This is a genomic window from Legionella lytica, assembly GCF_044626755.1.
Taxonomy (GTDB): domain Bacteria; phylum Pseudomonadota; class Gammaproteobacteria; order Legionellales; family Legionellaceae; genus Legionella; species Legionella lytica_A.
This window is the reverse complement of the sequence record NZ_JBGORX010000002.1, coordinates 346,029-403,699: the sequence shown is the minus strand read 5'-3', so window position 1 is coordinate 403,699 and position 57,671 is coordinate 346,029. Positions and strand designations below refer to the sequence as shown.

Sequence of the window (57,671 nt, the reverse complement as noted above, 5' to 3'; positions counted from 1 at the left end):
ATAGATGATGCGAGTCAATTGGCTCCAATGAAAGCACTTTTTGGGGCGAGCGACGTTGATGATCCGCTGGATTTTCTTTACCTAATTGCGGATATCGGTGCCGGCGCGGTGCAATATGGGGAAAAGGATGAATTCTGTGCTAGCCTTTCATCCAGTGCCAATCCATTAATTGGCTATGCAAAAATGGCACATAAACTGTATCAAAGTTCCGGACTTAACGCCGTCGACTTTACCGCACAAGGAGCCATGGATGAAACAGTTAATTCAAATACCCAGGGATTATCGATGCGCCAATGGTATTACCAATCCTGTACGGAATATGGCTACTGGCAAAATGCTCATCCCAATCCGCAATTATCCACCCGTTCGGCCCTAATCAACTTAGATTATCATCACCAGGTATGTAAGCGATTATTTCAGCTGACTCAACCCGCACAAACGTCCAGGCTAAATGCGACCCTATATTATCCATTGATGGATAGTTTAGTGTCTAAAATTTTCTTTACTAATGGCGAGCAAGATCCCTGGTCGACCCTGTCCTTGGCAGAAAAAAATGGCAATGCCGTGAACCCCCATTTAAATTATCAATTAATTCTCGGTGCCGCCCATTGCGATGATTTGCATAGGCCAGCGGAGAATGATTCGCCCTCCTTACAACAAGCACGCCAAACTATGGAGTCCTTGTTAGGTCAATGGCTAGCCAATACTTAGCCCACCGGGTAATACGAGGAGTTGGGCTACATACAACATCTCGTATTACGACTGCGTCTCATATAGGCAACATCCTAAAAGCGGCCTTGGCGAAAATCATCCAATGCTTGCATGACCTCGCCTGGGGTGTTCATGACAAAAGGACCATGACGTGCGATGGGTTCATGTAACTTCGCTGCCGCGATCAGCAAACACCGACTATCTTTTTCAGCAGTTAAAGTGAGCACTTCACCGACGCCCAGCTTCGCTAATCCACCTTGGGGTATCGATTGCTCCCCAATCACAACTGCCCCAGAAATAACTAATAATACCCCCTGATAATCCGCGGAAATATGCTGACGAATGCTACTATCCAGGGGCAGACTAATATCAAAAAATAAAGGAGCCGTTGCAATATCAGTAATTGGTGAGGTGGTTCCTTTATCAGTAGTCCCCGCAAGCACTTTAATTACTGCCCCAGAATCATGATGCTCTAAAGGTAAGTCCGCGCTTTGCAGCTCTTGATAACGAGGCTCACGCATTTTTTCAGCAGCAGGTAAATTTAACCACAGTTGCAGGCCAGTTAAACGCCCATGCTCTGCGGAAGGCATTTCCGAATGTACAATTCCCTTGCCCGCAGTCATCCATTGTACATCTCCAGGACCAATCGTTCCCTTATGCCCCTTATTATCTTCATGAGTAATGCTACCCTCGAGTAAATAGGTTATGGTTTCAAAACCACGATGAGGATGGGGAGGAAACCCTGCCATAAAATCCATAGGATTATTACTGTCAAAATAATCGAGTAAAAGCAAAGGCTCAAATTCATCCGTCCGCTCAATACCGATGTAGCGATGTAACTTAACGCCTGCGCCTTCACGAACCATCATGCCATAAGTTAATCGCTCTACTTTAATATCACGCATGGCGCCACCTCCTAATGAAATCAAAAATCCCGGTTCAAGAGAAAATTGATTTTTATTTGGCTGCCTAATTTAAGCATAGTTCAAAAAAAACGTTTTCCCACCGTGGTATTTTCTAGATGGAGGCAGGGCATACCAAATTCAAGGCCTGCCTTAAACGCTTATCATTAACGAAAAAGGCATCCAAAAAAGTTTGGATGCCTCGTATAGACAGGATAGAAAGAAAGATTATTCTTCGTCATGACAGCTTTTAAATTTCTCTGCCATTTTCTCTTCCATTTTTTTCATCATACCTTGTAATTGCGCTTTTTGCTGATCATTAAGCACTGCATAAATTTGATTTTTAGCAGTAACCTTAGCTTTGATCATATCACCAAGCAGCTTAGTTTTTTTATCAACTAAAGCATTCACCGTAGATTGGTCCATATTTGGTGAAATAACTTGCTCATTGATTTGTTTACTTAAATCGCGCATTTGCTCCCCACTTTGTTGCATGGTGGATTTCATGCCTTCCAAAATAGGTTTAATTTTTTCCTTTTGTGCATCATCTAGCTTTAAAGACCCCAACATTTGCTTCATGCCTTCACCACATGCATTATTTGCAAATGCAGTTGGACAAAGAATTAAAGAAAATGCTAATGCGAGAGTTCCTAAAATTTTCTTGTACATGATTACTTTCCTTAGTTATGTTGAAATCATAGAGAAGTATAGACGCTTATTTGTAAAAAAAAGTACCTGCTTTTAAAAATAGTATTATTTTTTTATAGCGAATTCACTATACTACCTCCATGTTGAAATCCCTGCTACTAAGGTAAATCATGAATTCACTAATAAAAACATTAATCTCTGCTGTCCTATTAATGACGATATCTACAGTAAGTCAAGCCGATGTGCTATTGCGTGATATTCAAGGGCAGGATATTTCTTTTTCCTCCTTAAAAGGAAAATGGGTCCTCATTAATTACTGGGCTGGTTGGTGTAAAACCTGCGTTGAAGAAATCCCCGAACTTAACCGTTTTTACCGCAAGCATGAGCGAGACTCAGTCTTATTTGCCGTAAATTATGATGCGCTGCCACTGGATAAACAACACCGCCTAGTCAGAAAGTTGAACATTCAATACCCCTCTCTACGTTCCGATCCGGCCTTTGCGCTGGGCTTAGGTGATATTACCGGGGTACCAGTTACTTTTGTATTTAATCCCAAAGGAGAGCTAGTGAATACGCTCTATGGTGGTCAAGATGTTAGAGCCTTAGAAGACGCGATGGCGGGTTAAGCTAATCAAATAAAGAGATTTGATAATACGGCTCCTCTTCTAGGGGTTGTTGTTGAAAATGCACCCCTAAACCCAACAAGCGAATGGGTTTAGGATGCTGTAAGCTAATTCGCTGAAATAATTCCAGGTAATATTCCAACGTAGGCTGAGTGCTTTTAATCTCTGCCGATAGAACTTTAAAATCATTGGTTTTAATTTTTATGAATTGATTTTTTATAAATAAATCAGCGGCATATTTTTGAATACGTAAAATTAAATCTTCATATAATTCACGAATAATAGCTATTGCTCGCTCAGATTCAACGACATCATGCAGCAAGGTTTTTTCCACGCTCAAGGATTTACGAACCCGATTCGGCTGCACCGGACGATTATCAATTCCGCGCACTTGATAATACAATTGCTGGCCAAACTTACCAAAATGATCCATTAAAAAGGGCAAGGAATATTGATAGAGATCCTCGCAGGTAAAAATATTTAAGTTGTGTAGTTTTTGTGCCGTTACTTTACCGACCCCAAATAATTTATCAATCGCTAAAGTTTTAACAAAATCATTTACTTGTTCCGGGGTAATCACAAACAAACCATTGGGTTTATGCCAGGCGCTGGCAATTTTGGCTAAAAATTTATTGGGAGCAACGCCTGCAGATGCAGTTAATCCATGTTCTTGAAAAATAGCCTGGCGAATCGCTTGAGCCATCCGGGTAGCACTGTTTTGATAATCCGGAGAATGGGTGACATCAAGAAAGGCTTCATCTAAGGACAAGGGTTCCACTAAATCGGTGAAACGATGAAAAATGGCATTAATCGACTGCGATACCTCCCGATATTTAGGCATATTTACCGGCAACACGATTAAATTAGGGCATAAACGCTGTGCTCTTGCCGTAGGCATGGCCGAACGCACCCCATAGTCCCGGGCAAGGTAATTACAGGTACATAAAACCCCACGTTGATTCGCCAAGCCCCCAACCGCTATGGGTTTATCGCGTAACAAGGGATTATCTCTCATTTCAATAGCCGCATAAAAGCAATCCATATCCACATGAATTATTTTGCGTAGTGTTGACGTTACTGCATCAATTGTTGTGTTCATAATGATTAGATAAATCCACTTGTTTAACACTATGGCCAAAAAGAAGCTATATTTAATACAAATTGCTCGTCTTATATAATTATAAGTTAAGGATAATTTGCATGTGTGAAGAAAGTAAAAACTGTTTATGTCATAAAATTAAAGAGTGTATTATAAAGGATAAAAAGGGAATTTTTTTAAGCTTTTTTACAGTACGAAAAATGAATGAGCTCTATTTATTTTTAAAAGACAGCTATCCACTGACAGACCCTAAATTTAATGATAAAAAATTTGATGAGCATCTGCACACTCTGGTGCGCACCTACATTAAACCGAATAAGGGTGACGATCCTGGTTTAGTAATTAATGTCAATCGCGAAGAAATTAAAAAGAAATTCCGCAGTACCTATCGAAAATATCAAAACCAAGAGCGTGATAAAACCCAAGTGCTAGAACGCCTCATGCACTTAATACATGATATTGAAAAACTAACATATAACAATTTAGAAGATAATCCCGAGTTTATGGCGCAACTACAAAAGGGAGCGAAATTACGTAGGTCAAGTTCTTTGAGATTACCCAGATTTTTAGTACACAAAAAATCGCCGGCCAATGAGGCACAAACTCACGAAGGCCAAGCAGAAAGCTCTAGCTCCAGCGCCCCCACTCCTTAATTTGCTCCCAATGCTCGCGGCTTGTCCGCGAGGCCCCGCAGCTGCTCGCAAAAACCCCATTAGATCTCGGACTCAGATTAAAACTAAAACTGGAAAAGAGGAAACCTATGGTCTATAGTCGATTACGTGCTGTTCAAAATTAGGACAGAAAATAGAATGAAATCTTCTCTCCGATTATTCTTTAAAAAATTCTCTCCGGCCCATGTGCCTTTTATCATGTTGCTATTCATCAGCATTAGTTCCAGTATGCTACCGACGCTATTAGGCGCTATTTTTTTACATCAGAGTGGTTTTTTATCCGATGTAAGTCAAAATACTAAACTTAATATCTACGGTCTGACCCTGGGTGCTTATTTTATCGGTGCCACCGTGGGTGGATTAATCTGTGGGTATTTGGCGGACCGCTATGGCGAGAAAAAAACTCTGTTCTTCTTCTTTCTAGGGGCTATTATCGCAACCAGCCTGGGCATATATAGTCTTATCGCCATTAATTTAAGTCTCTTTATTCTCAGTAAAACCTTAGAAGGCTTTACGCTTGGACGCGTCGCCATCATGTCTTTACTGTCACACATTAAAGAGTCAAAAACAGAAATCTTTAGGAAAACAGAAATCATGAATGCTGGGGGTTTGTTTATTGGGCCAGTCATTTGTGGATTTTTAATTAATTTTACCGACAAGGTCCCTCTTTATTATTTTGCCGCGCCCTTGTTTTTGATCCTGGCCATGAAAATTATGAATTTTCTCTTGGTCGGCCCTTTAGAACCCGTTGCCGATAAATCTCCACCAACAGCTCCCTCCTTCGGAGGGAAAAAAACTTATAGTCATATTGTTTTTAAAGAATTTTTCCTTTATCAGCTCGCATGGTATTTTTATTTTCTTGCCATCGTTCCTTTTGCCATGGTAAGGCTGGGCTTTACTAGTTATCAAATTGGGCTTTTGTTTTCTTCGATGGTCGTTTTTTATATGCTTGCCTTGAACCTTACCAATAAAATACCGAGTACGAAATTTGAGGGTTTAGCACTGAAAAAACTCTCCGTATGCACCATTATTGCTTCATTATTTTATGTCGCTTTTTTTGGCAATAACGTCAGCTTTATTCTAGGAAATGCATGCATTATTTTTGCAGCTTCCGTATTAATGCCTTGGTACTTATCAACCATGTCGAAACTGGCTTCAGAAATGAATCACGGGGTCATTATGGGACTACAATCCAGTATTATTTGCGTCTCTGCCGCGGTGGCGAGTTTCTTTTCGGGTCCCTTATTGAGCTTATCAATAAACCTCCCTTTCTATATTGGGATGTTACTCATGCTGATACTTTACTACTTTTTTTGCTATCAACATACGTCCGAGTTAACAAGACTCCCACAAGATCAATAAAGAATTCTCGAGAATAGAAATATTTTACTTCTTTTTATTAGCTACGGTTTATTATGGTGGATCACTTAAAAATAAGCGTTGTTTTTGTGCCTGCGTGATGCGAATTTTAACCAGCCAATAACCCTCATCACTAATAGACTCTTTTAAAATCGCCCCAAGCTCATAGAGCTGAGCGCGCAATTTAGCTTGTGTGGGTTTTAAAAGAATATCTTCAATCAAGATGGTTCCATGCAACTGGGTACTAATGGCCTCTTTTAATAAATCCAAACCTTGATTCGCTGCGGCAGAGATCCATACCTTACACCATTCCTGGTTGCAATCAATTTTAGGAACCCAATCCTCTTTCAAATCAATTTTATTAAACACATGAATGACAGGGACCTCTAATACCCCCAACTCATCCAAAACTTGCTCCACCGAAGATACGGTGTCGCGCCAGTGCGGATCGGAAATATCAATAACGTGCAGTAATAAATCCGCCTGTTGGGTTTCTTCCAAAGTAGCGCGAAAAGCTTCTACTAAATGGTGGGGTAAATCACGGATAAAACCGACTGTATCCGTCAAAATAACCGAAGAGGAGCCTGGTAAACTTAATTGCCGCATAGTCGGATCGAGGGTCGCAAATAATTGATCGGCGACATAAATACGTTCCCCGGTTAAGGCATTAAATAAGGTGGATTTACCCGCATTAGTATAGCCCACCAAAGAAACCGTGGGCATGGAAGCCTTGCGGCGAGCTTGTCGGTTTTGATCTCGACTGCAACGTACTTTCTCTAGACGTTTATTAATGTATTTTATCCGCTCACGTAATAAGCGTCGGTCCGTTTCCAACTGGGTTTCACCGGGGCCACGCAAGCCAATACCGCCCTTTTGGCGTTCCAAATGGGTCCAACCACGGATTAAGCGGGTAGATAAGTGTTGTAATTGCGCCAACTCAACCTGTAATTTACCTTCAAAGGTACGGGCACGTTGGGCAAAAATATCGAGAATAAGACCACTACGGTCTACCACCCGGCATTCCAGCAAACGCTCTAAATTGCGCTCTTGTGAGGGAGATAATTCATGATTGACCAAGACTAATTCGGCATCCAAGGCTTTTACCAACTGTGCAAGCTCTTCTGCTTTACCTTTACCAATATAATATTTGGCGTCAGGTGTCGCACGCGTGCCTAAAACACAATCCAGTATTTCAGCCTGCGCTGAACATGCCAATTCTTCAAATTCTTGTAATGCCTTTTCAGCATCAACCCCAGGTAGCCCCAATTGCACGAGGATCGCTCGCTCACCACCTTGCGGACGTTCAAACAAAACTTATTCTCCGACAAAAAAGGCCAACTAACCTAAAAAAAGCGAGGAATATTTAGGGCAAACCCAGTGCTTTTTTTAGGATAAATTGAGAGGTCCCAATTTATGTTGTTAAAAATGCCTAGTCTGCCACAGTTCCCTCGCTTCCACCATCCTCGGTAGGAACTTTTACCGCTCGTGATGGTACTACTGTAGATATAGCATGTTTATAAACCATTTGGGTGATGGAGTTCTTTAACATCACGACATACTGATCAAAAGAATCCACAACGCCATGTAATTTAATTCCATTGACTAAGAAAATGGAAACAGGCACCTTTTCTTTACGCAACTCATTTAAAAAGGGGTCTTGTAATAAATGATTTTTAGACATTGCCCACTCCTTGTTGTTATTGTAATTTTAAAAGGCAAAACGTGCATCTAATAACTTATTCGACATTTTCTCAGAAAACTTTAGCTTAAATTCATGACAGCTGTAATTTATTCCGTTACTATAGCTGTACAAATTTAAATCTTGGTTTTTTGGGAGATTTAAATGCTTGATGCACCTGCGATCTAAACCACATAAACCTATGTTTTATAAGTTTAGACATAGTTTTAATTTATCGCCAAAGAACTTTAAAATACTTGGGGTTTTATTAGCCCTGGTTGCAACACCGTAGCGATGTAGGAATCTTTCCAACCATTAACATTAAGGAGATTTAAATGACCTATAGTCGTGTTGAGTTTTTAGAACATAAACAGCCTTATGAACTATTTAATGATGTCGATGCGGGAGACATCTTTGCCGAACATCAAGAGATATTAGATAGCGAACTGTCAGAAGATGAACAGTTAGAGTTTGCCGTTAAGATAGTAAGAGGTTGCCCACAAGATAAGTTACCCGAGTTGAAAAAAGCAGCTCAAACATTAGACTCACCAGTACAAGATAATACCTGTTTTTATTTGGTACTTAATGATGCCTTACAGGTTAAAATACGTCTTCTTAACATCCTGGATAGCAGAAATAGCAGGCCGCATACATTTCTATTAGAAAAACCTACTTATGTCCTACTGCAACGCTTTAATGATTTAGCTTGCGAAGTATTAGAAAAAAATGAAATAGCCATTGCCGAGCGTTTGGCATTATTAACACCAGATGAGCATCGAAGCCAATTAGCCAAAACCATCCATAACATTTTTCCAGAAAGCACCTTGGCTGCGGAAGTCAACGCCGCTTTTGCCTTTAAACGTAATATAAAGCACTTACTCGGTGAGACACCGGAAGTATTTTTTACCGATCGTGAGTTTAGTCGAGATAACTGTCTCAAATATTCCGCCATGCTCGCCCAGCATATAGCCGGACACGAGGAAGAAATTGGTGGTAAATTAGCGAAAACAGACAGTGTCGTACGCTATGAGGTTCGTCATAAATTAGCACTCTTAACTTCATCAGTGTTTAATAAAGCGGATCCAATTCATCTTATTGCTAAGGAAATGAATGCCAATCGTATTTCTATTGGTACGAACAGCAACAGCCTCTACGGCACCCCATTAGCATCGCCATCTGCATCAACCACACCCAGTGTAACCCCCTCCGAAGACAGCCTAAGTAATAGCAACAGCCTATGATTTATTTTTTTAGCCCTATTTTTAAACTTCTTTGCCCTTACATTGTAAGGGCTTCTTATGATCCATAACCCCAGTAGTAGGAGTATTTGCATGACCGATAAGTTAGCAGTAGGACTCGTCCAAGAAAAATGGCACGAGAATCCTAAAGAACACCAAGACAAGCTAGAAGCAGGAATTCAAGCTGCGGCCCAACAAGGCGCCCGCGTCGTTTGCCTCCAAGAACTAACTCTAAGCCCCTATTTTTGTACGCGCTCTGATGTCGATGGCAAGCCTTATATGGAGGACATTCATACTGGCCCTACGACTCAATTTGTCAGCAAAGTAGCTAAAGCCTATAATGTTGCCATTACCTCCTCCTTATTTGAAAAAGCCGGCTATAACACTGCTGTAGCTTATGATAATCAAGGCGAGCTTATTGCCATTACCCGTAAACAACACATTCCCAGCGGTGAAAAATACCACGAAGATTTTTACTTCAAACCCGGGGATTCTGACTATCCAGTGCATGAAATTGCAGAGCACCGCTGGGGCTTACCAACCTGTTATGATCAATGGTTCCCTGAGTTATCGCGTATTTATGGCTTAAAAGGTGCAGAAATATTAACATATCCTACCGCAATTGGTGGCGAGCCCACTGCTCCTGGTTTTGACAGCCAACCCATGTGGCAGAAAGTAATGATCGCTCAAGGAATCATGAGCAATACCTTTGTCATCGCCACCAACCGCATTGGCTGTGAAGATGGTCTCGAGTTTTACGGCAGCAGCTTTATAAGTACCCCGATGGGGGAAATTTTAGCGCAAGCACCACGTAATCAACCTGCGGTACTGGTTGCGGAATTAGATTTTAGCCAACGAGCATTATGGGGACGCCTCTTTCCTTTTGCGCAGCAACGTGAACCTGAAACCTATCAACAACTCATTAAAATTCGTTAATTTTTTTTGGAATTTCAAACCATATGAACAACAATTCATTCACTGAAACAAATTTATATAATATTGAAAACTGGGGTGAGGGATACTTCAGTGTCAATTCCAAAGGGAATATTGAAATAAGCCAAGCTCCTGGGAAAAAAGGGGTGGAGCTCCAAGCCATTGTGGATGCCGCTCGTCGTACCGGACTACATTTGCCTTTATTAATTCGTTGTACCGATATATTGCATGATCGCGTACATCGCATCTATCAAGCCTTTGCAGATGCCATCACCGAAAATAATTATACCGGCTCCTATAAATTGGTTTATCCCATTAAAGTAAACCAAGAGCAAAGTGTAGTCAGAGAATTATTAAAATCCCCCAATAATACTATCGGCTTAGAGGCGGGTTCAAAACCTGAGCTGATGGCAGTAATTGGCATGCTCAGCAATCAATCCAACACCATTGTCTGTAATGGTTATAAAGACAGTAGCTATATTCGCACTGCATTAATCGCACAACAAATGGGACATCAGGTCTTTATTGTTATTGAAAAGAAGTCTGAGCTGGATATCATTTTAAAAGAATCCGCTCGCTTACAAATCAAACCCAGTCTTGGGGTACGTATTCGCCTGGTGAGTAAAAGTGCAGGTAAATGGGAAAATAGCGGAGGCTCAAAATCCAAATTTGGTCTTAATGCCAAACAAGTGCTGGAATTAATTGCCCAATTAAAAGCGAATAATATGTTGGATTGCTTGCAATTAATGCACTGCCATTTAGGCTCACAAATTGCCAATATTCACGATATTCGCCATTGCATGCAAGAAGTAGCACGTTACTACGTCGAACTACGTCAATTAAATGCACCCATTAATACCGTTGATGTGGGTGGTGGACTGAGTGTGGATTATGAAGGAACGCGCTCCAATAAAGGTTGTTCGATGAATTACAACCTCAATGAATATGCAACGCATATTTTACTGGCCATTAAACACCTGTGTCAGGAAGCCAAAATTCCCGAACCTAATATCATTTCCGAATCAGGTAGAGCCTTAACTGCGCATCATGCCGTGGTTATTGCGGACATTTCAGACATAGAAATGGTTAATAAATCGCCGCTATTACCTGGTGTTGAAGAAGAAGAATCCCATGTAATTCGCGATATTTATGATACCTATCAGGCAATAACCAACAGCTCACCAATCGAAATATACAACTATGCAGTACATTCCCTGCACGAAGCCCATTCCCTATTTAAACATGGGGTAATTAGCATGCAGGAGAAGGCAAAGGTTGAATCTTTTTATACCAATATTTGCATGGAACTCAAGGAACGCTTAACAGAGGATAATCCCAGTGAGCAAGCCTTGTTAGTAAAAATCAATGAAGATATGGCGGTAAAAATATTTTGTAATATTTCCTTTTTCCAATCCATTCCCGACGCTTGGGCGATTGGGCAAATATTCCCCATCACACCCATTTCGCAACTGAACGTAGCCCCTGAAATGCACTGTATCTTACAAGATTTAACGTGTGATTCGGATGGTACGATTAAAGAGTATTTAGGTAGCGCCCGGGTAAATTCAACCTTAAAGCTACCACCTTATGACAGCAATAATCCCTATGCACTAGGATTTTTCTTAGTGGGCGCCTACCAAGAAATATTAGGTAACTTGCATAATTTATTTGGGGATACTAATTCATTAGACGTCGAGCTCTTTGATGATGGCAGCTTTGAATTAAATGATTTAGTTAGTGGAGATACGGTTACTAACGTATTGAACTTGGCTCATTTTGATACGAAAAAGTTGAGTCAATCCTACGAAAAACAACTTATCCAAGCAGGCTTATCTCGAGAAAAAACCTTATTTTATTTGAACGAACTAAGAAGTGTTTTTTCTCAGCTAACCTATCTTGATGCAGAGCATACGGAGTAACAAATAATGACACCCAAACAAAGTGGTTTTTTTATGCCCGCTGAGTGGCACCCACACGAGCAATGTTGGATGGCTTGGCCCTGTCACCTAGAAACTTGGTCAAAAATAGGCTTAGATAAGGCACGTAAAGCCTATGCACTGGTAGCCAATTCCATTGCCCAATATGAACCAGTAACCATGCTGGTAAATCCCGGAGATGAGGACTTAGCAAAAGAGTTATGTGGCGATAACATAAGCATTCAAACTTTGCCAATTAATGATTCCTGGACTCGTGATACCGGACCAACTTTTTTATTGAATAAGGAACAAAAATTAGCAGGGGTCAACTGGATTCATAATGCTTGGGGTGGAAACTACGCAGATTGTGCTTTGGATAATGAAATCTCTGCTGCGATCATTAGTAAAACCAAGGCCTTATCTTTTTCTGCTCCTTTGGTGATGGAAGGAGGCTCCTTTCACGTGGATGGCGAAGGCACTGTTTTAACCAGCCGTGAATGCTTGCTTAACCAAAATCGCAATCCCCACCTTAGCCAACAAGAAATCGAACATTATCTGTTTGATTTCCTTGGCGCGAAGCACATCATTTGGTTGAACAAAGGGTTATTAGGTGATGAAACCGATGGTCATATCGATGAAATAGCTTGCTTTATTGCCCCAGGAAAAGCTCTGTGCCTAATCACTCACGATAAAGAAGATCCCAATTATGCGACGCTGCAGGAAAACCTGGCAATTCTTAATGCGGCAACGGATGCGCAGGGGCGCAAATTAGAGGTTTATACCGTCGAACAACCCCCGGCAACATACATGCATGGTGAACGCCTGACTTTATCCTATATCAACTTTTATTTGGCCGATAAGGGTATAGTTATGCCCGCGTTTGGCTATGAAGCTCAGGATAAAGCAGCTTATGAGTTATTCACGAAGCTCTATCCCAATCATCATATAAGCCAAATCGATGCCTTGGATGTGTTTGCTGGCGGTGGCGGTATTCACTGCATCACGCAACAACAGCCTAAATCAGCATAACTTCTGCTGGGCTTTTGCGCCCAGCGTAAACGACAATTAACTCTCCCCGAGGAGACAAGACAATATCCCATGTTCTTTGAGAAATATCTTACATTGCGCTGCTCCAACGGCCCAATGACAATAAACACAGACCGGTTATACTTAAAGCTCAAAGGGATGACATGGATATGTCTGACAGGATGTCAAAACTAAAGGGACAAGTACATGGATTGTACTTCGCTGCATGGAGGCAGCACTCCTCCCCCTTCCTACCGTGCATAAGAACCCAATTGAGCCAAACGCTTGGCAATTACTAACTGAATATTATCGCGAGCTTTAGGCGGAAAATATTGATAGGCGTCAAAAAAATCATGTGCATTAATTGACAGAAACTTACATGGCGTAAGGGTGCTGACACGTGCCGTTCTGGGGATACGTCGCAAGATGGCGATTTCCCCGAAGACATCTCCAGGTCCTAAGGTATTTACCCGTCTGCGCCCTACATTAATATCTTTCACTGAAACCAACATCTGGCCCTCAATAACAATATAAAGCTTATCCCCTATTTCCCCCTGCTCAATGATAATTTCTTCCGCAGCGCAACGGGTAACTATACTTTTATCAGCCAGCATTTTTTGTTCCACAATTCCTATGCCAGAAAAAATATGCGCGTTATAAATAGCCTTAATTACATCAGACTGTCCTGAACCGGCGAAATCCATAAACACCACCCTTAACTTATTAATATGTTTCTGTTTTTCTATTAGTTTAGCCTATTTTTTTAATAGTAGAGATTAATTTATTTAATCAGGAGAAGACCCTAGTTCAACTTTATTTTATTGCATCAAATTATTAAACCCGTGGAATTATTCTTAGTAGTAATGAATAGATTAGTGTTAAGGCTCAGAAATCAACCCTGGCGCAATCCAGAGTTTTTATCACAATGAAAATGATCGTTAGCCATCGCAGAGCTACCTACCTTGCAACCTCTTCGAAAATCCATTCCGATGTTTGCAACAAAGAAATAAGGACTCGTCAAGAAAATGAGGTAATTACAGTAAGGCTCTTGAGTTTAGCTTTGATATTAAAGGAAATTTGAGGCAAATAAATTGGGGTTTGGTAAACGTAGGGCTGCTGTGTTGGATTGTGTACTGAAGAGCCGCTGAAAAAATTAGGCTGTGATTTGAACTATAAGCCCCAAAGAGCCTAAAGCAAATCACAACCTCACATGATACCCGCCTAAATTTCTACACTCAGACAGGATCCCAAGAACTGACGTAGAACCTGGGCCATACAGTTGGCAAAAAAACCACTTTCGCCAACGCTAATCAAATGTATCAACCATCAACTACACATCAATATTTCCTGCCTCCAAGGCATTCATTTCGATAAAGTCTCTTCTTGGCTCCACATTATCACCCATTAAGGTAGTGAATATAGCATCAGTCGCTACCGCATCTTCAATAGTTACTTGCAGCATACGTCGTACATCTGGGTCCATCGTTGTTTCCCACAATTGCCCTGGATTCATCTCACCAAGCCCCTTATAACGCTGAATGGTTTGACCTTTTTTAGCCTCATCCATTAACCAATCTAAAGCTTGTTCGAAACTTTCAACTACGTGCTCTTTCTCACCACGTTTAACAAAGGAGCCCTCTTCCACCAAGCTCGCTAACTTAGCACCTAGGCCAACCATTTCTTTGTAATCTTTAGAATAGAAAAACTCAGCATTCATTGTGATATGATGATCCATACCATGCTGTGTCATCGTAATTCTTGGCACAAATAAATTGCTTTCCGGTAAGGCATAAGCCTCTACTTGATAATGTTCTGTTTTATTATCCAGTTGTTGCAAGCCCAGATGTAACTGTTTACACCAATTTGCTATTTTTTCTTCCTGATTAAAATCTTCATTATGCAAGACAGGGAGGTATGCAACACGTTTGAGAATATCAGTAGGGTATCTGCGTTTGTAGCGTTTAATAATTTTCTCAACACGTCTAAACTGCTGTACTAACTCTTCTAAAGCAACGGCCATAATCGGTGGAGATTCTTTTGAAGGATAAAATGCCGCTGAATCCAAAGCACTTTGTGTTAAGTAATCAAATAAAGCTTCATCATCTTTTACATACTGTTCCTGCTTTCCACGCTTCACTTTATAGAGCGGTGGCTGAGCAATATAAATATAACCACGCTCTAAAAGCTCCGGTGTTTGCCGATAGAAGAACGTTAGTAATAAAGTACGAATATGAGAACCGTCGACGTCCGCATCAGTCATGATGATAATACGGTGATAACGTACTTTATCCGGATCATATTCATCAGGTCCAATACCGCAGCCTAGAGCGGTAATTAAGGTAGCAACCTCTTGAGATGCGAGCATTTTATCAAAACGTGCTTTTTCAACGTTAAGAATCTTACCCTTAAGAGGCAAAATAGCCTGAAACTTTCGGTCACGTCCTTGTTTTGCTGAGCCACCCGCAGAATCTCCTTCCACAAGGTATAATTCAGATAAAGCAGGATCTTTTTCCTGACAGTCTGCCAATTTCCCAGGTAAACCAGCAATATCCAAGGCTCCTTTACGACGCGTCATTTCACGTGCACGACGGGCAGCTTCGCGCGCTCTTGCTGCATCAATAATTTTACCGACGATTGCTTTAGCTATGGCAGGGTTTTCTAAAAGGAAATCATTGAATTTTTCGGAAACGCTGGATTCAACTACTGATTTCACTTCAGAGGAAACCAACTTATCTTTAGTTTGCGAAGAAAACTTAGGATCAGGTACTTTAACCGATAAAACTGCAGTTAAGCCTTCGCGGGCATCATCACCAGTAGGTGAAACTTTAGCTTTTTTGGCATAGCCTTCTGCTTCAATGTAATTGTTTAAGGTACGCGTTAAGCCCGCTCTAAAGCCCGCCATGTGCGTTCCCCCGTCACGTTGCGGGATATTATTGGTAAAGCAATACAGCGTTTCTTGGTACGAATCATTCCACTGCATTGATAATTCAACGGTGATATTTTCTTTTTCAGCCGTCATAGAAAATACAACGGGAGTAATTACCGTTTTATTTTTATTTAAATGTTCTACGAAGGCTTGGATTCCCCCTTCATAATGGAACGTGTCTTGTCTTTGTGAGCGCTCATCAAATAAATGAATGCATACACCGGAATTTAGATAGGATAATTCACGTAAACGCTTCGCTAAAATATCATAGTGGAATTCAATATTAGAAAAAGTTGCCGCACTGGGCTTAAACCATATCTGGGTTCCGGTATTGCTGGCATCACCGGTTACTGTGATCGGCGCATCAGGCACACCATTTCGATAGTGTTGCTCGTGGATTTTGCCATGACGGCGCACGATTAAGTGCAATTCCTCGGATAATGCATTTACTACCGAAACACCCACGCCGTGTAACCCCCCAGAAACCTTATAGGAGTTATCATCAAACTTACCGCCTGCATGCAGAATTGTTAAAATTACTTCAGCTGCGGAACGTCCTTCTTCCTTATGAATATCAACCGGAATTCCACGTCCATCGTCTTTTACTGTAACTGATTCATCTGAATGAATGGTGACAAAAATCTCTTTACAATAACCTGCCAACGCCTCATCAATAGAGTTATCTACTACTTCAAAAACCATATGATGCAAACCGGTACCATCATCGGTGTCACCGATATACATTCCAGGTCTTTTTCTTACTGCATCTAACCCTTTTAGGACTTTAATATTACTTGAATCATAACTGGCATCAACGCTCATTAGGAGGTCCTCTTAAACCCTTATTACACCATTTAAAATTGCCCCTATCATAGCATATTTTGCATGTCTTTTGCATGTCTTTGGCTTATTCCGACGATAAAGTATAGCCTGTATTATTCTTGTTAAAATGTTCCACGTGGAACATTTTAACTTTTGTTGAGCTAGTTAATACAAGCTATATCTATACTTCTTCTTTATTGGGTGTTGGAAAGAAATAAGGTAATTTTAAGCTTGATTTTCATGAGAACACGTTTACACAAAGTATAATTATCTTTATTAAACAACAGGTTATTTATTTCAACCTAAGAAAAAATGAAACCCGGATGCAAAAACCCGGCTAAGAATCTTTAATATGTAAGGAAAGAGCTTACTTAGTGTGTATTTTGTACAGCGTAAACAGACTATCGTATCAGTTAACAACATAGAACTTAACTTATTGTTTCACGTGAAACATCTGCAGACTTCACTACGCCGTGGCTAAGTTGATAACAATATCCTGCTTCTTTAGTACATAAGGAATATAAATACTCGACACTGGCATTAGTGGTAATAACATACTGTCCTCTACGTGAAGCCAAATAGGCTAATAGTTTTTGCTGATGAACTTCATCCAGCTCAGCGGGTAAATCATCCAGTAAATACAAACAATCATGAGCAACTAAATTCGCTTGAGCAAGTTTCAAAGCAATTAAAATGATTTTCTGCTGTCCACGTGACAGAAACTGTTTTGCCTTATTTAGATTGCTTTCAATAATAATATCTGCTTGATGCGCACCGTATTGGGTATACTGTTTATGTTTATCACTCTCAAAATGCTCTTCCAACACCTGCTGTAATTCTTTGCCGCTATTTTTCTTATCCCAACCTTTAGAATAAAATAAGGTACATTGCAGATCGGTTAATTGTGCCAAGACCAAATTAAATTCTTGCTCCCAGAGTATAAAATATTCTTTGCGTAATAAATCCAACTGTGCGGCTAAATCGCTTAATTGTTTATCCCACGGTACAAAATGATCGAAAGGTGCATGCTTTTTTAATAAGGCATTACGATGTTTCAATACCTTCTTATAATCCTTCAACAAACTAAGGTAATTAGGTTTCACGTGAAACAATCCCCAATCCAATACACTACGACGGAGGGCAGGACCTGCGTCAATGATTTGAAAAATATCGGAGTAGAAGATTTGACACGGTAAAGCATAAGCCAGTTGACTGGTACTGGAGCAAAACTGGTTGTTCAATTTGATTTGCGTAGGTTCGGCCGATGACTTTTGAATGCTAATACTTTCCTGCTCGCTGCCACGGGCAAAAACAGTAAAGGATGATTGCTCTTGCTGAATAATCGGGGCAATTTCACGCGAACGAAAAGAGTGGCCACAACTTAAGAGATAGAGTGCTTCAAGAATGGAGGTTTTACCACTGCCATTAGCCCCAGAAATAAAATTGAACCTGGGGTGTAATTGCAGTTTGAGCGAAGAGAGATTACGTAAGTGGTGAATTTTTAACTCAGAAAGGATCATATTTTCATTGGCATAATAATGTATTGATAATGCTCATTTTCTAATGACTCAATTAAAATACTGCTGTCCGTATGTGATAGAGATAAGCGAATTTGGCCATCACCAAAATGAGACAGTACATCCAATAGATAAGTTGCATTTAAACCAATTTTGAGTTCATCTCCCTGGGTTTCAGCAACTAAAGATTCAACCGCCTCTTCTTGTTCATTATTATTCGCAATTAGGGTTAATAAACCCGGTTGCAAATGCAGCATCACTGCTTTAGATTTTTCATGCGCTAAAATAACTATGCGTGATAAAGCCCGCTTTAATATCGCGCAATCGATAGTAATTTGTTTGTCTTGATTACGTGGGATTGCTTTAGCATAAGGTGGAAAACGTGCTTCAATTAATTTTGATAAAAATACAAATCGTTTACTGACTAATTTGAAATGAGATTTACCTGCCGCCAGCAAAACCTGTTCATCATCAATACCATTTAGCAGGCGCAATAATTCCTGAATACCCTTTTTAGGAATCAGCAACTTCTTATCGCTGCTATTTTCACATTGATGTCGACAAATAGCCATGCGATGTCCGTCGGTTGCTACCGCAGAAATAAGATTAGGTTCGAAATCTAAAAACAAACCATTTAAAAACACCCGTACATCTTGCTGTGACATGGCAAAATGAGTTGACTGCAATAATTGCAATAAGACTAACCGAGGGATACTCAGTTCAACTTCGTTGCACTCATCCTCGCTTAAGGGGTAACCATCAGCAGGCAAAGTAGTCAATTTAAAAGAGCTGCGCCCTTGTTTAATAGTTAAAATGCCATTATCAACCCGCAGATTAGGGCTAGCCTGATCATCTAAAGAGCGAATAATATCAATAAATTTTTTAGCGGGAACCGTAATTGAACCTTCCCTTTGCTCCGATTCACAAGGAACTTGTGCAGAAATTTCAATTTCTAAGTCGGTTGCTGTAATGGATAACTGTCCATCCACGAGTTTGAATAAAAAATTAGACAATATAGCTAAAGATTGCTTTTTATCGACAGCGCCAGCAACGGCAAGCAAAGGGGTAAGCAAATCTTCTTTTTTTATCGCAAATTCAAACACCACAAGCTCCTATTTTTAAGAAGATAAGATGCGCATTAAGTTTTTATGATCTTCAGCAAAATCGCTATCATCCTGCACTAGCTCTTTAACCTTCCTACAGGCATGAATTACTGTAGTATGATCACGACCGCCAAAATGATCACCAATTTCCGGTAAACTATGATTGGTTAACTCTTTAGCTAAAGCCATGGCCATTTGTCTTGGTCGGGCAATAGAACGGCTACGGCGTTTTGACAAAATATCAGCCACCTTGACCTTATAATACTCAGCAACGGTTTTTTGAATGTTTTCAATCGTTACTAGCTTATCTTGTAGCGCTAAAAGATCGCGCAATGCCTCATGAACAAACTCGATAGTAATCGGTTTACCGGTGAAATGTGCATTGGCAATAACGCGACGCAAAGCCCCTTCGAGTTCACGAACATTCGAACGAATCCGTTTCGCAATAAAGAAAGCAACCTCATAAGGTAATTCAATATTAGATTGTTCCGCTTTGCTAATCAAAATTGCCACCCGCGTTTCTAGCTCTGGTGGTTCTACGGCAACCGTTAATCCCCAGCCAAAGCGCGATTTTAAGCGCTCCTCCATCCCTTCAATTTCTTTGGGGTAGCGATCGCTGGTTAAAATGATTTGCTGTTGCCCTTCGAGTAAAGCATTAAAAGTATGGAAAAACTCTTCTTGCGAACGATCTTTACCTGCGAAGAATTGAATATCGTCAATAAGCAAGGCATTTAATGAGCGATAAAAGCGTTTAAATTCATTAATTGAATTGGTTTGCAGAGCTTTCACCATGTCTGCCACAAATCGCTCAGAATGCAGATATAGGATTTTAGCATCAGGATTGTTTCTTAGAATTTCATTACCAATTGCATGCATTAAGTGAGTTTTCCCCAAACCCACACCACCATAAATAAACAAGGGGTTATAAGCATCACCAGGACGTTCGGCTACCTGCATGGATGCGGCACGCGCCAATTGGTTCGAGTTACCTTCCACAAAACTTTCAAATAAGAACTTCTTATTTAAATGACTACTTTTATAATCAACAGCCTTTTTGGGAGCACTTTTAGCAACTAAGGTTTCTGTGGAACTAGATACTACTTTATTATCGCCAGCACTAACGGTGGCCGTACCTGAATCTGTGCCCACCGAAGTTTTACTACCAATCTCGATGGAAATAGATTTAATTTCATCGCCACAAAATTGTTTGATCAATTCTTCGATACGCGAAAAAAAATGCTTTTTTACCCAATCAACAACAAAACGGTTAGGTGCTAATAATACCAAACGTTGTTCCTCAGTATGTGCCTGTAAGGGACGTAACCAAGTATTAAATTGCTGGGCAGAATATTCATCCTGCAGCAAACCTAAACATTTTTGCCAAACTGCTGCTGACACAAAACAACTCCTCATCTAATGAAGACGGTAAAAATAAATAAAACCAGAAAATCAAATTAAATAAGGTTCATGGTCTTTAATAAATAAAGAATATCCTACAGCATGCCCCAACCTATTTGTGGCCCTTATACTGCTCCATAAAGATTTTAAGGCATTTACCAACAGAACCTAATTATCCATGAATATAAATACTGCCCCTGAATGTTCCACGGCAACAAGACAATCTAAGCATGAAATTTAAAGTGAAACAACCACAACTTACTCTAAATCGCGAGGCGGTAATTATACTCAGGCTTTAGGATAAAGGCAAAGTTATCCACAAAGAAAAAGCATTTATTGAGCGATAAAAATACAATCTATCAATTCTATCTACTATTCTGTGAATAAAAAATGCATGAAGCAGAAATTCCAGCGAAAAAATAACTTACTTATCTACCATTCAAGAGTAGTACATAATTTGCCCAAACATAATAAATAAGCTATAACTGACTTGATCATGGATAAAAATCATTTGCACTACTTTTGCAGTGTTTAGAGAGATCAAAATGAACCTAAATAATAAAGCGGTATGGATTACCGGTGCCTCTTCAGGAATTGGTGAAGCATTAGCTTATGAACTAGCAAGTTCAGGAGCTAGGCTAATCCTCTCAGCTAGAAATCAAGCAGAGCTAGAACGAGTGAAAAACCTTTGCAACAATCCAGAAAGACATAGCGTCGTCCCGCTCGATCTAGAGCAGCACCATGAGTTAGAAACGCAGGCCCTTCACGTTTGGGATGAATATGGCCCTATTGATTTACTTATTCATAATGGAGGCATATCCCAACGTTATCTGGTAGCCGATTCCGTCTTTGCATTAGATAAAAAAATAATGGACGTGAACTTTTTTGGTGCCATAGCCTTAACCCGACCGATATTAAAAAACATGCTGCAGCGCGGAAGCGGCCACATCGCCATTGTATCCAGCATGCTCGGGCTTTATGGAATTCAGACACGCTCAGCCTATAGCGCGAGCAAACACGCTCTTAGAGGGTATTTTGAGAGCCTGCGTAATGAACTAGCCGATACCCAACTTAAAATAACCTTAATTTACCCAGGCTTTATTAATACCAATATCACCCAAAACTCATTATTAGCCAATGGAACAAGCTTTGGAAAAAAAGATAAAAGCCACGAACACGGAATAAAGCCCGCTGTATGTGCACGAAAAATAGCCCATGCTCTTTACCATGAAAAACCTACCGTAGTCATAGCAGGGCCTAAAGAGCGTTTTGGTGCGATTTTAGCGCGCTATTGTCCACTTCTATTTCGCTATATATCGCCAAAGTTTGAAGTTTAAGCCATTAACCCAGTTTATGGATGAATATTATGATGAGAATTAACGCAATTACTCGCATTCTTAGTTCATGTTTACTGATAGTCTCGCTAAGTACATTTGCCCAAGACGAGAAGCCTTTAGAGCAATTAATAACAAACACCGTCGAACCCTTGATAAACAAACAACAGATTCCAGGTATGGCTATAGCCATTTATTATAATGGCCACGACTATTATTTTAATTATGGGTATGCAGACCGCGAAAAGAAGCGCCCAGTTACCGCCAATACTATTTTTGAACTCGCTTCAATTACTAAAATTTTCGTTACTACATTATTAGCTTATGAGGTTAATGCAGGCAGCCTAAAACTAAGCGACCCAGTTGTTAAATACCTTCCAGCCCTAGCAAATACCACCAATTTACCTATTGATAAAGTGCGAGTAATCAATTTAGCAACCCATACAGCCAGTTTCCCCCGACAAATGGAGCAGTTTGGCGTTAATAAAGGCAACATAAATGCTTTCTTTAATCATTTAAAAACCTGGGAACCCCAAGTACCTATAGGCAGTCAATATAAATATTCTAATGTAAGTTTTGGTTTGTTAGGTAATGTGTTAGTTCATGCAACCAATAAACCATTAGCACGCCAATTGCGTGAACGGATCACCAAACCTTTAGGGATGAACAGTACCTATTTTAATTTACCTCCAGAAAAAATCCCCCTGCAAGCACAAGGTTATCATACTAAATCAAATCCCGCTCCCCATTATGTACCAGCAAACTTTCTCGGTGGTGGTGCATTACGCTCATCGGCAGCCGATTTATTAAAATTTATGAAAGCGAATCTAGGTATACGAGTAGAACAAGCTAGTCCGCAATTATTATCCGCGATGCAATTTGCCCAACAACCCCGCTTTTCGGTAAATCCAAAATTTGCTCTAGGACTGGGCTGGCAGCGAGTTCAATCAAAACGAGGATTATTAATCAGCAAAAACGGCGGCAATCAAGGATTTAGTACCTTTATCGGTTTTTACCCCAACAAAAAACTTGGCGTGGTGGTCTTAACCAATAAAGCTAAAGCAAATGCAGCACAAATTGGCAATCAAATTTTGCATAAATTAATCAATAACGATGATTAAAACGCCATTAATAAGCTATGGATAAATCAGTATACAGGTTAGGGATAAGCGACCTATAAACTTGGGGGCATAAAATAAAGCAGGATCTATATACACTTAGATCACAGGCTTAAACCGAATTTACAAACAAGTTCCAAAATCATTTAAGTGCTTGTATTTAATGAATTTAATAGAGTTATCAACAGACAAGGCGTCCCTATATAATAAACATAAGTATTTTAAATAAAAGAAATATTATTATATTTAGCGCATCAGAAAATACAGCTAAGAAAATATTACTTAATAAAAAAGCACCTGAAACAAACAAAAAAACTTAGCTTTAAAAAAAAATAATATTCACCTATTTTTATTTTCTATTAAGCAAAAAACTAAATTTAAGTTTAAAAAGCTAACTAGTCACATAGCTCACCATCAACTAATGCAATCATAATTACCAAAAAAGTAAATTGGCATAATCCGAACATCGCCTAAAAAAGCTAAAAAATGTGTGCAGCGAGCTACCGAAATCGTATTATTGCTATTTTTTAATGCAAGTTGGATCAATTAAACTATGAATAACTAAGCGCAAATAACGCGTATAAGATGCAAATAAGATCCTGGATAAACAAACTCTTAAAAGAAACAACAAATAGATCACAAGCTTAAACAAGCTTTATGAACATGGTTTTATTCGATCTAACATGTTGAATTAAATATATAAAATAAATTTATCCACAGGAGTGCCTCTCCTATATAACAAAAATAAGTTTTTTAAAAAGAATAAATTATATTTTTATTAACAAGGGGGTATAACTCACTAAAATCGGGTGATTTACCCTCAATAGGCAAAAAATAATCAAGCATCTAAATTGACAGTAGAAAAAAAGTTCTCTATCATTGCCAGCCTCATAAATTTATAAACAGGTTCATCATGAAACGCACCTTTCAACCAAGTAACTTAAAGCGTAAACGCGATCATGGTTTTCGTGAGCGTATGGCTACTCGAGCAGGCAGATTAGTAATTAAACGTCGTCGTGCTAAAGGCCGTAAGCGTTTGTCAGCCTAAGTGTTTGCTTTTAAAAAAACACAACGATTATTAATCAAGAACGATTATGATCGTGTGTTTGAACAAGCAGAAAAAATTGTCACATCCGAATTTATTATTCTCTTTAGAGAAAATAATTTAGGTTATGCCCGACTTGGGCTGGCGCTATCGAAGAAAATGATAGCAAAGGCTCATGATCGAAATCGTATTAAGCGGTTAATAAGAGAAAGCTTTCGGCAAAGGGATTTACCTGCCGTTGATATGATTTTTTTAGCCAGACAAGGTGTCGCAAAGCAAGCTAACTCAAACATAAACACCAGATTGGGCAAATCATGGGAAAAATTGACCTCATGCTTCGGCAGATAATTTGTTTACCAATTAAATTTTATCAGTATTTGATTAGTCCCTTGCTAAAACCCTCGTGTCGCTATTATCCTAGTTGTTCGCAATATGCGGAACGTGCCATTAAACAATGTGGCATAGCCAAAGGTTTGTGGATGGCTTTAAAAAGAGTATTACGCTGCCACCCTTGGGCACAAGGTGGTTATGATCCCGTACTCCCTAACGATGAGAAGCTTTGATGGATATACGACGTATTATTTCATATATGGCGCTAGGGCTAGTTAGTTTATCGCTCTGGAATGCCTGGCAAACAGATTACCCTCCTAAACCAGTAGAAAATACTGCCATTGCGCAAAAAAATGCTGCTGAGCCTTTATTACCTCAAGTTAGTTCTTCAGGAAACGCTGCGCAATCTTCAGCTTTAGCTCCTGCATCGGAGCAAAACAATACTCAGCCAGGAACTTTGGTTGAGGTTAAAACTGATGTGCTGAATGTGGCGATTGATTTACAGCAGGGTGATGTCGTTTCTGGCCAACTATTGGATTATCCTTTAAATGTAGATGAAAAAAATAAACCATTTTCATTGCTACAAAATGAAGGGCATGAGCGTTACGTTGCTAACAGTGGTCTTTTAGTTCCTTCAGCTCAAGGTGTTAAAGCACTTAATTTGGGCTTTACTACGGAACAAACACATTACGAATTAGCTCCTGACCAAAAACAGTTAGTCGTTACGCTAAATGGAAAAGATGAAGACGGCTTAACCGTCAATAAAGAATTAATCTTTACCAAAGGTAGCTATCTTATTGATGTAAATTACAAAATTGTTAATCAGGGTACTGGCGAGTGGAAAGGGTACATGAACACTCAACTAGTCCGTAGCTCCCCTAAAGAAGATAAAGGCAGTATGTTCCAAGTCGGTTCTTACACGGGTGCTTCTTACTCTGAGCCTGGTAAACATCGTTTTCAAAAAGTTAGTTTTGACGATATGAAAAAAACTAACCTCGATGTAGACAGTAAAGGTGGTTGGGTTGCCATGCAACAACACTACTTTTTAACGGCCTGGATTCCCCAGGTAAATAGCGAAAACAAGTTTTATACTCGTGCTGTCAATAATGACTATACGATTGGTTCGGTGAGTCAGCCCATTGTTTTAAAACCACAAGAGCAAAAAACTATTTCTGCGCAATTATATGTAGGCCCAGAAATTACTAGCGTTCTTAAAAGCATCGCTCCATCGCTCGATATGACCGTGGATTACGGAATTCTATGGTTTGTTTCTAGTCTGTTATTTTCACTAATGAAGGCTATTTACAATGTTGTAGGTAATTGGGGTTGGTCTATTGTTCTGGTTACAGTACTGATTAAATTAGCATTTTATCGACTCTCTGCGACTAGCTATAAGTCAATGGCTGGTATGCGAAAGTTACAGCCCAAACTGCAGGCATTACGTGAGCGTTATGGTGATGATAAAGCTAAGATCAGTCAAGCCACGATGGAACTTTACAAGCAAGAAAAAGTAAATCCATTAGGTGGTTGTTTGCCAATTCTTATTCAAATTCCAGTATTTATTGCCTTATATTGGGTTTTATTAGAAAGCGTAGAGTTAAGACAAGCGCCCTTTATTTTTTGGATAAAAGACTTGGCTGCTGCGGATCCTTACCATGTGTTGCCATTGATCATGGGTGCTACTATGCTGATTCAGCAAAAATTGAATCCTGCGCCACCCGATCCAATGCAAGCTAAAGTAATGATGTTTTTACCTATACTCTTTACTGGCTTATTCTGGAACTTCCCATCGGGTTTGGTTTTGTACTGGATTGTCAACAATACCTTGTCAATTCTGCAACAGTGGTACATTACCCGGAAGTATTCCGATGACGTACCCGCGAAAAAGAAAGTAGTGGCTACTGCAAAATAAATGACCACTGATACGATAGTAGCCATAGCTACCCCACCCGGTCGAGGTGGGGTAGGCATCATCCGCTTATCCGGCCCAAAGGCCTATTCCATTGCCATGACCATCAATGGCAACAAAGCATTAACACCACGCTTAGCTACCTTTAGCTCGTTTTATGCGGATAACAATCTGGTTGACCAAGGCTTGATGCTTTACTTTAAAGCGCCACACTCCTTCACCGGAGATGATGTGGTCGAGATTCAGGCACATGGCTCCCCTATGGTTCTGGATATGCTGACTAAAGCCTGTATTAATGCTGGTGCTCGTCTTGCTCGTCCTGGAGAATTTTCCGAGCGGGCTTTTCTTAATGATAAAATTGATTTAACTCAGGCTGAGGCCATCGCTGATTTGATCCAGGCCAGCTCACAAACTGCTGCGCGTATGGCATTGAAATCTTTACAAGGCGAATTCTCCACCAAAATAAATCAGCTTAATGAACAGTTGATTTATCTACGCTTATATGTTGAGGCGGCAATTGATTTTCCAGAGGAAGAAATTGATTTTCTCAATGACGGTAAGGTTTCCGGTTTATTACAAAGCATTTTAGATGAGCTCAATGCCATTCGTGCCCAGGCTAACCAAGGAGTGATGCTACGCGAAGGGTTATCCATGGTTATTGCCGGTAGACCAAACGCAGGTAAATCAACTCTGATCAATTGTTTAGCAGGACGCGATATTGCTATTGTAACCGAGATCGCAGGTACAACCCGTGATGTGATGCGAGAGCATATTTTATTGGATGACATCCCCCTTCACATTATTGATACTGCAGGCTTGCGTGAATCGGATGATGTGGTTGAAAAGGAAGGAATCAAACGAGCTTGGCAAGAGCTAAAACAAGCTGACTGCGTCTTATTGGTTGTGGATATCAATGATCCAGAACATCATCATATTTTGACCGCCGAAATTAAAGCGGCTTTACCTCCGGAAGTACCCATTATTAGCGTATTTAATAAAATTGATACCGTTAATCAGCAACCCCAAGTACAAGAACATAACGTTTATCTTTCAGCTAAATCTGCATTAGGTATTCATGGCTTAAAGCAGGTGATAAAAAATGTAGTTGGTTATCAGCCGACGGAAGGGAAGTTTTTAGCTCGCCGCCGCCATTTACAAGCGTTAGACGATGCGAAAAATTTATTAGCCACAGGCCAGCAACAATTGTTTGAACATCGCGCTGGCGAGTTATTGGCTGAGGATTTACGTCTGGCTCATCAGGTCTTATGTGAAATCACCGGAGAATTCTCTTCGGATGATTTATTAGGACGTATTTTTTCCAGCTTTTGTATCGGTAAATAGCTCTTCTTCTTAATAAAAATTAGCTAATTCAAAGAAATAAAATATACTTATCCTCAAGACTCTTTCAGCTTGCACTTTAGGCCTTAAGCCTTCTCAAGAAGGTAGTACTACTGTTGCAGAGAATATTGCCAGGCAGTTATGCATGCGATAACACTGTTTAGATAATAATACTCGCCTTAGCATCTTTAGTAATATCCTGACAGAGGGTACTGAAGAACTACACGAGCATTCTGCCTAGCCCTCAAATTACGCTTATGCATAAACTATGCAAACTGATGGTACACAAACCAGGCCGGTTGCTCTCTATTTGAACACTATTTGGCAAATAAACAACCAATTAGTAATTATTACATTGTGTGTAAAAAAAACACAAAAAAGGCTTGTCAAAATAAAAGGCTAATGATAACTTAGTAAATCTTTCTGTCTTTTTTTTGCGAGGTTGGGATTATGGGTTCCGCAAATGCAGCTTTTATCAGTGATAAAAATCAATTTTTTAATTTGCTTAGTAAATCGGATTTTGAGCAAGTAGATGTAGCTGCCAAAAAGCGACCATATCGTGCCTTATTGGAAACCCAGATTGATTTGGAAGCAGAATTTACCCAATTATTCGCCGTATTGCAAAAACAGAATGGTGGTGATAGTAAAGAATTTTGGATGTATTGTTATTATTGTGCTTCCCTATTGGAGTCTTTTTATAAAGCGTATTCAAATAAGTCTAAAGAGACTGAGTACAGCAATTTAAAAATACAAATAAGAAAGCGTATTCTGAAAGAGCCAGAGGATGCTCCATCCAAGACGGCTTTTGCTGAAACCCTTGTAAATAATTTTACTGGCAGCCTTATTAATTTAAAAAATTCGCCATCGCATTCGTCACAATTACGTGACTACGTAGCTTACGCTAATGTTTGCCGTTTGTACTGGACCTTTACTCGACTAACTTTGGTGAATGGCTTAAGGTTTGCCAAAGAATTACAATTCCTGGAGCAATTAGATGCTATTCTGGGAACCCATACTGATATTGAACAAATAATTTCTGTATTCCAAGCCCCCAATGGTATTCTTAATTATTTGAGTGTTGGCTTTTTCCTGGCTCGTTTTATGATTGATGCGGGAACCTTAGTGCGCCACGTCTTTTTTCCTACTGATGAAGAGAAAAATGCACCTATGGGTGAGCGTTTTAGATATGAATTGTATAAACGTCACTGGAACTTTGGTAACGACTTAGTATGGGCAACAGTTAACTTTTTAACTAACTTTAATCATATTACCAATATTCCTGGTCCTGTTGCCGGAGGAATTACTGCGGTATTTTTAGGGTTTGATGTGTGTATGACTTTATATCGTTCTTATTTATTTAAACAAGAATATTTAATTAAAAAAGATCAATATGAAGAGGAACTAAGAAATATTCACGATGAAGAAGATCCTCGTAAAGAAATATTAACTAAACAACAGAAAGAATTAGAAATTGACTGGAAGACGAAAGAAGGAAAACTTTATTTTGCCGCTTCTGCTGCCTCTTTATTGATGCTAGGGTTTTCTTCTACGTTAATTTTTAGTCCGCCAGGCATTGTTATTGCCAGCTATTTTGCATGTACGGTTGCTATCGCCATGTATTTATCCACTGGCTGTTACGGAAAATATCAGGAAAAAAGCTTACGTTTAGCGGATGCAGAGCTTTTTAATACGGGCTTAGATCTGGCTCATAAAGAATTTGAAGCGGCTCGTAGTGATTTTCTCTTCACTATGGCGAAAAATGTGATAGTACCTACCGTACTAATTACTACTTTTGCTCTTTATTGGCCGGCTGCAGTGGTTTTAACGGCAGTTTATTTAGGGCACGAGCTATTGCATTCTCATGATCAACATGAACGCAATCAGGAAATACAAGCACTGTCCTTTAGTATATAAGAAAACTGAAATGAATGAATAGCTTGGATGAGGCGCCTCCGTCCAAGTTACCTTTTTAGATAAATTTATCAAGCTTGACTGGGTAAAAATAACCTTGTTTGATCTATTATTGTCCTATATAATAACTCCCGTTCCTGCATATGAGGCGAGACCAACCCTGTAGTTGCCCGGATCATTTTTAATTAAATGAGGTTATTATGAAATTAAAAGCTTTTCTAAAACAGATAAAACAAGACAATTCATCTTTGGAAACGGTGCAGCTTAGCCTGAAACAAAATGGTAACGTAAAAAAATTATTAGCAGCACTCAATAATGAGGCTTATATAGGCTGTAAAAACATTTCAGAATTGGATTTAAATGGTTCAAATCTTGCGAATGAAGATATAGTAACTTTAGTTAAGATTTTGAATAAATATCCAAATATAAAAACACTACGTTTAGATAACTGTAATATCACTGATGATCACACTTCTCTTCACTTAGTAGCATTAGAGCATGTTACCAGTCTTTCATTAAGGAGTAATCTTTTAGGAAAGAGACCCGCGTTTAACGGGAATTTAAAAGCCCTTTATTTAGATGACAACCCGAAGCTTAATGTAAAAGTAGCTTTACTGCGTTTTTCAACCTATGCCAATCAGCTGGAAACACTCTCCTTAAATAACTGTAAAGTTAAAGATGAAGATTTAAGTCTTATAATGAGGGAAGGCTCGCATTTAAAAACGTTAAAACAACTCCATCTACACGGAAATAAATTAAGCGTTATCGGAGTTCTCTGCTTAGAAGGAATGGATTTACTAGAGGTTTTAGATTTAGGAAGAAATAATCAAATAGGGGACTATGGGGTCAGTAAGCTGCAATGTCCTGCTTTGCATGCCTTGAACATTGAGGGCTGTAGTTTGTCGCTTAATGTTTTTGAATCTTTAGAAACACTACCTAAGTTACATACGGTAAATCTTAGTTATAATCCTGCACTTAAATTGTATAATAAAGCAACTGGACCAAGTAGCTTAGAACAAATCAAGAGAGTAAAACTTAATTTTTGTCAGCTCAAAGATGAGAATGTCCCCTCTTTTATTGCCTTATTTCCCCATTTAACCCACTTAGAAATAGCTAATAATCAATTGACACAAGTTGGAGTAGAGGACTTTTTATTAGCCAGCAAATCGTTGAAAGCTATAGATGCAAGTACAAATCCTATTTTTTCTATTCTCAGTGCAAAATCACAAAAAGCAGCTAGAGCCAATAAAACAATTGCTACCGAAAAAGCGAAGCTCGAAGATTTACTTTTATCCGTTTCTCAAGCGACAGAATTAACCCATATTAATTTAAGTAGCACCGGCTTAACGGATGAAATGTTGCTAAAATTTATCCCTATTGAAGGCTCTGCAAGAAAATTACGTTCTATTAATGGTATCGCTTGTACTGGATTAAAAGCGGTATTGGAGGAGCGAAAGCTAGTTGCTCAAGCGGTAGCAATACCAAGTGTTCTGGTGGGCGAGGTTATAGAACTTGAAGCCAAAAAACCTTCCAAGAATGTACAAATTAAGGGATTAAAAGCACGAGTGAAAGACTTAGAAGCACAGCTTGCTCAAGCAAAAGCAACGATTACCGAATTACAAGGAGCTAAGGTATCGGATGTTCCGCATGAGAAAGGGCGAGTCCGTAAACAAGTAGCTCAATTAGAACCTAAGGTGAGTACGCAAAGTATGTTTGCCAGTACTGCTGCAAAGTCTAAAAAGGAAAATCCACCGTCAGAGGCTAGCGATGTTGCGGAATTAACCAGGTCCTAAATAAATATAGCCCGTATTAGACGTAGTCGTAATACGGGTATCCTTTTCTTACTCGTTTAATAATGTGCTTAAAGCACCGCTGTTAATTGGAAACGTAGTTGATGCGTATATAAATTAGGGTTACTCAAGGTTTCTTTAGTCGCTTCAGCCGGACTTAGGCCCAGTTTTGCTTGTCCTAAATCGGCAAATTGATAGCCTATCCCCACACGTAAATGTGTCCACACATCCACATCTATTCCCGCACCAACACCCCAAGCAAAAGAACTTTGGGTATGGTCGCTAAAGGGCGGCATGGCTACTGCTTCCTCAATTAAAGGTTTTTCATAATAAGAGCGGGAGCGATTAAACGCCGCACCTAACTCCCCAGAAAGATAAGGATGAAAACATTCATGATAGTTGGTTAATAGCTTAGCTATGGCCATGACCCGTGAGGATTGAATCTTATAGTGGTAATGAAAATTATTGAATTCGGGTAAAGCAAATTGCCATACATCTCCCTCACGAGAAAGTGGGGTATTCCAATAGCCCGAGACGCCTGCCTGCCATGATAAAAATGGCAACGCACGACCTTCTATCCCTATACCAAAACCCAAATCGGCACTGTTGGTATCAGTAGATGTGTTTGTATAATGATTATTGAATGGTGGAAGCAAACTGAGTGTTTGGGAACGCCCTGTGCGCGTAAAATCAGCTGCGGCAGTAAATACTGCATAAGGATGGTAGGCGTGATTGGGCATTTGTGTAGCCATTGTCCCTGCGAATCCTTGGGCATAACCCGTTAACATCAACAAGCCTAAGACATAAGATTTAACCTGCATGTATACTATCCTTACCCTTCATCAATTAAACAAAAAAACGCCAACACTATATAGACTTAAATAAAAAACTTCTTTATCTGAAGCGATAAAGTATCGGTGATAAGCAACGCATTATAATGATTAATAATCATCATTTATACAATTAAACCTGACCAAAAAGAAAAAAGCATCCCTAATCATTCAGGTTGGCCTAGCCCTAGGATTTGTCATCCTAGGTTCGTTTCAGCGACGAAATACTCCCTTCAAATATGTATTTTCCGTACCAAACTAGTGGGTAAACAAGCGGACACAACGTACTTGGGCTTGATTATTTTTAGTAAAAGGGGACTGCGCTACATAGGTATCGTCTAGGTCGAACTGTTGTCCACAAGCTTGCTGACGCGGATTATTCGAACTAACCGTTGCATACTCTGATGAACTGTAATAACTTGCAGAAAATGCATTCAAGAGATTCAGGCTATTATATTTGATCAGGTTTGATTGTATATTTTGCATAAAAGGTGCCCCGGAAGAACCACAGCCAGTACCCACACCAGATTGGTCATAACCCATTTCACAAATGGCCGGTAAATACCAATCGTTATAATTACTAATGGTAGTCGAGCATAAGCCCGTAGCATAATAGGACGTATTCGTAGGTCCCGCACTGGCGGTATATTTCGGAGAACCTGCATTGTTATAGTTAGTAATTAGCTGGTTATAATAGAGCAGGATATTATAAGTATTACATTGCCCATCCATCTTTCCTTCACAAGCAATAAACGATGCGGTCGCAAACGGGTTGGCATTCATATAATAGGAGGAAAAAAACGAGACAAAGGCAGCTCCGGTAGGGGAGGCTGTGCCTCCAGTCGAGGTATAATCAATACCCGGAATCAAATCCAAACTCACCTGCGCTGGCGCTGAGCCCGCCCCATTAGAAGCCCAAATTTTATTCGAGCCTTGATCACCGGTAGCTGCTACTTTACCGGCAATACTTAACGTATTCGCTACAGTATCATCAATAGAAAAGACATAACCGGACTGATAGGTGCATCCATAACCTAAGACTAAAACCTGGGCACTAATCGCCCCCGCATCAGTTTGCACTTGAATCACATTAGCTGCCGGTGCGGTACGTCCAGCAACATTGGCAGTGCACGCAGACGCGGTATTAGGTGAGGACATGGCTGAGGCAACCGAACCAGGCTTAAGGGTCACACTACAGGAATCACCGGGGTTAAGTACCGTATCAATGGTACAGGTGGTTGTATATAAGGTAGTACCGGTAGGTAGTGCCGGGGAAAAATCGCTGCTGGCAGGGGTTTGGGTAATCGTCACCGGAAATAAGTTGGTATTCGTTAAGGTAAACGCACGATAAATGCCACTGCCTAATCCCGACAAAGCCAAGGTTGAAGGCGACACCAGCATTGCACTTCCTGGTTTTACTGAGCTTGAATAAGAGGGAATGCCATTGCCACTGCTATTTACGGCAAACACGCGGAAGGTATAGGCAGTTCCATTGGTTAAACCAGTCACCGTACAAGACAAATTCCCGCTAGTGGAACAGCCTACCGTTTGATAAGAGGATGAAGTAGGGCTGGCTGTGGTGGGACCATAGGTTACTGTATAACCGGTAATTGCCTGCCCACCGGTATTAAATGGCGGCAGCCAGCGAATGACCACCTGACCATCGCCTGGAATAGCCGTTACTTGGCGAGGCGAAGTAGTTAAGGTAACTTGGCTGATGGAAGCCACACTATATTGATTAAATCCAGCAGAGGTACTCGCGGAATTAGCAGTCGTGCCATTATAGGTCGCTGTTATTGTATTGGTCGCCGCACTAGCAAAAGAGGTACTGCAACTCGCGTAACCTGAAACGACGGTAATGCCGCTGCAGCCACTAATAGCAACACCTCCATTGAAAAAACTAACCGTTCCTACCGTTAAAAAGCCATTTACTGAGGTTACTTGAGCACCCACGGTCACCGAATCACCGACTGCTGCGGGATTTAGTGACGAATACAACTGAGTGGTCGTAGGATCTGGGATCGGTGCTACGGCATTCGAAGCTAATGAAGTAGGTCCGGTGCCCGCACTATTGGTTGCGGTCACCGTAAAGGTATAACTCGTACCATTGCTAAGGCCGGTGATTTTACAGCGAGCAAGGCCGGAGGTATTGCAAGTAAATCCTCCAGGAGACGAGGTTACCTGATAACTGGAAATGCTGGAGCCCCCTGTAGAAGAAGGCGCAGCCCAGCTAACTAAAGCCAAACCATTTCCAGCAACTGCAGTCACCGTGGTTGGTGCCCCTGGAGTGGTGATGACGGAAAAACTTTGTTGCATCTGAGTTGCTGCATGGTAATTGCTATCGCCAGACTGATTGGCATTTATGGTGCAGGTACCTACGCCATTGAACGAAACCACACCGCCGCTAATCGAGCACACGCTACTACTGCCGACATCCACAGTAATTGCTACGGTTAACTCAGAGCTGGCAGTTGCCGTGGGTGTATAAGTAGTTCCTCCAACTAGGGCTAGAGATGGTGCGGTACTGGTATAGCTAATGCTTTGGTTACCTTTACCAACCGTAAAAATTTGTTGTACTTGGGGGGCTGCAGTGTAATTGCTATCGCCGTTTTGATTTGCATTTAAGGTACAGGTACCGGCACCAATAAAGGACACCACGCCTGCATTCATGGAGCAGATCGTACTGCTGGTTGCATCGACGGTGAATGTTACCGCAAGTCCAGAGGTCGCTGTTGCTGTTGGTGTATAGGGAGCACCTGCAACTACAGCGCCACTGGGTTCGGTACTGGTATAGCTAATGCTTTGGCTACCTTGACCGACGGTAAAATTTTGTTGCAGCTGGGGAGCTGCATTGTAATTGCTATCGCCGCCTTGATTTGCATTTAAGGTACAGGTTCCTATACCGATAAAGGATACCACGCCTGCATTTATAGAGCAGACCGCACTGCTGGTTGCATCGACGGTGAATGTTACCGCAAGTCCAGAGGCCGCTGTTGCTGTTGGTGTATAGGGAGTACCTGCAACTACAGCGCCAGTGGGCGCGGGGCTGGTATAGCTAATGCTTTGGTTACCTTTACCAACCGTAAAAATTTGTTGTACTTGGGGGGCTGCAGTGTAATTGCTATCGCCGTTTTGATTTGCATTTAAGGTACAGGTACCGGCACCAATAAAGGACACCACGCCTGCATTCATGGAGCAGATCGTACTGCTGGTTGCATCGACGGTGAATGTTACCGCAAGTCCAGAGGTCGCTGTTGCTGTTGGTGTATAGGGAGCACCTGCAACTACAGCGCCAGTGGGTTCGGGGCTGGTATAGCTAATGCTTTGGCTACCTTGACCGACGGTAAAATTTTGTTGCAGCTGGGGAGCTGCATTGTAATTGCTATCGCCGTTTTGATTCGCATTTAAGGTACAGGTTCCTATACCGATAAAGGATACCACGCCTGCATTTATAGAGCAGACCGCACTGCTGGTTGCATCGACGGTGAATGTTACCGCAAGTCCAGAGGTCGCTGTTGCTGTTGGTGTATAGGGAGCACCTGCAACTACAGCGCCAGTGGGCGCGGGGCTGGTATAGCTAATGCTTTGGCTACCTTGACCGACGGTAAAATTTTGTTGCAGCTGGGGAGCTGCATTGTAATTGCTATCGCCGCCTTGATTTGCATTTAAGGTACAGGTACCGGCACCAATAAAAGACACCACGCCCGCACTCATGGAGCAGACCGTACTGCTGCTGGCATCTACACTTAGCGTCACGGTAAGTCCGGAATTGGCTATTGCTGTTGGCGTATAGGTTGGACCCGCAACCACGGCATTACTGGGAGCTGTACTCGTATAACTAATGGTTTGTGACCCTTTACCTACACTAATGTTTTGTTGGACTTGAGGGGCTGCAATGTAATAATTATTCCCAGTTTGGTTGGCATTTAAAATACAATTACCAACAGCTTGATAGCTAAGCAATCCACCACTTAAGAAACAAATACCGGTGCTGGCGCTATCCACACTAAAACTTACTGCTAATCCAGATGATGTCGCAGCACTTGGCGAATAGGAGCTCCCGTTAACCACCGCATCCGTAGGCGTGCTGGAAATAAAGCTAATAGTTTGCGAGTCTTGTACCCGGATGGTGTTGGAGGCATTGGATGGTATACCATCCCCCATCGAATTTTGCGCGGTTACCACAAAACTATAAGTTGAGCCTTGGGTTAAATTGGTAAATGTACAACTAGTCACTCCAGTAGTAGTGCAGGTTGTGCTTCCTGTGGACGGTAAGGGGGAGGGGGTTACCGTATAACCGCTGATCCCCGTACCTCCATCATGTACCGGAGCCACCCAATTAACCGTCACGGAAATGGTACCAGCGCCATCGCCACTGACAGTGGCGATTACCGAAGTTGGTGCACCGGGAACTGCTGGGATGTGAACCATATTGCTGGGCGCGGATGCAGGGCTTACTCCAATAACATTAGTTGCTTTTACGGTGAAGCTATAGCTAGAACCTGGAATTAGGGTGGAATATGTACAATTTGTTGCCCCAGAGGTAGAGCAGGTGACATTATCCGGAGAAGAGCTTACCGTATAACCAGTAATTGCGGAGTTTCCATCATTAGGCGCGGTCCAATTGATGTCAACCGTACCATTGCTATTGGCTACGGCGGCCACAGCTGTTGGGGCATAGGGTGCTGTTGGGGTTATAACTGGAGGAGATGGTGCGGGTAAACCTTTACCCGAGCTATTGATTGCAGCAACAGAAAAAACATATTTAGTGCCTGGATTAAGCCCATTAATAGTACAATTGCGATGGGCTGCATCAGTGGAACAACTACCGGCAGCAGCCAACAGGCTTGAATTAGCGGTTACCAGGTAACTAACGAGGGGTAACCCTCCATCACTTTTCGGTGGATCCCAAGTTATTCGTGCCGACAATGAACCATCAACAGCAATATTGATTTTGGCTATAATATTCTGCGGTACGCTGGGAGGATTGGTTGGTGGTGGTGTGTTTATTTTTTTTATTTCCAAACCATCTTGTGAGGTAGGGCGAGCACAATAAACGGGATTATTTATGGTGTTACAGACGGTAGGGCCACCATGAACATCGCCACTTAGTCTATCGGCAATAATACTTAATTGGATGTTACAACTTTGGCCGGGAGCCAACTCAAAAGGTGCATGACAACTTCCGCCACTTTGGCTTATTCCTGTCGGTAACTGTGATAATCCATTATTTTTCAAAGGATAAGGCGTATTATTGGTTACTAAATAATTTGCGGTAGCCGTTTCCCCTAAATACAAAACAGCAGGTGCTTTGGTGATCGCTTTAATCAGGAATACGGGTTTCCCGGCATAGGCAGAGAAGTTGATTAGCCCCAATACACCCGAGAAAAATAGGGTTCGCAACCAATAATTATTATTTTTTTTTCTAGTTGGTCGTTTTGACCATAGTTTTGAAATGATAAAGCCAATAAATCGAACCCACTGCCCACCGTGCTGACGCATCCCTTCTTGTTTCATTCCTGCTTATCCTAAATGTGCTACCAAGTTATATTAACTATTTCAACATACAGTATCTCTTTTTTATTTTCAATCAGGTTGCCTGCTAGTGGAAAATTTTGCTTTTTTTCAGAACAAGGCTGGCTAAAATAAGCATGGGCGTCAAAAGGGAAGGCATCTTCGGTTTTAGGGGAGCACATCTAACAATCACCTAGCTCTATCCTTATCCGCCCCGCAAAAATCACAATAGGGTAATAATGAATAGCGAACATGAGAGCAATGGGTACACTGCTCAAATAACTCTTCCCCACAGCCTGGGCAGGTATAACGGTTGATGCCATGTAAATTAGCATTGGTCAGAGGGGGATTAGCGCCTTTTTCTACGGTAACAAATTTGGTAAAGCCTGGTTTTATGGGAAATTGACACATGGGGCATTGCACTTTTTGATATGCTTCTCGGTATTGTTTCTGCAACCAGTCGGGTTTAGGGGCTACTACCATGCGTAATTTGGAAATTAGCGTTTGCGCCGTAATGTAGATTAAAACAAAAACCAGGATGTATTTAAAAATATAGGAAGGAAAATAATAATGCATTACCTCATATATTTTATAGAACACAGCGATTGCCGCAGCCATGATTAAAGGCTTGTACATACTGTTTTTGTAGCGGCGATAGAGGTAGGCGGATAAAAGTAATAAGGGGATTAAAACCAGCAATTGTAAGCCTGCCATCGCCCAATTATGGCGAACCCATAAAGCATTATATTCCTTCTCTGCTTTTTGATTTTGCATGTCTAGTTGGCGGTCTATGTCATTGAGCTGATTTTGTAGCTGTTGCCTTGCCAAATTATCTTTGGTGATGGAACTGTTTAAATTTTGAAATTGGTTTTGATAATTCAAATACAAACCGGTTACTTGCTGTAAATTTTTTTCAGATTCCGGAGAGAAAGTGACTCCCTTTTGAATGCTGGCTTTTTGTAAGTCCAGTAATTGATTCATGGTGTCGCGATAACTATTAATACTTGTTTGTAAGATGTCTTGCTGTTGCTTTTGTTCATCAACCTTAGCTATTAGCTTGCTAAGTTGTTGATTAAATGATTCTTTATTCTTAACCAGGTTGGGGTCTTGATATTTTTTTTGCACTTCTTGTAAAGAGGGACCGGCTTGACTACCGATGTCATCCATTAAAAAACCAAGAAGCCAGTAGATCAATAATCCCAATAAAATAGTGAGGGTGATGACCAGCGCGCGATGTCCTTTAGGTCCTTTTTTCTCTTTTACTAGTCCAGTGTCCATGATTATGTTCGCTTAGCTTATTTTAGGCCTAATAGTCTATCTCTAAATTATAGGCCATGTTTGTATGCTGCTCGATTTTTGCTCATTAAATAAATTTACTGTCTATAATTTAGTTAAAGTGATTATTCGAGTTTGTTATGGCAAAGACCGCATCTACTGCAGCAGTAAGGTTTCTACGGGATGTAACCAAACTTGATTGGTTCGGCTGGGCAGATGAGGAGAATGATGTTGATGCCGTAACCTACCTTGCTACTACTGATGTGGAGAAGATGGCGTCCTTAATTGTGCTACCTGAAAAAATACGTACGCGAATGATTATGGAAATTACTCCTGAGTTTATCAGGCTTTCGGTCCCTAGAGTTAATTCTCCTCCCATGATTGACTATTTGAGAGAATTTATAAAAGTCACCGGGCCTTTGCAGCAAAGACCGATATTTCATGAGCCTCGTCAATTAAATATAGCCACGGTTTCTATGCCTACCGGATCTTATGCACAAAAAGCACCCAGATCAATCCAACAGCAAATTGCGCTATTTGGTCAGCATGTAGATTTATCGAGTCAACTTCTCGCGGAAAAACGGAAAAAGTTTTTTCCTGATGAAATAGCAATTTGTGTCATGCCAGAATTTTATAGTCATTGTGCCTTCGGCGGCAAAACACATTTATTCTTGCCCTATGTTGCACAACAAGAATTATTAGCGGGTTACTGCGGGGTTAGTCAAAAATATCCATCCTTACTTATCATGGTCAATATGACCGCTAATACCGCGAATGCGGTGAATGATGTGGAAGGGGAGTATATTGGTCACAAGCCTAAGACTCAAAAAACAAATATGTTACTGGGTATCAAAAATGGAGTTATTGTTTATGCCAGCTATAAATTGAATAAAGGGCCTGCAGATATTCCTGAAAATGAATTAACTTCCTCTGAAGTGGAACGAAACACATATTGGCAGGGGGCTGTGGATAAGAAACTAATGCCTTTGGCTTATTTCAAACAATTTAAAGGTGTAACTATTGCCGGTAGTGTGTGTATTGATGCGCAAGAAGGAGTTTTAGGTGCCTATTTAAAAAAACAATTTTTCCAAGAGTTTTCCACTGATGAGTTTGGTCCTGCGGTACAAGTTATTTCTTCAAGTTCCATGGCCCTACCTCTTTTTAAAAACCGTCAAGAAATAGAGCCTAATCAAATTGTAACCCCGACAATTAGTCAAGGGGTAATTATTCAAGCAGATGGTCATAATCGCTTAAATCGCTCCGGCGTTTGGTTAGTTGATGGAGAAAATTTTATACGCCAAGAACCTAAGAATGCTACGATTTTATCCGACGGTACTCACATAGAAAGTTATTCTGTTAATGTAAAACTGTTACATAATAAATTGCATGATTTGGTTGGAAAAGATATTGAAGAAGAAAGTGTCAATTTAAAGTTTAATTTATAAAAATAAATGAAGAGCGAGGTATTCAGCGAGCCCGCTGTGTACCAAATAAGAGCTATGCTTTAGTTCCTTACCCATTAGTTTCTGTTTCTGGTGGGGGATAGAATTTCCTAGGGCATTTGTGTACACGCATACCTATGAGGATCTCAATTTTTAGTAAGTGCATTGAGCGCTGAATTGGAGCATTTTGCCAGATGCGGTGATCACACCGCAGCGTTATTACTCCATAGGCTTTAATTCTTTATTTGTAACGCCAAATCATAAAGTTCGTTTTTACTCGCTTTCGTCAATTTGCAGGCAAGAGTAACCGCCTGCTTTAAGGGCAACTCCTCTAATAAAATAGTAAGTAGTTCCTCGTGATTTTCTTGCGCTGCACGTTCTGGCCGTGGTGGAATGACTAACACAAATTCGCCTTTAGTATGCGCGGGATCGGCCAGTAACCAATTTTTCACTTCCTGTACGTTGCCACTGATAAAACGCTCAAATGTTTTTGTTAATTCTTTGGCTAATACCAGAGTGCATTCTTCACCATATACTGCAGCTATATCATTAAGGCAGTCAAGAATACGATGTGTGGATTCATAAAAAATCAGCGTATGCATTGTATGGCTTAGGGATTCAAGTTTGGCTTTACGTGCGTTGTGCTTTGCTGGTAAAAAGCCAGAAAATAAAAAAGAATCACAAGGAACACCTGCGGCACATAGCGCGGTAATTAGGGCACAGGCTCCGGGGATGGGAACAACAGGAATGTCATGTTCACGGGCTAATTTAACTAAAATATAGCCGGGGTCGCTGATTAAGGGTGTTCCGGCATCACTAATTAGGGCTGCTGATTTTCCAGCTAAAAAATGTTCGATAAGCTGTTGGCTTTTTTCATGTTCATTGTGAGCATGTAGTGAATGCACTTGATTTTTTATTCCCAAGGAAGCTAATAGTTGCAGCGAGTGACGGGTGTCTTCTGCCAGAATAAAATCAACGGATTTCAGTACTTGCAATGCCCTAAGAGTAATGTCCTCACGATTTCCAATTGGAGTGGCAACGATATAGAGAGTACCTATTCCTGTTGCTAGTGAGTTTGTCATAGTTTATCCTTTTTATTATCGCTTATTGGGTGTCTTAAACATGTTAAAAATATATAAAATTCGTGTACTTATCTTCCTGACATCTACTTTGTTTCTTTGTCAGTGTACTACGGCTGTAACTTCTTCTGTGCCTGAGGTGCCCACACCCGCACCAGTGCCTGTGGCGGTGAAGAAAAAAGCAGAAAATCCTTATCCGCAATCAACCTCTGGTTATCTTGCGCAAGCGCAAAACCAACAAGGTGAGGAACGACAAAAGTCCTTACTTATGGCTGCTGGGCGTTCGATTTCTGAAGGCCAATGGCAGCAAGGCTCGGCTATTTTAGCACAGACTGCTGATTTAACATCGGAGCTCATGGCGCAAAAAAATATTTTATTAGCCCAAATTGATGTGATGCGGGATAGACCGCAAAAGGCTTTAAGTAAATTAGCCAGCATTGCGCACCAAGATGAGTTACCACGCTATCAGCAAGCGCAATACCATGAATTATTAGCCCAGGCTTATCGAGCTACCGATAAGCCGCTGGAGTCTATTTCCGAGCGCATCCGCTTAGAACCGTTGCTTTTTGATGACAACGGTCAAAAACAAAACCGTCGTAAGCTGTGGCTAACCATTACTCATCTTTCGCAAGCTGAACTCGATAATGCCGCGACTACCGCTAATCAATCGGAAATGCAGGGGTGGCTGCAGTTGGCCCAAATTGCGCGTAAGTATCGTGATAATTCTAAATCCCTGCTCGCTGCCCTCGATCACTGGCAAACACAGTTTAATGGTCACCCTGCGAATAATATTCTGCCTAATCCTTTAGACGCCATTGCCAATAAAATGGTGGAGCAGCCAAAGCAAATAGCACTTTTATTGCCCTTAAGCGGTGCTTTGCAGGGACCAGGAACGGCAATACGTGATGGTTTTATAGCGGCGCAAAAGAATAATCCCGCAGCTGCGGCAATTACGGTTAAAACCTATGATACCAGCAAAGGCGATGTTACTTCCTTGTACCAGTCTGCGATTACTGATGGGGCCAATTATATTGTGGGACCATTAACCAAGGCCCAAGTTGCAGCAGTTGCAGCATTACCCCATCCCGTACCTACTCTTTTATTGAATGATGCCGCAACAAATGTACAAGAGAATTCTTATTCATTGAGTTTGTCTCCCGCCTATGAAGCCCAACAAGTGGCGCTTAGAGCGCGCAGCAAAGGCTATCATCGGGCGTTAATTATTGCGCCAGGAAATGAATGGGGTAATGAAGTAGCCAATGCTTTTAGCAAGCAATGGCAAAAGAAAGGAGGATTGGTTGCAGGCACGCTTTTATATGGCGCTAAAGACGATCTGAATAAAAAGATGAAGGATTTCCTGCATATTAGCAATAGCCAACAGCGGGAAAGACAAATTAAAGAATTATTGGGTTATTCTATTCAATCAGTGGTTAGTCGTCGCCAAGACTTTGATATGATCTTTTTATTGGCTTATCCAACCAAAGCACGACAAATTATGCCTTTGCTAAATTATTACTATGCCGCTGATGTTCCTGTTTATGCCACGGCCAGTGTGTATGGTGGCAACGCCAATCCCTTAAAAGATAAAGATTTGGATGGTATTATCTTTTGTGATATCCCTTGGGTTTTCGGCCATCAAATGAGAGCAAGAAATTGGCCTGAACAATTTAACAGTTACAATAGACTGTATGCTTTGGGTAAGGATAGTTATGCTTTAGCTACCCAATTAAATCATTTAATGTTATTCCCTGCGGATGAATCTCTTTCTGGAGATGGTATTTTATACCTCAAGCCCTCACAACAGGTGGCTCGTGTTTTAGAGTGGGGACAATTTAAGCAGGGTCTGGTGCGTTCTTTAGGCGAGACTGCTTAAATGCTGACCCAAGAAAAAGGACGCCTCGCGGAAGAACAGGCGATAAATTATTTGACTGCACAAGGTCTTAAATTAGTTGGAAAAAATTATCATTGCAAGTTGGGGGAAATTGATTTAATCATGCGCGACCGTGAGCATTTGGTTTTTGTTGAGGTTCGCTCGCGGGTTTCGGCTGCTTTTGGCGGGGGGCTGGCAAGTATTACTTATGCTAAGCGACAAAAAATATTAAAATCAGCAATGCATTATGCGATGGTACATCAATTACAGAATAAATTTGCCCTGCGTTTTGATGTGATTAGCATCGATGGCAAACCAGCATCAATTACTTGGATAAAAGATGCATTTGGTATGGATTATTAGTTTATTCACTAGAGAATAATTATTTAAGGTTAAAATATGGTTCAACTGGAAGAAAGAGTACGACACCTCTTTGGTATACATATCGAAACAAAAATAGCATTAGCAGATGCCTTATCAGACACCATTGCGAAGGCAGGACAACGCTTGGTGAATTGTTTGTTGGGTGATGGAAAAATATTAATTTGTGGCAATGGGGGCTCCAGCGCCAATTGCATGCACTTTGCGAGCGCAATGTTTAATCATTTTGAGGTAGAGCGTCCTTCGTTGCCCGTATTTAATCTAAGTGCCGATGCAACTAGCATCAGTTCTTTTGCGAACGAACATCACTACAGCCAGGTCTTTGCGCGCCAAATCCAAGCTTTAGGGCAAGAGCAAGATGTATTGTTGCTATTAACCACCGCCGGTAATTCAGACAGTATGATCCATGCATTGCAAGCGGCGAATGAACGCGGCATGGATACCATTGCCTTAAGTGGCCGTGATGGTGGAGTACTTGCGAATCATTTAGGCCCCGAAGACATTGAGGTGCGGGTGGCGTCCGATAATGCGGCTCGCATTAGGGAAATGCACTTGTTCATCTTGCATTGTTTTTGTGATTTAATTGATCAGTCTTTATTTGGCCAAGTTTTAGGATAAAAAATGCGTCTAAAATTAAAATCCATTCTCTTTGTTTTAGTTTCCAGTTTACTCACCGGTTGTGTGGCAGCAGTGGTCACCGGTGCTGCTGTAGGCATGGTTTATGACCGACGCGGGGTTATGACTATGGAAGCAGATGCTCGTTTGTTCCATGTGATTCATAAAAACATTGTTACCAATCGTCAATTTAGTGACTCACGTATAGAGGTGACCAGCTTTAATCGCGTAGTGCTTTTAGTTGGGCAAACACCTAGCGCCTCCTTACGTGTTTTAGCCGAAAAAATTGCCCACAATGCACCTGGTGTTGAGCGAGTTTATGATGAAGTAACCGTTGGCTATCCCATACCGTTAACCCAACGTACTAAAGACAGTTGGATTACTGGCCAAGTTAGAAGCAGCATGCTGGCTAGAAAAGGGCTGGAGTCTGGCTCTGTTCGTATCGTGACTGAAAATGGCGTGGTTTACCTCATGGGTGTAGTGACCGATCACCAAGCGGCTTTAGCTGTTGATGTGGCGCGACGCGTTAATGGGGTAAGAAAAGTAGTTAAAATTTTCCAATACATTCGTTAGTTATTTACCATGTTAAAGCAGGGATGTTTGCAAATACTGGTCATTTTTAGCCTTTGGTGCCTGTCTGGCTGCAGCAGTATCTGGACAGGTGCTCAATTGGTATATGACCGTCATGATGTCTATAAAAAGCTGGATGATTATCATTTATACGTTAAAGTAAATAATGCGATAACCGTTGATAAATTGTTTAAAGACAGCCGTTCTCCACTGGATATCGCGGTGTTTAACGGGGATGTTCTCATTGCAGGCCAGGTCCCTACTCAAAGGATGCATGCCGAATTACAACGACGCTTAGATACTGTACAAGGGGCTCGACGTATGTTCAATGAAGTTCGTGTTGATACTAATCCGCCGAACTCTATGGAAGATAATTGGATCACGGCCAAAATTCGTAGTCAAATTTTTGCGGATGCGTCTATTGATCCGAATGCATTTAAGGTGGTTACTTCTAAAGGTATTGTTTACCTGATGGGCGATGTGCGTCCGGATGAGGCGGCGACGGTGATTAATTTTACTCGCCATACCGCTGGTGTACGCCATGTGGTTAAGGTGCTTAAGTACCTTGTGTATCAAAAATAGAATAAAAACGTGCCGCCTGAGTTCGCAAGCGAACCCAGGTAAGGCTGTTTACATTTAATGGAATTGTCCTTTATCGGGTCTTTTTCTCATTTTTTTTAGTTTAAGTTCACGTACCAGTCCCGTTGAGCCAGTAGAGTTTTCTTCATCAACATTATTGTTCTGGTTGCACGGATGGGATCGATAATGTTTGCGGTATGATAGGTGGTGTTTGTTGTGTTTGTGAGGCAGCTCATCACCATAACGAGCGAGCATTTTTTGTTGCAGGCTGGCTGCTGTATGTTGAATCTTATCAGGCATGTTATTTCCTTTGACAGGTTAATAAACATTACTTACTACCCATGCTTGGATAATAAGTTCCACACTGTAAGTATAGACGCTAAAATCGAGTTTTGGTTAAATATTGACCATGTCGAGCGTATTAAAGAGGCTTTAAAGAGATATAATGATTACCGGGATTTGGTTATTATCTATGTATATACTAACTTTTTATGAATAATCGCAGACGATTTTTTAGGGAGAATAAGTCATGCACTACTTGCACACTATGGTTCGAGTGACCAATCTGGAGGAGTCTTTAGATTTTTATTGTAATAAGCTAGGTTTGGTTGAAATAAAACGAACAGAGCATGAGCAAGGGCGATATACTTTAGTTTTTTTAGCAGCTCCTGGCGATGCCGAGCAGGCTAAAAAAACACAAGCCCCTTTGCTGGAGCTTACTTATAATTGGGATCCTCAACCCTATGCGGAAGGACGCAATTTTGGCCATCTAGCCTATTGTGTTGATAATATTTATGATACCTGCCTCCGTTTGGGCCGCGCAGGAGTCGTGATTAATCGACCGCCGCGTGATGGTCACATGGCATTTATCCGCTCTCCCGATAATATTTCCATTGAACTACTGCAAAAGGGCAACCCCTTACCCCTCCAGGAACCATGGGCTTCAGCACAAAATGTAGGGCAATGGTAGAGAGACGCCTAGGATGGACTATAATGTAAGTAAGCTTGATATCTCGTTAAAATAGGTAACTGCCATGAACGACGATGGAAAAATGAAGGAATACAAGAGTTTTGATGAGTTCTATCCTTTTTATCTAAGCCAACATCAAAACTTAATGTGTCAGCGACTGCATTTTGTCGGTACGGCTTTAGCGTGCTTATTTTTTCTTTTCTTTCTCTTTAGCGGGCACCTGACTTGGCTGCTGTTGATGATTTTGGCCGGTTATGGATTCGCATGGATTGGCCATTTGGTTTATGAAAAAAATCAACCGGTCACCTTCACCTACCCCCTTTATGGTTTAATGGGGGACTTCACCATGTTTTGGGAGGTTTTGCGAGGGCAGCGAAAGATATTTTAGGACCTATTTTAATGCTCTTTTTCGCTAATGTAATTTATTCACTTAACAGGCGTTTTGCCCTGTGCCATTAATTTGCCAAGCGACTCTAATTTGTGTAAGGTAGTTTGGATTTTTTTCGGTCGCAAGTCATGTTGCGTTTGTTTTAGGGATAATTTTTCAAGGCGAAAAAATGAGAAAACAAGACCTATTAAAGGGATGTATCGTCGCAACTTTATTTTTAGCGCAAATCTCTTATGCTGATTTTACTTTTTATTCTTCAGCCCCCGATGCCTGTGAGCATCTCACTGGACGTTGGTCAGGAACCGGTACCGCGAGTAATTGGGTCATTGGCGAATGCGTCTATCATGGCGCGGGCGTTATTAGTCCTGTGGATAGTGCGGGTAATTTTACGGTAGAAGTGGTTTCAGACAAAGATTCCGGAAGTTTTATTTGCCCTGCGCATAGTGAAAAACACTTAACCGGAACTTGTGTTAATGGGCTTACCATTATCCATACTGAGTACGGTGATGTTGCGGGTGATTTTGCGCAAAACTCGGGAAAAGCTAAAGGCACTTTATCTGTAGCACCAGGTTTGACTGTCGATGTAGTGATGCAATTTGGCCGGGATAATTAATTATAACCAATTACCAAAATAATAGCCCTGATGCTAAAGGCTGAATCCTGAAGCATTAGGGTAAACATTTTGCAGGCAGCAAAGTATATGCTATCTTCGTTTTGTTTAAATTTTTCATTTTTAAGGATGATTTTTATGCGTTCAGGCATTACTGTTCTGAGCATCGCTGGAGCTTTTTTGTATTCTTCTTTGGCGATTTCAGGTGAATCAGGCATTCGGTCTATGCTCTCGACTTATAGACCGGTGATTTCTTTGACTGGTGGTTATGCCAATATGGATGCGACAGGGAAAGCCTATTTTTTAGGTGATGATGAGACTGTATTTGCTTATGATTCCAAGGCGAATAGCCGCAATGGAGGGGTTATAGGTGGCTTTTTAGGGATGGAGCACTCCTTACCCTGGTATGGTTTATTGGCTCAGCTGGGGCTTGAGTACAACTATTTTACTCCACTCCAAATTCATGGCGAACATACCGTAGGCATGGAGCTGGATTATTCCACCTTGTATCATTATCATTATCAATTTCAAAGCCAGCAATTGCTTGCCTCACTTAAAATTCTCGCGACCAATGATAAAGCCTTGCATCCTTATGTCCAGGTGGGCTTGGGCACCGCCTGGAGTCGAGTAGGACGTTTTAGCGCAACCACTGATGATGTGGGTAGTATTAATTTAACCCCCTCTTTTAATGAACATACGCGCAGTGAATTTAGTTATAACTTGGGAGCTGGCCTCGATTTTGATATGAGCCAAAATGTTCGCATCGGTTTTGGTTATCGTTTTAGTGGTTTAGGAAATGCCTCTTTGACGGGGGGACGAATCAGTATGGGGGATTTCTCGACTTCAGTGCCTTTTGCGGTAGGGGTACATCATGCAGGTGAGCATCAACTGATTGCACAGCTTAGTTACGTGAAATAAAGCAGAGCAAGAACTATACCGGATTATTTTATTTCGATTAAAACAGGATGTTATTCATGGGGAAAAAACAGAATTTAGTTTTACTATTTGCCGCTAGCTTTATAAGTAACACGGCAATTGCCAGCGCTACTTTTAATATTGTTCCTAAACCAGGAACCTCATTACCTACGACAGTGGTGCAGGGGAGTTCTGTTTCTGCCTATTATCTGATTACGAATAATACCAGTGCTACCAGGGCAGGTTATAGCATTAAAGGGCTTCCTGCTGCGGTGGTGGCGCAAAATACCGGCAATGGATATTGCCCTGCGGTGATCTCCTTAGCTCCCAAAGGCAGTTGCGTATTGCAATTGGATATTACCGGGGCTGTTGCCAGTAATTTTGCTCTATGTCGAGGGGTGGCGTGTACTTCTTCAGCGATTCCCTTGAATGTCTCTGTAATTCCGGCCCCTCCACCACCACCACCTCCGGCCCCACCGCCATTTTTTGTTGCTGCAGGGCAATATGATACGGGTTCTGCGGTGGGTGCTTTGATTGTATATAGTTCTATTGCTGGAACCACTTGGGCTTATCCTTTAGCCTCACTTGCCAGCTTCCCTCCAAACACTTATTTATATGGAGCCAGTTGCGTGGGGAGCTTTTGTGTGGTTGGGGGCGAATCATCAGCTCCTTTTTTGGCTACGAGTTCTACTTCCGGGCAGAGTTGGACGGCAGTTAATTTCTCAGCGTTACCTGTAGATTATTCTTCTAGTGGTTATTTTAATGCGGTAGCATGTGCTGACTCTTTTTGTATTGCCGGAGGAGGATATTCCACTGGGAGTATGAACGTGCCCTTTATTGGCACCAGCACAGGACTCAGTGCGAGCTGGTCTTCTACCTATACTAGTGCGCAGATGCCGTCAGATTTAAATTTTGGATATTTTAATAATGTGAGTTGTGGGAATACCGCCTGTATCGCTGTGGGAATCTATTCTTTTGCTTCGGCGAACTATCCATTAATTGTTACAGGAACTAATAAAGGTACGCAATGGGCTAACTCTTTGCCCGGTAACTCTTCATTGCCTGCTGATTTTTTGACCTTAAATAATTTTAATGGTGCTGCGGCCAGCGGCTCTCATTTTGTGGCCTCTGGAAGTTATTTACCAACCTCAGGAGATATAAAACCCTTAGTGATGTCGAGTTCTAATAATGGGGCCACTTGGGGGGCCTCCCTTAGCAGCATTAGTCCCACTCCTCCTGCAGGCTTTCTCTCAGGACAAATAAATGGCGTAAGTTGTAGTGGTAGTGTTTGTGTTGCCGTAGGAACTTTTACCTCCAGCGCTGCTTATCCTTTAGCTGCAACCAGTTCTAATGCTGGCCAAACATGGTCGTATACGATTACTGCCGCAACGCCCCAGCTTCCAGCAGATTTTTTTCCTGGTGATAATAGTTATTTTTCTGGCGTGAGCTGTAGTGGCACTATTTGTATCGCTGTAGGCTCTTATTTAAAGGACTCAGCAAATAGTTTTCCTTTATTGGCGGCAAGCTCCAATGGAGGACAAAGTTGGACTTATAGAGTTAATAGCACTTATCCACTATTAACAGGGGATACGATGGAGAATGGTTATTTTAATACGGCTTCATGCAAAGGAACTTATTGTATGGCTGCAGGTACTTATACGTCGACGTCGGGGACCTCTTATCCTTTAGTGGCGGTGAGCAGTGATGGTGGCGTTACTTGGGTTTATAAAGTAGATGCGGTTTTTCCTGCATTGCCGGCAGATTATTCTTATGGAGGTGTGTTCCATGAGCATGCTAGCGCTGCAGGTAGTGCTGCATTTTTACCTGGCACACTAAAATTATTATTAAATAACCGATAAACTATCTGATAAGTGTGCCCCTGGCTCCGCATTCATCTGGCTCAACATCGAGCCAGATGTCCCGGTTACTCATTAGGCGACACTCGCTGAATATCATAATGCATTAAAAATTTTTCTGCTTCTAAACCATAAGCCCCAGAAACTCCCGGGATGCCCGTAGTTACTATGCCGCCATTACCCATATCAAAAACTGGTGTTGCTGGATTTATCGTAAATCCCCAATGTGTGGCATCAGCTGTTTGCCCACTGGTAGTAATAGGCATGCCATTACCATTAACCACTAAGACTATATTTCCGTAAATCGTGGTTGGCGGCGTAAAAACAATTGGATTGGCACTGGCTTGTGGGGGGTGGGCCGTCGCATCATAGATGACCTGATTGGTATTGCCAATTAACCTTGGCAGTGGGGTAATGTGCACTTGATATATGGCTGCGGTTCCAGCGCCTGTACCCGTACAAAAGGTGGTGCTATGCACCCCTGTAGAGGCCCATCTGACGATGGTCACTCCACCGTAAGCAAGGCTTTTAACGGTGGTACAGGGTTGAGTGCTGTTCGCATGATCATAGACTTTGATCATGATGTTGGACTGGGTTAAGCCAGTATTCCCTGCACCTCCATCACTACCCAGATTATTCACAATGACTAATTGCCCGCTACTTGGAGCTATAGCAAAAATTGTTGTAGAGGTAAGAAATGCGGAAAAAAACATTAATTTTAATAAATTATTTATGTTCATATCGATTCTTGGCTAGAACAGCTCATCCTTATGCGTGGTTGTATGAAAAGGTATAACGCCATAATAACGCATTAGTTTTTCAGCGCTTAGACCATAAGCACTAATCGCGTCGGGAACACCGGTTGCACCTAATTCTCCAGTACTTACATTAAAAACAGGGGCGCTAGGTGTTACTGTAAATCCCCAATTGGTCGAGCTTACGGTTTGACCCACGGTGTTGGGCATGCCACTGCCATTAATCAACAAGGTCATGTTGGTATAAATCGTTGTTGGTGGGATAAAGTCAATGGGGTCGGCTGTTGCCTTAGGGATACTGGTGTCTACTATGGCGTCATAAACAATGGTGATGCGATTATTAATGAGTTTATTGAGCGGGGTAATTACTACCTTAGCAATGGCGGCGGTACCGATACCGGTACCGGCGCAAGAAGAGGGGCTATGAAACCCATTTGCCTGCCATTTAATGGTGGCAACGTTATAATAACCCAGTCGTGGTGCGGTGTAGCATGGAGAGGCCGGAGTATGGGTGTCATATACCTGGACCATAATGTTAGAACGTGAATTAGTATTCGCATCAGTCGTAGTTAAATTATCCAAGCCGTTAATTATCACCAATTGCCCGGAGTTTGGCGGTGCTGCAAATGCAGTTATTCCCCAAATCAATAAGGTCGCAAGCACAGCTATTTTAAGCAAAGTATTTTTTACCGATTCCATGTTAGTCTCATCATCCCTAACTGATTGTTAACAATATCTTTTATGCAACAATTATTACTCTAGCACAGGATTGTTGATTCCGCAGGCTAAGTAGAAATGTATTTAGATGGGCATCCCATAAGGTAATAAGGCCGCTGATAGGCGACCTTCTTTAGCGATTGTTAGGAGCGAGTGCCGCGGGGCCTTTATCGTTGCCGGTATTCTTTTATCCGAAATAGGCGCACCGGGAGCGGCATTGCCAGAAAGAATGGTTTATGCTGAGTCAACAATTAAGTACTCTGCGGCGCTAATGCCGTTACTGATGCTGGTATACTTACATTCCCTGCCTCATCCGTTGAGGTTACTTGCAATGTTTCCCCACTAGTTGCTGGTGGTGAAAGGGCAACCACAAAATCACCATTGACATCGACAATAGCAGTACCTATTGGATTCCCTCCATTGGTAACGGTAATGGTGTTTCCTGCCTCTCCATTTCCACTTAATTCAGTTCCATTGTTGTAAATGACTAAATTTGTGGGGGGGGCGGGTGGCGTAATATCTGGCGCTTGAATGGTTACTGTTGGACTAACATTCCCGACATTATCTGTTAAGAACACACTAAGGAGTTCTCCATTAATTTGTGGGGTAGTGAAGGTGATGGTAAATGTGCCTGCAGCACCTACCACTGCGGACCCTAGTACAACTCCACTTGCATCCGTAACGGTCGCAGTAGTTCCTGCCTCTCCATTTCCACTTAATTCAGTTCCATTGTTGTAAATGACTAAATTTGTGGGGGGGGCGGGTGGCGTAATATCTGGCGCTTGAATGGTTACTGTTGGACTAACATTCCCGACATTATCTGTTAAGAACACACTAAGGAGTTCTCCATTAATTTGTGGGGTAGTGAAGGTGATGGTAAATGTGCCTGCAGCACCTACCACTGCGGACCCTAGTACAACTCCACTTGCATCCGTAACAGTCGCAGTAGTTCCTGCCTCTCCATTTCCACTTAATTCAGTTCCATTGTTGTTAACGAGTAAATTTGTGGGGGCTGCGGGTGCCGTAATATCTGGAGCTTGAACTTCTACTGGCGTGCTACTATCGCCATTACTATTAGTTAAAACAACGGTAAGAATCTCTCCATTAGTTTGTGGCGGAGTTAAGTTGACTGTAAATGAGCCTGCAGCACTTACCACTGCGGACCCTAGCACAACTCCACTTGCATTCGTAACGGTCGCAGTAGTTCCTGCCTCTCCATTTCCACTTAATGTAGTTCCATTGCTGTTAAAGAATAAATCTGTGGGGGGGGCGGGTGGCGTAACATCTGGAGCTTGGACTGTTACAGGTGAGCTACTATTCCCACTACCATTAGTTAAAACAACAGTAAGAATTTCTCCATTAACTTGAGGGGGATTCAAGGGAATGGAGAATCCCCCAGTAGACGGTACTAGTCCTGTTCCTATCACGTTCCCTGAGGGGTCGGTAACGGTGACTGTGGTCCCAGCCTCACCTTGCCCGGTTAATGTAGTTCCATCACTACTTACATTTAAAGCGGTAGGTGGATTGGGTGCACTCTCATTCGGTGCGGTAATGGTCACGGGCGCACTACTATTGGTCCCATTGGATTGCACCACCGTAAGTATTTGCCCATTGTTTTGCGCGGGATTTAGAATGATATTGAACGTGCCATCACTCTGTACCACTCCCGTACCTACCTGCACACCAGCCGCGTCAGTAACAATAATGGTATCGCCTGCTACGCCATTACCGCTTAGGGATGCTCCGCCTGGGGGTATGGTTAACCCGGTTGGTTGGGGAGGAGTAGCAAGATAGGTAAATCCACCACTGCTGGTAATGCTCCCTTGTGGAGTGGTAATCACTACATTTACTGGCCCAGCTGTTGAGGGTAAAGCAGGGGTTAGAATGGTGATTTGAGTGTCATTGATGGACACAATGGTGGCCGCAGCACCCCCAATAGTGACGGAAGCGCCAGCGAAATTAGTTCCAGAAATCACCACCGTTTCTCCTCCGGCATTGGAGCCTTGGTTTGGAGAAATAGTAGTAATGGTTGGGAGCGCGGCACTAATATAAGTATAACCATTAGGAAGTAATGCTTGTTGTCCGTCGGGATTTTGAATCATCAGATTCACCGGATTTGATGCGGTAAAGGGGGCGCTAGATGCTGGTACTGTGGCCTGAATTTGCGTAGGGGATAGTATTTGCACATTCGTTGCTAATTGTGAGCCAAAATATAACAGGAGGCCGGGGATAAAGTTACTGCCGGTTATCGTGACGACATTACCTCCAGCAAAAGGACCATTGCTCGGGTTAATTCCGGTAATTGTTGGCGCTAAGAGTTTAGTAACTTGTTCGGCAATAACCAGTACTTGATTCATTTTGACAGCAGGGGCACTTACCCACTGAGCAATATCGTTGAGATTTTGTTGCCCTAAAAGCTCTTGTTTTTGATAGCGTTTATTATTATCCGCTAAAAAGTTAATTTGTAAGCTGATGCTGTTGTTATCTGGTGTGGCGTTATGCGAGGTAATGTGTTGACCGATCACCGATAATTCCCATGCCAGTTTGGTTTTGTGTGGATTAGGTAACCAGCTCAAACCCGCTTGATAAGTGTTATAAATTTCTCTGGCGGTAGCTTCTCCATTCAATTTGAAATGTTCATTCAGCAGTTGATTAATTTTTACTCCTGCTCCGATACCATTGCGATCTTTATTGCTGGTTGAAGAAAACAGGGGATTATAATGCACTTGATCATAATACAAGTTTCCATTTACAAACGTAGTAGGAGTTAATAATAAATTGACCCCGGCATCAAGGCCCATGCTTCTTGCACCCGCAATATGGCGGTAGTTAATGCATTGCAAACCCGCCCTATAACCTGCGCAATTGTTGCCGTCAGAGGTAAAAATTACCGGATTTAAATCTTTATTATCCGCTTGGGCATAATATCCTCCTGCGTTAACTCCCTGAAACAAAGCCAGATTTAAAAGCTGCTGGAAACGTAGCCCGTAAGCATCTTGGCTTACCCGCGCGCGAATGTCTCCGGAATCAAATTGGAAGGGGAGGCGTTGGCCTAAGCGCTCAGCGGTGAATTTCATTTGCGAGGATGGGGTAAATCCATATCCTAGTGTACCATTGAATCGGTATTGCCCTGCGCCATATTCACCTAAGGCCCCTATGGCCAGTTTTTCTCCCAAAGGTAATACGTAGTGGGCATTAAAAAAAGTACCGGTCAGGTCACTGTAATTGACACCAAAATTTAAAGGGCTATAAAAACCTAATTGTTGATTCGATAATGATAAATTATTTAATTTTCCGGTTTGAGTAGCGTTGAGCAATGGCGTTAATGGGCCTGCTGACATGGTCGGGCTATTCGTCGTGGGTTTACCCTGTTGCGCTGGGAGTGCAGTAAGTAGGGGGGCAGCGATTGCTATTTGTAACACCTGACTGTAAATAAGAATACTGGCAACAATTTGCCGACAGAGACGGGCAAAACTCATCCATCAACTCCTTTGAGATACTCTATAAAGGGTATAAGGTACCAAAAATTTTGCTGCAGTGACATTAAAATTTAGCGGAAAATCAAAAAGTAAAATGAATGAGGGCATGAAGTTTGCATGGATATGGCAATGAGGGTGTCTTGCGGTCGTGCTACTTACTTAACATTTTCCAAATCCCACACCATTCTGGATCGATGGGTTGTTTTTTGAGAATCGTGCAGCGTTCAATATACACACTTGAGGGTTTGTCTTGAGGGTGTAGAACCAAGGCGGCATCAAAACAAGAAATGGCCTTATCCCATTGCCCACTATTATAAAATTCAATGCCATTATTAAAATGGGTAATGACATCGATTTGATGAGGAAATACTTTTTGATCGTAAAAGTTAATCACTTCATAAATCGAAACCGCTTTATTTTTGCCTTTAACAATTACTTTATCAATCGCGCGCATGCGGTAGGTTGATTTTAAGCGCTCATAGGTAAATTCACTAATGAGAATATGGGCACCATAATGTTTGCACAGGCTTTCAATGCGAGAGGCTAAGTTCACCCCATCACCAATCACGGTAAAATCCATGCGTTTATTAGAGCCAATATTACCGGCTACTATTTTATCGGTGTTAATACCAATGCTGTGATCCAGTAGCGGTAAATCGCGCTCCATACGGCGTTGATTTAACTCATCTAAGGCATGCATCATGGCAATAGCGGCACGTAGGGCGCGATCGGGATCGTCATCATGCGGAAAGGGGTTACCAAAGACCGCCATCACGGAGTCGCCAATGAACTTATCTAGCATACCCCCTTCATTTTGAATGCAATCAACCATTACGGAAAAATATTCATTCAACAGCTTCACTGTTTCTTCCGCCCCCAGCGATTCGGACAGCGTAGTAAAATTGCGAATATCGGAAAAGAGCACGGTAGCAATGGTGCTGGTACCCCCTAAAGAATAATCACTGGATTGCAAGAGTTTTTCGGTTAAATCGGGGCTCATATAACGCGACATTGTTGATTTCATGCGCTTTTCAGAACTAATGTCTTCAATCATAATCATGGTACCCAAACGCTCATTATTGGCGTTGATTAAGGGAACAATAGTAATATTGGCGGTAATGTTTACATGCATCAACTCCAGCTCAACATCCATCATGACTTCTTGCCTTACTTGCGATGATTCATGATTGATGGTGGTAATCTTTTCTACCAGGTTATTGGGATCGTCGCCAAATAAGATGGAAATATCTTTTAGCATCAGTGGATTAAGGGAGGTGAGATTTAACAACTTCATCCCTGCGCGATTGCAAGTGACAATTTGATTGTTAGTATTTAGGGTTAATACCGTATTCGTCATACTTTCCAGAATGCTTTCATTGTAATTTTTAATGCTTTGCACTTCATCAAAGAGTTTGGCATTTTCAATAGAAATGGATATTTGTGAGTTAATCGCTAATAGTTGTGATTCATCATCGGAATTAAATTCGCCCCGTCGTTTATTTAAAACCTGAGTAACCCCAATGACCTTACCATTCTTGTTTTTGACCGGTGCAGACAAGATAGAACGAGTAAAAAAGCCAGTTTGTCGGTCAACAGAAGGGTTGAAACGCAAATCGGCATAGGCATGCGGAATATTAATTACCTCACCAATGGTAAAAGTGGAGCCGGCAATCCCTAAATGATTTGGGAAACGTATTTGTTTTTTGGCTAACCCAATGCCTGCTTCGGTAAATAATTCATTCGTTTTTTCATCATTAATGAATAGTGTTGAGCGTTCGGCATCTAAGGCTTTGGTTACCGTGTCGATGATTTTTTCTAACAGTAAGGATAAGTTAATTTCGGAAGAAACATTGGAAATAGTTTCCAAAAAATGTAAGTCTTTTTTATGACATAATTCGATTTGCTCGATGGTCAATTGATTTTGAATTGCCATCGCTGCATGTTCAGTCAGCGTTTGCACAAATTTAACGTCGGAATCGGAAAAATCACCCTCAATTTTGTTGAGCATTTGGGTTACGCCAATGAGTTCATTATTGGCATTTCGTAGCGGCACACAGAGAATACTTCGAGTTTGAAAGCCGGTAATTTTATCAACCTGCTTATTATGACGTTCATCGATATCCACATCGGTTAAGAACACCGCCTCATTATTAGTAAAGGTCCATCCCGCCAGGCCACTATCATTTAGTATTCTAATTTCGAAATGCAAATCACCTTGGGCAATGAAGGAATAAAGCTCATTGGTTTGATGATCATTTAAAAAAATGGTACCGCGTTCACACCCAATGACATCAACCGTCACGTCAATGAGTTTTTTGGTGATTTCTTTCAAATTAGAAGTGGCTGCCAAATCACGATAAATCTGTGATAATAGCATGTAGAATTTCTTTGAATTCATATTCTTGTAACGTACAACATCGTGCATTTTAATTTCTCAAAAAAGTATTTTTCTGATGCTTAAAATGACTCCAGAAACTAAAC

At 41.4% G+C, this 57,671-nt stretch carries 48 protein-coding genes (1 of these 48 only partly in view); 28 read left to right on the top strand and 20 right to left on the bottom strand.

Translation table 11 applies throughout. From position 1 onward, the window contains the following. A protein-coding gene (locus ACD661_RS09075) for a S28 family serine protease (RefSeq protein WP_400187543.1) crosses the window boundary here: on the top strand, positions 1-711 show its 3' portion. It extends 693 nt beyond the left edge of the window; the window shows 711 of its 1,404 coding nt (coding positions 694-1,404); its start codon lies beyond the left edge, outside the window; it ends in the stop codon at positions 709-711. Between the two features lie 74 nt (positions 712-785). Here the strand turns inward: ACD661_RS09075 and ACD661_RS09070 are convergent, their stop codons facing one another. Further along, complete coding sequence (locus ACD661_RS09070) at positions 786-1,616, bottom strand: pirin family protein (RefSeq protein ID WP_400187542.1); 831 nt, start codon at positions 1,614-1,616, stop codon at positions 786-788. A 225-nt stretch (positions 1,617-1,841) separates the two neighbouring features. Further along, the gene (locus ACD661_RS09065; RefSeq protein ID WP_400187541.1) at positions 1,842-2,282 is read right to left on the bottom strand and encodes a Spy/CpxP family protein refolding chaperone; all 441 of its coding nucleotides are present in this window, start codon (positions 2,280-2,282) and stop codon (positions 1,842-1,844) included. Positions 2,283-2,431: 149 nt separating this feature from the next. On the opposite strand from ACD661_RS09065, the gene ACD661_RS09060 reads away from it, so the two are divergent. Next, positions 2,432-2,887 (top strand): TlpA disulfide reductase family protein, encoded by a 456-nt coding sequence (locus tag ACD661_RS09060; RefSeq protein ID WP_400187540.1) that lies wholly within the window; start codon positions 2,432-2,434, stop codon positions 2,885-2,887. Between the two features lies 1 nt (position 2,888). Here ACD661_RS09060 and dinB read toward each other — a convergent pair whose 3' ends face one another. Continuing rightward, on the bottom strand, positions 2,889-3,983 hold the full coding sequence (dinB, locus tag ACD661_RS09055) for a DNA polymerase IV (RefSeq protein WP_400187539.1): 1,095 nt from the start codon (positions 3,981-3,983) through the stop codon (positions 2,889-2,891). A 101-nt stretch (positions 3,984-4,084) separates the two neighbouring features. On the opposite strand from dinB, the gene ACD661_RS09050 reads away from it, so the two are divergent. Continuing rightward, positions 4,085-4,636, top strand: a complete 552-nt coding sequence (locus tag ACD661_RS09050; RefSeq protein WP_400187538.1) for a hypothetical protein — start codon at positions 4,085-4,087, stop codon at positions 4,634-4,636. Positions 4,637-4,792: 156 nt separating this feature from the next. Then, on the top strand, positions 4,793-6,016 hold the full coding sequence (locus ACD661_RS09045) for an MFS transporter (protein ID WP_400187537.1): 1,224 nt from the start codon (positions 4,793-4,795) through the stop codon (positions 6,014-6,016). 51 nt (positions 6,017-6,067) lie between these two features. Here the strand turns inward: ACD661_RS09045 and hflX are convergent, their stop codons facing one another. Both hflX and hfq read right to left on the bottom strand, forming a co-directional pair. Continuing rightward, positions 6,068-7,324 carry a ribosome rescue GTPase HflX gene (hflX, locus tag ACD661_RS09040; RefSeq protein WP_400187536.1) on the bottom strand — a complete coding sequence of 419 codons (1,257 nt, stop codon included), beginning with the start codon at positions 7,322-7,324 and terminating at the stop codon, positions 6,068-6,070. A 118-nt stretch (positions 7,325-7,442) separates the two neighbouring features. Continuing rightward, positions 7,443-7,694, bottom strand: a complete 252-nt coding sequence (gene hfq / locus ACD661_RS09035; RefSeq protein WP_400187535.1) for an RNA chaperone Hfq — start codon at positions 7,692-7,694, stop codon at positions 7,443-7,445. Between the two features lie 332 nt (positions 7,695-8,026). On the opposite strand from hfq, the gene ACD661_RS09030 reads away from it, so the two are divergent. The 4 genes from ACD661_RS09030 (at position 8,027) to ACD661_RS09015 (ending at position 12,807) form a co-directional block, all read left to right on the top strand. Continuing rightward, positions 8,027-8,932 (top strand): hypothetical protein, encoded by a 906-nt coding sequence (locus tag ACD661_RS09030; RefSeq protein ID WP_400187534.1) that lies wholly within the window; start codon positions 8,027-8,029, stop codon positions 8,930-8,932. A 90-nt stretch (positions 8,933-9,022) separates the two neighbouring features. Beyond that, positions 9,023-9,865, top strand: coding sequence for a carbon-nitrogen hydrolase (locus ACD661_RS09025; RefSeq protein ID WP_400187533.1), 843 nt, complete (start codon positions 9,023-9,025; stop codon positions 9,863-9,865). Positions 9,866-9,888: 23 nt separating this feature from the next. Then, the gene (speA, locus tag ACD661_RS09020; protein WP_400187532.1) at positions 9,889-11,781 is read left to right on the top strand and encodes a biosynthetic arginine decarboxylase; all 1,893 of its coding nucleotides are present in this window, start codon (positions 9,889-9,891) and stop codon (positions 11,779-11,781) included. Positions 11,782-11,787: 6 nt separating this feature from the next. After that, positions 11,788-12,807: an agmatine deiminase family protein gene (locus ACD661_RS09015; protein ID WP_400187531.1), complete on the top strand. Its 1,020-nt coding sequence runs from the start codon at positions 11,788-11,790 to the stop codon at positions 12,805-12,807. Between the two features lie 248 nt (positions 12,808-13,055). Here the strand turns inward: ACD661_RS09015 and ACD661_RS09010 are convergent, their stop codons facing one another. The 5 genes from ACD661_RS09010 to dnaA all read right to left on the bottom strand — a co-directional run bounded on the left by ACD661_RS09010 (position 13,056) and on the right by dnaA (position 20,570). After that, positions 13,056-13,508 (bottom strand): cyclic nucleotide-binding domain-containing protein, encoded by a 453-nt coding sequence (locus ACD661_RS09010; RefSeq protein ID WP_400187530.1) that lies wholly within the window; start codon positions 13,506-13,508, stop codon positions 13,056-13,058. A gap of 626 nt (positions 13,509-14,134) precedes the next feature. After that, entirely contained in the window at positions 14,135-16,552 is a 2,418-nt protein-coding gene (gene gyrB / locus ACD661_RS09005; RefSeq protein ID WP_400187529.1) for a DNA topoisomerase (ATP-hydrolyzing) subunit B, read from the bottom strand. Positions 16,553-16,980: 428 nt separating this feature from the next. Further along, entirely contained in the window at positions 16,981-18,072 is a 1,092-nt protein-coding gene (recF, locus tag ACD661_RS09000; protein ID WP_400187528.1) for a DNA replication/repair protein RecF, read from the bottom strand. After that, complete coding sequence (gene dnaN / locus ACD661_RS08995; protein ID WP_400187527.1) at positions 18,069-19,172, bottom strand: DNA polymerase III subunit beta; 1,104 nt, start codon at positions 19,170-19,172, stop codon at positions 18,069-18,071. The genes recF and dnaN overlap by 4 nt, the downstream gene beginning before the upstream one ends. A 15-nt stretch (positions 19,173-19,187) precedes the next feature. After that, on the bottom strand, positions 19,188-20,570 hold the full coding sequence (gene dnaA, locus ACD661_RS08990; RefSeq protein ID WP_400187526.1) for a chromosomal replication initiator protein DnaA: 1,383 nt from the start codon (positions 20,568-20,570) through the stop codon (positions 19,188-19,190). A 545-nt stretch (positions 20,571-21,115) separates the two neighbouring features. Between dnaA and ACD661_RS08985 the strand changes: the two genes are divergently transcribed. From ACD661_RS08985 to ACD661_RS08945, 9 genes are all read left to right on the top strand, one after another. After that, the gene (locus tag ACD661_RS08985) at positions 21,116-21,907 is read left to right on the top strand and encodes an SDR family NAD(P)-dependent oxidoreductase (RefSeq protein WP_400187525.1); all 792 of its coding nucleotides are present in this window, start codon (positions 21,116-21,118) and stop codon (positions 21,905-21,907) included. 29 nt (positions 21,908-21,936) lie between these two features. Next, positions 21,937-23,025, top strand: a complete 1,089-nt coding sequence (locus tag ACD661_RS08980; RefSeq protein WP_400187524.1) for a serine hydrolase — start codon at positions 21,937-21,939, stop codon at positions 23,023-23,025. A 910-nt stretch (positions 23,026-23,935) separates the two neighbouring features. Next, a complete protein-coding gene (gene rpmH / locus ACD661_RS08975; protein WP_006869475.1) occupies positions 23,936-24,070 on the top strand; it encodes a 50S ribosomal protein L34 in 135 nt (44 codons plus the stop codon). Then, positions 24,071-24,415 carry a ribonuclease P protein component gene (gene rnpA, locus ACD661_RS08970; RefSeq protein ID WP_400187523.1) on the top strand — a complete coding sequence of 115 codons (345 nt, stop codon included), beginning with the start codon at positions 24,071-24,073 and terminating at the stop codon, positions 24,413-24,415. After that, on the top strand, positions 24,382-24,630 hold the full coding sequence (yidD, locus tag ACD661_RS08965; RefSeq protein WP_400187522.1) for a membrane protein insertion efficiency factor YidD: 249 nt from the start codon (positions 24,382-24,384) through the stop codon (positions 24,628-24,630). Before rnpA ends, yidD begins: the two co-directional genes overlap by 34 nt. Further along, on the top strand, positions 24,630-26,309 hold the full coding sequence (gene yidC, locus ACD661_RS08960; protein ID WP_400187521.1) for a membrane protein insertase YidC: 1,680 nt from the start codon (positions 24,630-24,632) through the stop codon (positions 26,307-26,309). Before yidD ends, yidC begins: the two co-directional genes overlap by 1 nt. Then, complete coding sequence (mnmE, locus tag ACD661_RS08955; protein ID WP_400187520.1) at positions 26,310-27,647, top strand: tRNA uridine-5-carboxymethylaminomethyl(34) synthesis GTPase MnmE; 1,338 nt, start codon at positions 26,310-26,312, stop codon at positions 27,645-27,647. A 447-nt stretch (positions 27,648-28,094) separates the two neighbouring features. After that, positions 28,095-29,558 carry a hypothetical protein gene (locus tag ACD661_RS08950; RefSeq protein WP_400187519.1) on the top strand — a complete coding sequence of 488 codons (1,464 nt, stop codon included), beginning with the start codon at positions 28,095-28,097 and terminating at the stop codon, positions 29,556-29,558. A gap of 197 nt (positions 29,559-29,755) precedes the next feature. Next, entirely contained in the window at positions 29,756-31,348 is a 1,593-nt protein-coding gene (locus tag ACD661_RS08945; protein ID WP_400187518.1) for a leucine-rich repeat domain-containing protein, read from the top strand. Positions 31,349-31,416: 68 nt separating this feature from the next. Here ACD661_RS08945 and ACD661_RS08940 read toward each other — a convergent pair whose 3' ends face one another. From ACD661_RS08940 to ACD661_RS08930, 3 genes are all read right to left on the bottom strand, one after another. Further along, positions 31,417-32,166, bottom strand: a complete 750-nt coding sequence (locus ACD661_RS08940; protein WP_400187517.1) for an outer membrane protein — start codon at positions 32,164-32,166, stop codon at positions 31,417-31,419. Positions 32,167-32,433: 267 nt separating this feature from the next. Continuing rightward, a complete protein-coding gene (locus ACD661_RS08935; RefSeq protein ID WP_400187516.1) occupies positions 32,434-37,692 on the bottom strand; it encodes a fibronectin type III domain-containing protein in 5,259 nt (1,752 codons plus the stop codon). 186 nt (positions 37,693-37,878) lie between these two features. Continuing rightward, positions 37,879-38,967: a hypothetical protein gene (locus ACD661_RS08930; protein WP_400187515.1), complete on the bottom strand. Its 1,089-nt coding sequence runs from the start codon at positions 38,965-38,967 to the stop codon at positions 37,879-37,881. Positions 38,968-39,104: 137 nt separating this feature from the next. On the opposite strand from ACD661_RS08930, the gene ACD661_RS08925 reads away from it, so the two are divergent. Then, the gene (locus tag ACD661_RS08925; protein ID WP_400187514.1) at positions 39,105-40,409 is read left to right on the top strand and encodes a hypothetical protein; all 1,305 of its coding nucleotides are present in this window, start codon (positions 39,105-39,107) and stop codon (positions 40,407-40,409) included. 230 nt (positions 40,410-40,639) lie between these two features. Here ACD661_RS08925 and rsmI read toward each other — a convergent pair whose 3' ends face one another. Beyond that, positions 40,640-41,488 (bottom strand): 16S rRNA (cytidine(1402)-2'-O)-methyltransferase, encoded by an 849-nt coding sequence (gene rsmI, locus ACD661_RS08920; protein WP_400187513.1) that lies wholly within the window; start codon positions 41,486-41,488, stop codon positions 40,640-40,642. A 40-nt stretch (positions 41,489-41,528) separates the two neighbouring features. Here rsmI and ACD661_RS08915 point away from each other — a divergent pair, with 40 nt between their 5' ends. Genes ACD661_RS08915 through ACD661_RS08895 form a run of 5 tightly spaced genes read left to right on the top strand, consistent with a single transcriptional unit; the run spans position 41,529 to position 45,503 of the window. Further along, positions 41,529-43,358 carry a penicillin-binding protein activator gene (locus ACD661_RS08915; protein WP_400187512.1) on the top strand — a complete coding sequence of 610 codons (1,830 nt, stop codon included), beginning with the start codon at positions 41,529-41,531 and terminating at the stop codon, positions 43,356-43,358. A 3-nt stretch (positions 43,359-43,361) separates the two neighbouring features. Further along, positions 43,362-43,718, top strand: a complete 357-nt coding sequence (locus ACD661_RS08910) for a YraN family protein (protein ID WP_400187650.1) — start codon at positions 43,362-43,364, stop codon at positions 43,716-43,718. 36 nt (positions 43,719-43,754) lie between these two features. Next, positions 43,755-44,354, top strand: coding sequence for a D-sedoheptulose-7-phosphate isomerase (locus ACD661_RS08905; protein WP_400187511.1), 600 nt, complete (start codon positions 43,755-43,757; stop codon positions 44,352-44,354). Positions 44,355-44,357: 3 nt separating this feature from the next. Next, positions 44,358-44,924 (top strand): BON domain-containing protein, encoded by a 567-nt coding sequence (locus tag ACD661_RS08900; RefSeq protein ID WP_400187510.1) that lies wholly within the window; start codon positions 44,358-44,360, stop codon positions 44,922-44,924. A 9-nt stretch (positions 44,925-44,933) separates the two neighbouring features. Next, the gene (locus ACD661_RS08895; RefSeq protein WP_400187509.1) at positions 44,934-45,503 is read left to right on the top strand and encodes a BON domain-containing protein; all 570 of its coding nucleotides are present in this window, start codon (positions 44,934-44,936) and stop codon (positions 45,501-45,503) included. A gap of 54 nt (positions 45,504-45,557) precedes the next feature. Here ACD661_RS08895 and ACD661_RS08890 read toward each other — a convergent pair whose 3' ends face one another. After that, on the bottom strand, positions 45,558-45,800 hold the full coding sequence (locus tag ACD661_RS08890) for a hypothetical protein (RefSeq protein WP_400187508.1): 243 nt from the start codon (positions 45,798-45,800) through the stop codon (positions 45,558-45,560). 229 nt (positions 45,801-46,029) lie between these two features. Here ACD661_RS08890 and ACD661_RS08885 point away from each other — a divergent pair, with 229 nt between their 5' ends. The 3 genes from ACD661_RS08885 to ACD661_RS08875 all read left to right on the top strand — a co-directional run bounded on the left by ACD661_RS08885 (position 46,030) and on the right by ACD661_RS08875 (position 47,471). Further along, positions 46,030-46,470 (top strand): VOC family protein, encoded by a 441-nt coding sequence (locus ACD661_RS08885; RefSeq protein WP_400187507.1) that lies wholly within the window; start codon positions 46,030-46,032, stop codon positions 46,468-46,470. A 64-nt stretch (positions 46,471-46,534) separates the two neighbouring features. After that, positions 46,535-46,858, top strand: a complete 324-nt coding sequence (locus tag ACD661_RS08880; protein ID WP_400187506.1) for an Mpo1-like protein — start codon at positions 46,535-46,537, stop codon at positions 46,856-46,858. A 169-nt stretch (positions 46,859-47,027) separates the two neighbouring features. Beyond that, the gene (locus ACD661_RS08875) at positions 47,028-47,471 is read left to right on the top strand and encodes a hypothetical protein (protein ID WP_400187505.1); all 444 of its coding nucleotides are present in this window, start codon (positions 47,028-47,030) and stop codon (positions 47,469-47,471) included. Here the strand turns inward: ACD661_RS08875 and ACD661_RS08870 are convergent. Continuing rightward, complete coding sequence (locus ACD661_RS08870; protein ID WP_400187504.1) at positions 47,468-47,686, bottom strand: hypothetical protein; 219 nt, start codon at positions 47,684-47,686, stop codon at positions 47,468-47,470. The two genes, ACD661_RS08875 and ACD661_RS08870, sit on opposite strands and share 4 nt — an antisense overlap. Before the next feature lie 7 nt (positions 47,687-47,693). Between ACD661_RS08870 and ACD661_RS08865 the strand changes: the two genes are divergently transcribed. Together ACD661_RS08865 and ACD661_RS08860 are read left to right on the top strand one after the other, a co-directional pair. Then, the gene (locus ACD661_RS08865; protein ID WP_400187503.1) at positions 47,694-48,386 is read left to right on the top strand and encodes an outer membrane protein; all 693 of its coding nucleotides are present in this window, start codon (positions 47,694-47,696) and stop codon (positions 48,384-48,386) included. 56 nt (positions 48,387-48,442) lie between these two features. Further along, positions 48,443-50,242, top strand: coding sequence for a sialidase family protein (locus ACD661_RS08860; RefSeq protein ID WP_400187502.1), 1,800 nt, complete (start codon positions 48,443-48,445; stop codon positions 50,240-50,242). A 65-nt stretch (positions 50,243-50,307) separates the two neighbouring features. Here the strand turns inward: ACD661_RS08860 and ACD661_RS08855 are convergent, their stop codons facing one another. The 4 genes from ACD661_RS08855 to ACD661_RS08840 all read right to left on the bottom strand — a co-directional run bounded on the left by ACD661_RS08855 (position 50,308) and on the right by ACD661_RS08840 (position 57,567). After that, on the bottom strand, positions 50,308-50,979 hold the full coding sequence (locus ACD661_RS08855; RefSeq protein ID WP_400187501.1) for a hypothetical protein: 672 nt from the start codon (positions 50,977-50,979) through the stop codon (positions 50,308-50,310). Between the two features lie 12 nt (positions 50,980-50,991). Beyond that, entirely contained in the window at positions 50,992-51,693 is a 702-nt protein-coding gene (locus ACD661_RS08850; RefSeq protein WP_400187500.1) for a hypothetical protein, read from the bottom strand. A 269-nt stretch (positions 51,694-51,962) separates the two neighbouring features. Next, positions 51,963-55,190: an Ig-like domain-containing protein gene (locus ACD661_RS08845; RefSeq protein WP_400187499.1), complete on the bottom strand. Its 3,228-nt coding sequence runs from the start codon at positions 55,188-55,190 to the stop codon at positions 51,963-51,965. 151 nt (positions 55,191-55,341) lie between these two features. Then, the gene (locus ACD661_RS08840; protein WP_400187498.1) at positions 55,342-57,567 is read right to left on the bottom strand and encodes a GAF domain-containing protein; all 2,226 of its coding nucleotides are present in this window, start codon (positions 57,565-57,567) and stop codon (positions 55,342-55,344) included. Positions 57,568-57,671: the final 104 nt, after the last annotated feature.

What these genes read in the sequence shown, in the direction of transcription:
- yidC (WP_400187521.1), top strand. Translation starts at nt 24,630, where the DNA reads ATGGATATACGACGTATTATTTCATATATGGCGCTAGGGCTAGTTAGT.
- ACD661_RS08980 (WP_400187524.1), top strand. Translation starts at nt 21,937, where the DNA reads ATGATGAGAATTAACGCAATTACTCGCATTCTTAGTTCATGTTTACTG.
- ACD661_RS08885 (WP_400187507.1), top strand. Translation starts at nt 46,030, where the DNA reads ATGCACTACTTGCACACTATGGTTCGAGTGACCAATCTGGAGGAGTCT.
- ACD661_RS08930 (WP_400187515.1), bottom strand. Translation starts at nt 38,967, where the DNA reads ATGGACACTGGACTAGTAAAAGAGAAAAAAGGACCTAAAGGACATCGC.
- mnmE (WP_400187520.1), top strand. Translation starts at nt 26,310, where the DNA reads ATGACCACTGATACGATAGTAGCCATAGCTACCCCACCCGGTCGAGGT.
- ACD661_RS09050 (WP_400187538.1), top strand. Translation starts at nt 4,085, where the DNA reads ATGTGTGAAGAAAGTAAAAACTGTTTATGTCATAAAATTAAAGAGTGT.
- ACD661_RS08860 (WP_400187502.1), top strand. Translation starts at nt 48,443, where the DNA reads ATGGGGAAAAAACAGAATTTAGTTTTACTATTTGCCGCTAGCTTTATA.
- ACD661_RS08900 (WP_400187510.1), top strand. Translation starts at nt 44,358, where the DNA reads ATGCGTCTAAAATTAAAATCCATTCTCTTTGTTTTAGTTTCCAGTTTA.
- ACD661_RS09025 (WP_400187533.1), top strand. Translation starts at nt 9,023, where the DNA reads ATGACCGATAAGTTAGCAGTAGGACTCGTCCAAGAAAAATGGCACGAG.
- ACD661_RS08840 (WP_400187498.1), bottom strand. Translation starts at nt 57,567, where the DNA reads ATGCTATTATCACAGATTTATCGTGATTTGGCAGCCACTTCTAATTTG.
- ACD661_RS08915 (WP_400187512.1), top strand. Translation starts at nt 41,529, where the DNA reads ATGTTAAAAATATATAAAATTCGTGTACTTATCTTCCTGACATCTACT.
- ACD661_RS08945 (WP_400187518.1), top strand. Translation starts at nt 29,756, where the DNA reads ATGAAATTAAAAGCTTTTCTAAAACAGATAAAACAAGACAATTCATCT.
- ACD661_RS09045 (WP_400187537.1), top strand. Translation starts at nt 4,793, where the DNA reads ATGAAATCTTCTCTCCGATTATTCTTTAAAAAATTCTCTCCGGCCCAT.
- ACD661_RS08940 (WP_400187517.1), bottom strand. Translation starts at nt 32,166, where the DNA reads ATGCAGGTTAAATCTTATGTCTTAGGCTTGTTGATGTTAACGGGTTAT.
- ACD661_RS08855 (WP_400187501.1), bottom strand. Translation starts at nt 50,979, where the DNA reads ATGAACATAAATAATTTATTAAAATTAATGTTTTTTTCCGCATTTCTT.
- ACD661_RS08905 (WP_400187511.1), top strand. Translation starts at nt 43,755, where the DNA reads ATGGTTCAACTGGAAGAAAGAGTACGACACCTCTTTGGTATACATATC.
- ACD661_RS08985 (WP_400187525.1), top strand. Translation starts at nt 21,116, where the DNA reads ATGAACCTAAATAATAAAGCGGTATGGATTACCGGTGCCTCTTCAGGA.
- ACD661_RS08895 (WP_400187509.1), top strand. Translation starts at nt 44,934, where the DNA reads ATGTTAAAGCAGGGATGTTTGCAAATACTGGTCATTTTTAGCCTTTGG.
- ACD661_RS09010 (WP_400187530.1), bottom strand. Translation starts at nt 13,508, where the DNA reads ATGGATTTCGCCGGTTCAGGACAGTCTGATGTAATTAAGGCTATTTAT.
- ACD661_RS08950 (WP_400187519.1), top strand. Translation starts at nt 28,095, where the DNA reads ATGGGTTCCGCAAATGCAGCTTTTATCAGTGATAAAAATCAATTTTTT.
- ACD661_RS09070 (WP_400187542.1), bottom strand. Translation starts at nt 1,616, where the DNA reads ATGCGTGATATTAAAGTAGAGCGATTAACTTATGGCATGATGGTTCGT.
- dinB (WP_400187539.1), bottom strand. Translation starts at nt 3,983, where the DNA reads ATGAACACAACAATTGATGCAGTAACGTCAACACTACGCAAAATAATT.
- ACD661_RS08935 (WP_400187516.1), bottom strand. Translation starts at nt 37,692, where the DNA reads ATGAAACAAGAAGGGATGCGTCAGCACGGTGGGCAGTGGGTTCGATTT.
- ACD661_RS09060 (WP_400187540.1), top strand. Translation starts at nt 2,432, where the DNA reads ATGAATTCACTAATAAAAACATTAATCTCTGCTGTCCTATTAATGACG.
- ACD661_RS09065 (WP_400187541.1), bottom strand. Translation starts at nt 2,282, where the DNA reads ATGTACAAGAAAATTTTAGGAACTCTCGCATTAGCATTTTCTTTAATT.
- ACD661_RS09030 (WP_400187534.1), top strand. Translation starts at nt 8,027, where the DNA reads ATGACCTATAGTCGTGTTGAGTTTTTAGAACATAAACAGCCTTATGAA.
- ACD661_RS08925 (WP_400187514.1), top strand. Translation starts at nt 39,105, where the DNA reads ATGGCAAAGACCGCATCTACTGCAGCAGTAAGGTTTCTACGGGATGTA.
- gyrB (WP_400187529.1), bottom strand. Translation starts at nt 16,552, where the DNA reads ATGAGCGTTGATGCCAGTTATGATTCAAGTAATATTAAAGTCCTAAAA.
- hfq (WP_400187535.1), bottom strand. Translation starts at nt 7,694, where the DNA reads ATGTCTAAAAATCATTTATTACAAGACCCCTTTTTAAATGAGTTGCGT.
- yidD (WP_400187522.1), top strand. Translation starts at nt 24,382, where the DNA reads ATGGGAAAAATTGACCTCATGCTTCGGCAGATAATTTGTTTACCAATT.
- ACD661_RS08880 (WP_400187506.1), top strand. Translation starts at nt 46,535, where the DNA reads ATGAACGACGATGGAAAAATGAAGGAATACAAGAGTTTTGATGAGTTC.
- ACD661_RS08850 (WP_400187500.1), bottom strand. Translation starts at nt 51,693, where the DNA reads ATGGAATCGGTAAAAAATACTTTGCTTAAAATAGCTGTGCTTGCGACC.
- ACD661_RS09015 (WP_400187531.1), top strand. Translation starts at nt 11,788, where the DNA reads ATGACACCCAAACAAAGTGGTTTTTTTATGCCCGCTGAGTGGCACCCA.
- rpmH (WP_006869475.1), top strand. Translation starts at nt 23,936, where the DNA reads ATGAAACGCACCTTTCAACCAAGTAACTTAAAGCGTAAACGCGATCAT.
- recF (WP_400187528.1), bottom strand. Translation starts at nt 18,072, where the DNA reads ATGATCCTTTCTGAGTTAAAAATTCACCACTTACGTAATCTCTCTTCG.
- ACD661_RS08845 (WP_400187499.1), bottom strand. Translation starts at nt 55,190, where the DNA reads ATGAGTTTTGCCCGTCTCTGTCGGCAAATTGTTGCCAGTATTCTTATT.
- speA (WP_400187532.1), top strand. Translation starts at nt 9,889, where the DNA reads ATGAACAACAATTCATTCACTGAAACAAATTTATATAATATTGAAAAC.
- ACD661_RS08865 (WP_400187503.1), top strand. Translation starts at nt 47,694, where the DNA reads ATGCTCTCGACTTATAGACCGGTGATTTCTTTGACTGGTGGTTATGCC.
- ACD661_RS08875 (WP_400187505.1), top strand. Translation starts at nt 47,028, where the DNA reads ATGAGAAAACAAGACCTATTAAAGGGATGTATCGTCGCAACTTTATTT.
- ACD661_RS08870 (WP_400187504.1), bottom strand. Translation starts at nt 47,686, where the DNA reads ATGCCTGATTCACCTGAAATCGCCAAAGAAGAATACAAAAAAGCTCCA.
- rsmI (WP_400187513.1), bottom strand. Translation starts at nt 41,488, where the DNA reads ATGACAAACTCACTAGCAACAGGAATAGGTACTCTCTATATCGTTGCC.
- ACD661_RS08890 (WP_400187508.1), bottom strand. Translation starts at nt 45,800, where the DNA reads ATGCCTGATAAGATTCAACATACAGCAGCCAGCCTGCAACAAAAAATG.